Raw genomic sequence first — 44,785 nt, 5'->3', positions numbered from 1 at the left:
ACCTGCCGCGTCTGGTCCTCGCCGTGCACGAGGTCGGTGAACTCCTGCGCGAGCCGCTTCTGCGCCGCACGCAGGTGGGGCCGCTGCTCGGTGTCCTCGGCCAGCGCGTCGATCTCGTCCTTCGTGAGGAAGGTGAACATGCGCAGGTAGCGGATCACGTCGGCGTCCCCGACGTTCACGAAGTACTGGTACCAGGCGTACGGCGAGGTCATCTCCGGGTCGAGCCACAGGTTGCCGCCGCCGGTGGACTTGCCGAACTTGCGGCCTTCGGCATCGGTGACCAGGGGTGCCGTCAGCGCGTGCGCGCTCCCGCTCTCGACCCGCCGGATCAGATCGACCCCGCCGACGAGGTTGCCCCACTGGTCGGAGCCGCCGACCTGCAACGTGCAGCCGTACTGGCGGTAGAGCTGCAGGTAGTCCTGTGACTGCAGGAGCAGATAGCTGAACTCGGTGTAGGACATGCCGTCGGATTCGAGTCGGCGCTTCACCGTCTCCCGGTTGAGCATCACGTTCACCGAGAAGTGCTTGCCGACGTCGCGCAGGAACTCCAGCACGTTCTGCTGGCCGGTCCAGTTCAGGTTGTTCTCGACCACGGCGCCCGTCGGCGACTCGTCGAACTCGACGAACCGCTCCAACTGCCCGCGGATGCGCCCGGCCCACTCGGCGACGACGTCGAGAGTGTTGAGCGTGCGCTCCCCCGTGTCGCGCGGGTCGCCGATCATGCCCGTCGCGCCGCCGGCCAGCACGATCGGCCGGTGCCCGGCACGCTGGAAGCGCTTGAGCATCAGCAGCGGGACGAGGTTGCCGGCGTGCAGGCTGGGCGCGGTCGGGTCGAAGCCGCAATAGAGGGTGAGGGGTCCCTGGTCGAGGTCTCGCCGCAATGCGTCGATGTCGGTGGACTGCGCGATCAGGCCGCGCCAGGACAGCTCGTCAAGGATGTGCTCACTCACACCTGTAGATCCTCCCGCACCAGGTCAAGCGACTAACCCGCGGGGCGCACCTGCCGCCGTTTGCCACCGCGCCGATAGGCGGACACGGCAGGCGAGCCGTCGACCCAGAACCGCCACGGCGTGTCGATTCCCGTGGCGACGCCGACGCGCGGGCCGCTGCGGACCCGCGCCGGCGGCACTCGCTCCCCCACGCGCAGCCGGACCGGCGAGGACGGATCCGTGAGGTCCACGCCGTTCTGCGTGAGATCGACGCGCAGCACGGACGTGAGGATGGCGGGGCCCTTGGCGATCTCGCCGTTCCCGCGGACGTTGGGGCGCCGGGCGCGCACGAGGTCCGCGCCCTGAACCACTTCGCCGGCGCGCAGGAGCACCCCGCCGGGCTCGTCTTCTTCGCCGCTGATGACGTTGGCGCAGAAGTGCATGCCGTAGACGAAGTACACGTACAGGTATCCCGCCGGCCCCCACATCAGGGCGTTGCGCGGGGTCTTGCCGCGGAAGCTGTGCGACGCCGGATCGTCGAAGCCGCGGTAGGCCTCGACCTCCACCAGCCGCACGCCGACGGTGCCGTCGGGCGCGTCGGCCTCGAGGACCGCGCCGAGCAGCAGGTGCCCCAGGTCGACCGGGTCCAGTGCCAGTTCCTCGCGCCGGAACAACCGGTCCACGCGTGCTCCCCTCGTTCCGCCTCAGCCTAACCGGCGGTCCGAGGGTGATCGGTCCGGCCGGGACGCTCAGGCTCCCCGGCCGGACCGGTGGGCTACTTCAGCCATTGCCGCACGGTCGTCACCCGGTCCACGAGGCGATCGAGTTGCTCGGCGACGCGCTCGGGCGCCGTGCCGCCGCGGGCGTTGCGCGAACGCACCGATCCCTCGACCGTAAGCACCTCGCGCACCGCCGGCGTGAGGGCCGGGTTGATGGCGTGGAACTCCTCGTCGGTCAGCTCGTCGAGCCCGACGCCGCGGCCCTCGGCCACGCGCACGCTCTCCCCCGCCGCCTCGTGGGCCACGCGGAACGGCACGCCCTGGCGCACCAGCCACTCGGCGATGTCCGTGGCGAGGGTGAAGCCCGCCGGGGCCAGCTCGGCGAGCCGGTCGGTGTGGAAGGTCAGCGTGGCGAGCATGCCCGCGATCGCCGGGAACAGGAGCTCCAGCTGCTCGACCGAGTCGAACACCGGTTCCTTGTCCTCCTGCAGGTCGCGGTTGTACGCGAGCGGCTGCGCCTTCAGCGTCGCCAGCAGGCCGGTGAGGTTGCCGATGAGCCGGCCCGCCTTGCCGCGCGTGAGCTCCGCGACGTCGGGGTTCTTCTTCTGCGGCATGATCGAGCTGCCGGTGGCCCACGCGTCGTCAAGGGTGACGTAGCCGAACTCGGCGGTGTTCCAGATGATCACCTCTTCGGCGATCCGCGACAGGTTCACCGCGAGCATCGCGACAGCGAAGGCGAACTCGGCCACGAAGTCGCGCGACGCGGTGCCGTCGATGGAGTTCTCCACACTCGTGTCGAAGCCCAGCTCCGTGGCCACGGCCTCGGGGTCGAGGCCGAGCGACGAGCCGGCCAGCGCGCCCGAGCCGTACGGGGACTCGGCGGTGCGGGCGTCCCAGTCGCGCAGGCGGGAGACGTCGCGCAGCAGCGCCTGGCCGTGGGCCAGCAGGTGGTGCGCGAGCAGGACCGGCTGCGCGTGCTGCAGGTGGGTACGGCCGGGCAGGATGACCGCGGGGTGGCGCTGGGCCTGCGAAACGAGCGCGTCGACCACGTCGAGGGTGCCGGCGACCACGCGGCGCGCGGCGTCGCGCAGCCACATGCGGAACAGCGTGGCTACCTGGTCGTTGCGCGAGCGGCCCGCGCGCAGCTTGCCGCCCAGCTCCGTGCCCGCGCGCTCCAGCAGGCCACGTTCGAGGGCGGTGTGCACGTCTTCGTCGGCCACGGTCGGCGTGAACGCACCCGAGGCCACGTCCTGCGCGAGTGTGTCGAGCGCCTCGAGCATGCCCGCCAGCTCCGCGTCGGTGAGCAGCCCCGCCTTGCACAGCACTCGGGCGTGGGCCCGCGAGCCGGCGATGTCGTAGGGCGCCAGGCGCCAGTCGAAGTGGGTGGAGGCGCTCAGCGCCGCCATCGCCTCGGCCGGCCCGCTGGCGAACCGGCCGCCCCACAGGGCCACCGGCTGGTCTTTCGCGCTCACGTTCTGCCTTTCTGCCTCGGGCGTCTCACGACGCCCGGTGGGTCGGGTGGTCCGGGTGCTCCTGCCCGGTCAGGGGACGGTACCGCCGGCCGACGGGGTGCAGGTGCCTGCCGCGTCCGGCGGGCTCTTCGCCGCGGCGACCGGTGACGACGGCGGTGCCGCCGTGGAACACCAACCGGACGTCGCCGCACACGTGCTCCTGGCTGTGCCGCACGAACGCGTCGAGCGGCTCGCGCAGCGGCGAGGACCACAGCCCGTCGTGGACGAGCTCGGTCCAGCGCCGGTCCACTGAGCGCTTGAACCGGGCCAGGTCCCGGTCCAGGGTCAGGTTCTCCAGCTCCTGGTGCGCGGTGATCAGCACCCACGCGCCGGGGGCTTCGTAGATCTCCCGGTTGTCCATGGCGAGGTCGAAGCGGCCGACGCCGTGGGCGCCGGCACGATGCCCAAGCCGCAGCACGGCCTCGGCCACAGTCACCGTCTCGCCGTCGACGGCCACCGGCACGCCGCGGTCGAACGTGATCACGGCTTCGTCGGGCGCGTCGATGTTGACCGCGGCGTCCTCGGTGTAGGCGAAGACGTCGCCGGGTCCGTGCCACGGATCGGGATCGGTGACCACGACGGCGCGGCCCCAGAGCGTGCGGTCGGGCGACAGCTTTCCGCCCTGTTCACGTGGCCAGACGACCTCGGCGTCGTGAGCACGGGCGATCGCGGTCACGTGCTTCTCGATCAGCGGGCGAGCCAGCGACCCGACGAGCGGGTAGCGGTCGTACAGCAGCGCGTTGGCCTGCAGCGCGGGCAGGCAGTGCTGGTTCGCGAACTCGGCGCGCGCGTCGACGACGATCGCCTCCGCCGCGCCGGCCGCGAGGGCCCGCTCCCGCAGCGCCGTGAGGTCGACGTCGCCCGCGCCGAGATCGACGGAGACCGTGACCACGTCCGTCTCCCGCGCGAGGCGGGCCAGTGCGGCCGTGCCACCGGCGTAGGCGAGGACGGTGGTCACAGCTCCTCGCCCTCCGCCGAGCGCCGGGCGAGCGCGGTGAACCGCTCCGCCAGATCCCTGCCGCTCAAGGGTTCCCGGGCGATGACGGCGACCGTGTCGTCGCCGGCGATGGAGCCGACGACCTCTTCCAACGCGGCGCGATCGATGGCGCTCGCGAGGAACTGCGCGGCGCCGGGCGGCGTGCGCAAAACGGTGAGGTTGCCGGACGCGTCGGCCGAGACGAGCAGTTCCGCGAGCAGCCGGGACAACCGCGACGTACCGCCCTGCACGCCACGCACCGGGCTGCCGTCCTCGGGGATGACGTAAACCGGCGCCCCCGAGTCGGCGCCGCGCAGCTTCACGGCGCCGAGCTCGTCGAGGTCGCGCGACAACGTCGCCTGCGTGACCTCGATGCCCTCGGCCGCGAGCAGCTTGGCGAGCTCGGTTTGGCTGCGGATGGCCATCGTGGACACCAGCTCCGTGATGCGAGCCTGGCGCCCGACCCGGCTGCCGGTCATCGCCCGCTCTGCTCGAACAACCAGACCAGCAGCGCCTTCTGGGCGTGCAGACGGTTCTCGGCCTCGTCCCACACCGCGCTGGCCGGGCCGTCGAGCACCTCGTCGGTGATCTCCCAGCCGCGGTGCGCGGGCAGGCAGTGCAGCACGATGGCCTCGTCGGCCGCGCGCTTGAGCAGCTCGGTGTTGACCTGCAGCGCGCGGAACGGGCCGATGCGGTCGAGGCCGTCGTTCTCCTGGCCCATGGACGTCCACGTGTCGGTGACCAGCACGTCGGCGCCCGCGACCGCGTCATACGGGTCGGTGAACACGGCGGCGCTGCCGCCGGTCTCGGTGCCGCGGTGCTTCGCGTCGAGCATCACCTGCTGGTCGGGCTGGAAGCCCTCGGGCGAAACGACCCGCACGTGCATGCCCGCGGTCACGCCGCCGAGCAGCAGCGAGTGGGCCATGTTGTTGGCGCCGTCGCCGAGGTACACCAGCGTCAGCCCGGCGAGCTTGCCCTTGCGCTCGCGGATGGTCATGAGGTCGGTGAGAACCTGGCAGGGGTGGAACTCGTCGGTGAGCGCGTTGACGACCGGCACCGACGCGACCGACGCCATCGAGTCGATGCGCTTCTGCGCGAAGGTGCGCCACACGATGCCGTCGACGTAGCGCGACAGCACTCGCGAGGTGTCCTCGATGGTCTCCTCACGGCCCAGCTGCATCGACCGGCCGTCGACGATCACCGGGTGACCGCCGAGCTGGCTGATGCCGACCTCGAACGAGAAGCGCGTGCGGGTGGAGTTCTTCTCGAAGATCGCCGTGACCGTCTTGCCGGCAAGGGACTTGTTGCCGAGCGGGTCGGCCTTGAGCGCGTCGGCGAGGTCCAGGAGCGCGGCCTGCTCGGCGGGGCTGACGTCGTCGTCGCGGAGGAAGTGGCGAGGCATCAGTTCGGGTCCTTCGTGGTGGTGGAGTCGAGCGCATCCGGGAGTGCGGTCAGGAAGGCCTGCGCCTGCTCGGCCTCGAGCACGAGCGGCGGGGCGAGCCGGATGGTGTCCGGTGCGACGGGGTTGACGAGGTAACCGGCTTCCTGCACGGCCTTGGCGACCGCGGCGGACACCGGCTCGCGCAGCGTGATGCCGAGCAGCAGCCCGGCGCCGCGCACGCCGGAGACGAGCGGGTGCCCGAGCGCCTCGACGCCGGTCGCGATGTCCTTGCCCAGCGAGGAGACGTGGTCGAGCAGGTTGTCGCGCGCAATGGTGCGCAGCACGGCCAGCCCGGCGGCGCAGCAGACCGGGTTGCCCCCGAAGGTGGTGCCGTGCTGGCCCGGCTTCAGCAGCTCGCCCGCCGCGCCGATGCCGATCACGGCGCCGATCGGCAGGCCGCCGCCGAGGCCCTTCGCCAAAGTGATGACGTCGGGGACGATGCCCGTCTGCTGGAAGGCGAACCAGGTGCCGAGCCGGCCGATGCCGGTCTGCACCTCGTCGAGCACGAGCAGCGTGCCGGTGGCCTTGGTGATCTCGCGAGCGGCCTGCAGGTAGCCGTCGGGCGCGGGGATCACGCCCGCTTCGCCCAGCACCGGCTCGAGGAACACGGCGGCGGTGTCGGTGTCGACGGCAGCGCGCAGCGCTTCGACGTCGCCGAACGGCACGTGCGTGACCCCGGGGACCAGCGGCGCGAACGGATCGCGCTTGCCCGGCTGGCCGGTGAGCGACAGCGACCCCATCGTGCGGCCGTGGAACGCGCCCTCCGCCGCGACGACCTTGGTGCGGCCGGTCAGGCGGCTGATCTTCAGGGCGGCCTCGTTGGCCTCGGCGCCGGAGTTCACGAACAGGACCTTGCCCTGGCCGGTCAGGCCCGCGACGTCGAGCAGCGCCTCGGCGAGCTCCAGCGCGACCGGGTTCACGTACAGGTTCGACGTGTGGCCCAGCGTCGCGATCTGCTCGGAGACGGCGCGCACCACCTCGAGATGGGCGTGGCCGAGCGCGTTGACCGCGATGCCGCCGACGAGGTCGAGGTACTCGGTGCCCTCGGCGTCCCACACCCGCGCGCCCTCGCCGCGGACCAGCGTCAGCCCGGGGGTTCCGTAGTTGTCCATCAGGGCCGACTGCCAGTGCTGCCGGCTCGCCTCGTTCGAGGTCGGGGTGGTCACGGGAGCTCCGTTCCTGGGTTCTCGGGGTTCGGGGTGGGCTCGGGGTTCGGCGTGGGCTCGGGGTTCGGGGTGGGCTCGGGGTTCGGCGTGGGCTCGGGGTAAACCATCGTGCCGATGCCGCGTGAGGTGAAGACCTCCAGCAGCACGGAGTGGGCGACGCGCCCGTCGATCACGTGGGCGCGGCGCACGCCGCCGCGGACCGCGCGCACGCAGGCCTCCATTTTCGGGATCATGCCGCTGGCCAGCTCGGGCAGCATCTTCTCCAGCCGGTCGACCTGGATGCGGTCGATCAGCGACGAGCGGTCGGGCCAGTTGGCGTAGAGGCCTTCGACGTCGGTGAGCACCACGAGCTTCTCCGCGCCCAGCGCTGCGGCCAGCGCCCCGGCGGCGGTGTCGGCGTTGACGTTGTGCACCACGCCGTCGATGTCGGGCGCGACCGTGGACACCACGGGGATGCGCCCGGCGTTGACGATGTCGAGCACCGCGTCGGGGTTGACCGCGGCGACCTCGCCGACGAGGCCGATGTCGACCTGCTCACCATCCACAGTGGCCTGTTTGCGCTCGGCGGTGAACAGGCGCGCGTCCTCGCCGGAGATGCCGACGGCGTACGGGCCGTGGGCGTTGATCAGGCCGACGAGCTCGCGGCTGACCTGCCCGACCAGCACCATGCGGACGATGTCCATCGTCTCGGGCGTGGTCACGCGCAGGCCGCCCTTGAACTCGCCTTCGACGCCGAGCCGGGTGAGCATCGCGGTGATCTGCGGTCCCCCGCCGTGCACGACCACGGGGTGCAGGCCGGCGAGGCGCAGGAACACCATGTCCTGCGCGAACGCCGCCTTGAGGGTGTCGTCGATCATGGCGTTGCCGCCGTACTTCACCACCACGGTGGCGCCGTGGAACCGCTGCAGCCACGGCAGCGCCTCGATGAGCACTCCGGCCTTCTCGGCCGCTGTCTCGAGCCTGTCGTCCGCGGAAATCAGGTCCTCCGTGCCGGTCATGAGGAGTAGGCGCTGTTCTCTTCGACGTAGCCGTGGGACAGATCGGTGGTGTAGATCGTGGCCTCGGCCGAGCCGACACCCAGGTCGACGACGACCTCGATGGCGCGCCCCGACAGGTCGGCGGCCGAGCGGTCCGCCGCGGTGGTGCCGGACGCGAACAGCGTGACGCCGTTGATCGTGATCGACACCGTCTCCGGATCGATGCGCGCGGGTGCGCGACCGAGCGCCATCGCGATGCGGCCCCAGTTGGGGTCGGAGCCGAACAGTGCCGTCTTCACGAGGTTGTCCTCGGCGATCGTGCGGGCGACCACCACGGCGTCGTCCTCGGACGCGGCACCGCGCACCGTGACGTCCACGTCCTTGGTCGCGCCCTCGGAGTCGGCGCGCAGCTGCAGCACGAGGTCGTGGGCGACGGCGGTGAGCTGCTCGGTGAGCTCGGCTTCCGTCGGCTCGACCCCACTCGCGCCGGACGCGAGCACCAGCACCGTGTCGTTGGTGGACGTGCCGCCGTCGACGTCGAGCCGGTCGTAGGTGACCCGGGTGGCGGCGCGCAGCGCGCGGTCGAGAACTTCCTTGTCCACCACGGCATCGGTGGTGAGGACCGACAGCATCGTGGCCAGGTTCGGCGCGAGCATGCCGGCGCCCTTGGCGAACCCGCCGACACTCCACCCGTTCGAGTGGGCCGCGAACACCTGCTTCGGCTTCGTGTCCGTGGTCATCACGGCGCAAGCCGCGTTCAGGCCCGCCTCGGCGCTCGCGTCGAGCGCCTTGACCGCACTGTCCACACCGGACAGCACCGCGGCCATCGGGAGCCGCTCGCCGATGAGGCCGGTGGAGCACACGGCCACCTCGATCGCGCCGATGTCGAGGACCTCGGCGACCTTCTCCGCGGTGGCGTGCGTGTCCTGGAACCCGCCCGGGCCGGTCGCCGCGTTGGCGCCGCCGGAGTTGAGCACGACCGCCTTCAGCTTCTGCTGCTTCAGGACTTCCTGCGACCACAGCACGGGCGCGGCCTTGATCACGTTGCGCGTGAACACACCCGCGGCGAGGTCGAGCGGGCCGTCGTTCACGACGAGCGTGAGGTCGAGCGCGCCGGAGGCCTTGATGCCTGCGGCGACGCCGGCGGCGCGGAAACCCTTCGGGCCGGTGACGGTCACGGTGCCACTCCCACAGTGGAAAGTCCGGTGGCCTCGGGGAAGCCGAGCGCCAGGTTCATCGACTGGACAGCACCGCCGGCGGTGCCCTTGGTGAGGTTGTCGATCGAGCAGATCACGACCAGGCGGCCCGCGTCGGCGTCCACGCCCACCTGGAGTTGGACGTTGTTCGACCCGAGCGTCGAAGCCGTCGCGGGCCACATCCCCGCGGGCAGCAGCTGCACGAACGGCTCGGCGTCGTAGGCCTTCTCGTACACCTCACGCACGGTGTTCTCGTCGACATCGCCGATCAGGGGTGCGGTCGCGGTCGTGAGAATGCCGCGCGGCATCGGGGCGAGCACGGGCGTGAAGGACACGGTCACCGGCTTTCCGGCCGCGCCGGAGAGGTTCTGCGCGAATTCGGGGGTGTGCCGGTGCTTGCCCGCGACGCCGTACGCGCTCGCGGACCCCATCACCTCGGACCCGAGCAGGTTCGGCTTGAGGCTCTTGCCCGCGCCGGACGTGCCGGTGACCGCCACGACCGTGACGTCCGGCTCGACCAGGCCCGCGGCCAGCGCCGGGGCGAGAGCGAGCGAGCCGCCGGTCGGGAAGCAGCCCGGGACCGCGACACGCTTGGTGCCCACGAGCTTCTCGCGCGCGCCGGGCAGCTCGGGCAGGCCGTAGGGCCACTGCCCGGCGTGCTCGCCGCCGTACCAGCGCTGCCAGTCGGCCGGGTTCGCCAGCCGGTGGTCGGCGGCGAGGTCGACCACGAGCACGTCGGGTCCGAGCTGCGCCGCGACCTCGGCCGAGTGGCCGTGGGGCAGCGCGAGGAACACGACGTCGTGCCCGGCCAGCGTCTCCGCCGTGGTCTCGGCCAGCACGCGCCCGGCCAGGGGCGCGAGGTGCGGCTGGTGCGTGCCCAGCAGCGTCCCCGCGCTGCTCGCCGCCGTCAGCGCACCGATCTCGACTTCCGGATGGGTCAGCAACAGGCGCAACAGTTCACCGCCCGCGTAGCCGCTCGCGCCGGCCACCGCGATCTTCACCGTCATACGCATGATTATGCACGACCATGCAATCTCAAACAAACAGGATTCCGCTGGGCCAGGTGTGTTTCCTGCCATGCCAAGTCTGAGCCGGGCCGTCGACCACGGTCGTCCGGGCCGTTGCCGCAGCTCCCGGCCTCGCGGCGCCCGGGCCGTTCGCACTTCACCCGATCGAGTGCTCTCACCGGGGCCGTGCCCGCGGCCACGAGGGCCGCGGGCACGGCTGCTCACCGCTCCCCTTCGGCGGCCTCGCGCAGGCTCGGCGGCGCGGGCAGGTGGCGCCCCGGCCGTTCCGGGTCGCAGCCGACGCGCGGCAGGCGGGAGCGGATGCCACCCGCCGTGCGCTCGAACCGGCGGGCCAGCTCGGCGACCGTGTCGCCCGCGAGCCACGCGGACTCCAGCTCCGCGTCGAGCTCGGCGCTCCACGGTTTCCCTTGCTGCGCGGGGCGTTCGCCCGATCTTCGGCGCGGCCCGCCCGCGAAGGCGTGGAGGCTGCCGGCCAGGAGGTCGGCCACCGCGGGGACCACGGTGGTGTCGAGGTCGAGCCTGCCGTGCACGACGGACTCTCCGTCGGGCCCTTCGCCGCCCACGGTGACCGTGACGCGGCGCTGCTCGGCCGTCTCGCCCGGGCGGGCGAGGACGACGATCTGGTACTGGACGTTTCCGGCCCGGACCTCGGTCCGGTGCTCTTCGATGATCGTCATGGCGGCGACGCTAGCGCCCACCCCCGACAGAATCCGCTCACGGCTCGTGTCCGGGTGGCTGCGCTCCGAAATTGTCGGACCCCTGTCGTAGCGTCCTCGAGCGATCACGAACAGCGACCGAGGGGGCTCGGGTGGAAGGGATCAGAAGTGCGACAGCGCGCCCGTTTTTGCCTGGGCCTGGGCCTGGGCTGGAGCTGGTGCCTCGCTCTTCTGCTGTGCGTCCGCGGCCGCCGGGACCGGTGGGGGCACCGGGTCGCACTGCGCGTCGGAGTGGTTGCCCGAGGTGCGCTTCGGCAGCGCGCCGGTCGCGAGGTAGTCGGCGACCTTGTCGTCCACGCAGGCGACGCCGGACAACGAGCCGGCGTGCGTAGTGCCGCCGGGCGCGCTGATCAGGCTCGACTTCGGGAACAGCTTGCGCACGGCGAGGCTGCCGGCGTACGGCGTCGCCGCGTCGAGCTCCTCACTGATGAGCAGCACGCCGCCGACCTTGCCGCCGCCGACCTTCACCGGCTTCCCGGCCTTGGCGGGCCAGTCGCGGCAGGGCGCGTTGAACCACGCGTTGCCCCAGGTCTCGAACGGCGCGCGGAAGAACGTCGTCCAGTTGTCGAGGCGCCAGCGGTTCCAGCTGGTCGGCCACTTCACGTCGGTGCACTGGACGGCGCTGTACACGGCGTACCCGTTGTCGTCACCGGGCGGGTTGGAGCGGTCGTAGAGGCTCTTGAGCGTCTGCCAGTCGCCGCGGTGCACCCAGCCGTCGAACGCCTTGGCCAGGTCCTCCCAGCCGAACACATAGTAGCCGGCCCCCAGGAAGACATCGGTCCACTCGTCGCCGCCGATCACGCCACCGGCGGCGGAACGGTCGAGCTTGTTCTGCTGGTCGTACCAGAGCTTCTCCACGGTGGCCTCGGTCTTGCCGAGGTGGTACACGTCGTCGTACTCGGCGAGCCAGCCGAAGTAGATCTTGATGTTGCGGTCGAACGCCACGTCCTGGTCCAGGTTGGCCTGGTACCAGACCTTGCCCGGGTCGACGTTGCCGTCGAGCACCATGCGGCGCACGTTCATCGGGTACAGCGTGCTGTAGACCTGGCCGAGGTAGGTGCCGTAGGAGAAGCCGTAGTAGTTGATCTGCTTCTCCCCCAGCGCCACGCGGAGGCTGTCCATGTCCTGCGCCACGTCAATGGTCTTGATGTGGTCGAGGATGGCGCCGTTCTTCGCGCACGCCTCCGCGTAGCCCTTGGCCTTGGCGAGCCAGGTGCGCTCGAGCTGCGGGGTCGAAGGCACGTACGGCGGGCGGTCGTAAGAGAAGTAGCCGCCGTCGCATGTCACGACCGGCTTGCTGGAGCCGACGCCGCGCGGGTCGAAGCCGATCCAGTCGTAGCTCTCGCCGGCGCCGTCCGGCACGTATTGGCCGAGCACCGAGAGCCCCAGCCCGGAACCTCCGGGGCCGCCCGGGTTGACCAGCATCACGCCCTGGTACTGCGCGGACTTGTGCTTGATCCGCGACACGGCGACCTGCACCTTGGTGCCGGAGGGTTTCGCGTAGTCCATCGGGACCACGAGGAACCCGCACTCGGCGCCCGCGTTCTTCAGGCTCGTGGTCTGGCACGGCCCCCAGCTGATCGACGGCGGGGTGTAGCCCGCCGTCGCCGCCCCCTGCGCAGCTGTGGCGGCCGGCGCGGCGGCCATCGTCCCGGCCGCGACACCCACGGCGGCCAGGACGGCAAGGATCTTCTTCACGGTGGCCCTCTTCGCTCGCGGGTTACCCGAATTGGTCGAAACTACCGACAACCCGGAACAATCTCCTCGCACGACACGAGTTGCGCCAGCCGTCGCCCGCCGGCGGCCGGCGCGGTGGAGGTGGGCGCGGATGGGTGTGGACAAGGCGTTGATCTCGGCTGTCCGAACCGGACTCGCCGCCCGGGCAGACCCGGTGAAAGCGCCCGCCATGCAGGCGTACATGAAGTCGGCGATGCCGTATCGCGGGGTGGCCAAACCCGGGCGCGCCGCGCTCATGAAAGAGGTTCTGGCCGCCCACGTTCTGCCGGATCGGGCGAGTTTTTCAACGACCGTCCTGGCCTTGTGGCGCGAAGCCGAATTCCGCGAGGAGCGCTACGCGGCGATCGATCTGTCGGGCCACCGCGCGTACCGGCGGTGGCAGGACCCGGACCTGCTCGGCCTCTACGAGGAGCTCATCGTCGACGGTGCGTGGTGGGACTTCGTCGACGAGGTCGCGATCCGCCGCGTCGGGCCGATCCTGCGCGAGTACCGCCCGGAGGTCGCGCCGGTGCTGCTGTGCTGGGCCACCGGCCCCGACCGCTGGCGGCGCCGCACCGCCGTCATCTGCCAGGTGTCGGCGAAAACGGACGTCGACCGCACCCTTTTGACGACGGCTATCGAAGCCAACATCGATGACCCCGATTTCTTCCTGAGGAAGGGCATCGGCTGGGCGTTGCGCGACCACGCGAAAACGGCTCCGGACTGGGTGCGCTCCTTTGTGCGCGATCACCCGGGGCTGTCACCACTGTCCACACGGGAGGCTTTGAAGAACCTGACCTGACCGCGATCCACGACGTGACGAAGGGAGAGACCAGGAATTCGCGGCAGCCACCCGAGGTCAACGCCCGCGGGAGGCCCTGTGGCGGGTGCCGGGGCAGGCAGCCGGGTGGCCACTCGTACAGCAGGCGACCGGGCCGGCACCGGGACTCGCCGAAAGGTACCCGCGGTGCCCACACGCGAGCAGCCGTAGCAAACCCCCGGAGCAGGCGCCCGAGACAGGCGCCGAGCGGAGAACCGGCAGTGGGCCGGAAACTCCGCAACGAGGCGGTGTCTCCGGCCCACTGGACCGAGGTCAGTCACCAGGTGCCCAACCGAGGTCGGTCAGGTGCCCGTGAGGGGTCAGGCGCGCAGCGTGGCCCCGAAGCGGGCGCCGGCGGCGGAGACGGCGGCGTCGCGGGCCTTGGTGGCTTCGTCGACCGTCAGGGTGCGGTCCGGGGCCCGGAAGCGGAGCTTGTAGGCCAGGGACTGTTTGCCGTCGCCGATTTGGGTGCCGGTGTAGACGTCGAAGAGGGTGATGTCTTCGAGGAGTTCGCCGGCGCCCGAGCGCAGGACCTCGGCGAGGTCAGCGGACGGGACGTCGGAGGCGGCGACCAGGGCGACGTCGAGCAGCACCGGCGGGTAGGCCGACACACTCGGTGCCGGGCGGGAGTCCGGCAGCGGGATGGCGTCGAGGTCGAGCTCCATCGCGACCGTGCGGGGCGGCAGGCCCAGGGCCTCGACCACCTTGGGGTGCAGCTCGCCCGCGTGGCCCACCGGCCAGTCGCCCACGCGCAGCTGGGCGCAGCGGCCCGGGTGCCACGGCGGAAGATCCGCGGCCTGCACCGTGAGCTCCACGCCCGCGGCCGCGGCCACCAGGCGGGCGGCCTCGACGGCGTCGGCCCAGGAGGCCGGCTCGCCCTTGCCCCACCAGCCGGCGCGGCGGCGCAGGCCGGTGAGCACGACGGCGACGTGCACCGGCTGGGCGGGCACGGCGGCCTCCAGCACGGCGAGCTCCTCGTCGCTCGGCCGGTGTTCGACGCCGAGGTCCGGCACCTTCAGCTGGTGCGGCTTCGGCAGCACGACCTGGCCGATGTGGAAGAGCGACACGTCCTTCATGCCGCGGGACACGTTGCGCTGCAGCGTGTCGAGCAGGCCGGGCAGGAGGGTCGTCGACATGCGGTCGTGGTCGGCCTCGAGCGGGTTGCGCACGCGGACGGTCTTGCGGCGCACGTCGTCCTCGGGCAGGCCGAAGGCGTCCCACACCGAGTCACTGACGAACGGGAAGGGCAGGACCTCGACGTGACCCGCCTCGGCCAGCGCACGGGCGACACCGCGGCGACGCTTTTGCTCCTCGGTGAGGCCGCGGCCCGCGGGCGCCGCCGGCAGGACCGACGGGATGCTCTCGTAGCCCTCGAGCCGCAGCACCTCCTCGACGAGGTCGGCGGGCTGCACGAGGTCGGCGCGCCAGCTCGGCGGAGTCGCCGTGACCGACGAGATGCCCGCGTCGCTGGTGCTCACCTGGACCTTGCAGCCGATCTGCGTGAGCCGCCGGACGGTGACGCCGCGCTCGTAGCGCACGCCCGCCACCTGGTCAGGCAGGTTGATCGGCATGGTGACCGGCGCGAGCGGCGCGACGCCGCCCTCGTCGGTGCGGCCGGGCTGGATGGCGCCCTCGCCGTACTGGCGCAGCAGCCGGGCGGCCAGCTCGACCGCGGCCGCGCACAGGCCCGGATCGGTGAAACGCTCGAAGCGCTTGGCCGCCTCGGAGAACAGCTTGTGCCGGCGCGCCGTGCGGCTGATCGACGCGGGGTTCCAGTGCGCCGCTTCGAGGAGCACGTCGGTGCTCTCCGGGGTGATCTCCGTGCTGGCGCCACCCATGGTGCCCGCGAGCGAGATCACGCCGGAGTCGTCGGCGATCACGATGTCGTCGGCGTCGAGCGTGCGCACGACATCGTCCAAAGTGGTCAGCTTCTCCCCCGCCTTCGCGCGCCGCACCACCAGGTCGCCCTGGATGGCGGTGGTCGCGAACGCGTGGAGCGGGTGGCCGAGCTCGAGCATCACGTAGTTGGTGACGTCGACGGCCAGCGAGATCGACCGGATCCCGGCCAGCATCAGCCGGCGGCGCATCCACCACGGCGACGGCGCCGTGGCGTCGAGGCCCTTCACGCGGCGCAGCACGAACCGCGGGCAGCCTTCGGGGTCCTCGACCCGCACCGGCCACGCATCGCCCTCGGCCTCGGGGATGTCGAGCATCGCCGGGTCGCCGAAGGGCACGTCGAGCGCGTTGGACAGCTCGCGCGCGAGGCCGCGGATCGACAGCGCGTAGCCGCGGTCCGGGGTCGGCGTGACCTCGATGACGGTGTCGGAAAGGCCCAGCAGCTCCTTGGCGTCGTCGCCCGGGCTCGCGGTGCCCGGGGGCAGCACGAGAATGCCGCTGTGGTCCTCGCCGAGGCCCAGTTCCTTGGCGGAGCAGATCATGCCGTCGCTGACCTTGCCGTATGTCTTGCGTGCGGCGATCTCGAAGTCGCCCGGCAGCACGACGCCCGGCAACGCGACCACGACGAGGTCGCCCTCGGCGAAGTTGCTGGCACCGCAGACGATGCCGCGGGTCTTGATGCCGTGGGGGCCCTCGTTCTCGATCGGGCCTTCGTCGTCGTCCTCGTCGTCGTCCTCATCGGACGCGGCGGTGTCCTCTTCGGACTCCGCCTCCTCGCCGACCTCGACGCGGCAGAACCGCACCGGCTTCTTGAAGCCGGTCAGCTCCTCGATCTCGGCGACGCGCCCGACCACGAGGGGGCCGGTCACGGGGCCGAGCTCGCTCAGCTCGTCGACCTCGATCCCGATCCGCACGAAGGCGTCGGCCAGGTCCTGGGGCGTGACCTCGTCACCCACGTCGAGGTGCTCGGTCAGCCAGCTCACCGGGACTCTCACTACGCCTCCGTTCCGAAGGGAAGGGTGAACCGGACGTCGCCTTCGACCATGTCGCGCATGTCCGGGATGCCGTTGCGGAACTGCAGGGTCCGCTCGATGCCCATGCCGAACGCGAAGCCCGAGTACACCTCGGGGTCGACGCCGCACGCGCGCAGCACGTTGGGGTTGACCATGCCGCAGCCGCCCCACTCGACCCAGCCGGGGCCGCCCTTCTTCTCCTCGAACCACACGTCCACCTCGGCGGACGGCTCGGTGAAGGGGAAGAAGTGCGGGCGCAGCCGCGTCTTGGAGCTCTCGCCGAACATCGCGCGTGCGAACGCGTCGAGTGTGCCCTTGAGGTGGGCCATGGTGATGCCCTTGTCCACGGCCAGGCCCTCGACCTGCGTGAACACCGGCGTGTGCGTGGAGTCCAGCTCGTCGGTGCGGTAGGTGCGGCCCGGGCACACGACGTAGACCGGCAGGTCGCGGTGCAGGAGGCTGCGGGCCTGCACGGGTGAGGTGTGCGTGCGCAGCACCAGCCCGGAGTCCTCTTCGCCCACGTAGAAGGTGTCCTGCAGCTGGCGCGCGGGGTGGTCCTTGCCGAAGTTCAGCGCGTCGAAGTTGAACCACTCGGCCTCGAGCTCGGGGCCTTCCGCGACCTCGTAGCCCATCGCGATGAACGCGTCGGCCACGCGCTCGGACACGGTGCTGATCGGGTGCCGGGCGCCGCGCGGGATCTGGTCCCACGGCAGCGTGACGTCGACGGCCTCTTCGCGCAGCACGTGCTCGTCCCGCTCGGCCTGCAACACGGCACGGCGCTCGTCGAACGCGGCCTGGGCGGCCTGGCGGGCCTCGTTGACCCGCTTGCCGGCGTCGGCCTTCTCCTGCTTGGACAGTGCACCGATGGCCCGGCGCGCGAGCAGCAGCGGCGCCTGGTCCCCGAGGTGCGCCGGCTTGACGGCGGCGAGCGCCTCCAGGTCGGCAGCACCCGCGAAGGCCTCTTCGGCCGCCTTGATCGCCGCACGCAGGGTTTCCGGTGCGAGCACGTCGACCGGCTTGTCTGTGGCTCCGGACATGACTCCTCGGCGTCCGCTGGGACGGGTTGAGCGGCAGCGCACGGGCAGGAAGCCGCACGTGCACATCGGGCAGCCCAGTCTAGGGGATCGGCCACCGGCCCCGGCCGCTCACCCTCCGCTTCCGAAGCGATCACCCCGCCAGGCCTCCGGAGGCCACCGCACTCACCTCGACGAAGGCCGGCACCGGAAAAGATCTTCACACTTGATGCAACCCCCGGGGCGCTCCGTGTCGTATTGGGTGATCGACGAGGGGTGGCGATGTGGCGGATCGGAAGAACTTCACCGACGTGGCGAGGGACCGTGCGCCGGCGTGGTGCCGGGTGTCGTTCCTGATGTGCGGGGACTGGGCCCTGGCCGAAGACATCGTGCAGGTGACCTTGCTACGGCTCTACAAGCGCTGGCACCGGCTGGATCCGGACGGCATCGAGGCCTACGCGCGGAAGGTCATGGCGCGGCTGGCGATCGACGCCTCGCGGCAACCTCACCGCCGGTCCGAACTGCTGACCGCACCCCCTGAACACCCGCAGCGGGACTCGGCGCCCGAGGACGGCGCCGACGTCCGCGCGGCGCTCGGCACGCTGGGGCCACGCCAACGGGCCGTGGTGGCCCTGCGCTTCTACTGCGACCTTTCGGTCGCGGAGACCGCGGCGACGTTGCGGATCAGCGAGGGCACGGTGAAGTCCCAGTCCGCCCGAGCCCTGGCCACGCTGCGGACGCTGCTGTCGCTCGACTCGACCACGCTCAACCCGACCGAAAGGCTCCTGCCATGACGGCCGAGCGGGAACTGCTCGAACAGGCCCTGGGCTCCGACCAGCCGCCGGTGTCGCTGGATTTCGAGGCGATCGAGGCGCAGGGGGCACGCGCGGTCCGGCGCCGGACCAAGCTCGCCGTGGCCGGCACGGCCGCCGCCGTGATTCTGGCCGGACTCGGTGCGACCGCGGTGCTGACCCGAGGAACCCCGCAGATGGTCACCCCGGCCGCACCCGGACAGGTCACCACCGCGGCGCCGCGCGAACGCGAGATCGCCTACTGCTACCGGACCGCGGACATCACCAGCACCGAGAACAACCAGCACGTCGCCTTCGGCATCAACGGCGCCGGCCCCAACGGCCGCGGAGACGCCGCGGCCGACAGCATGTCGATCTGCCGCTCCACGTGGACCGACAACCACACCGGGTGGCAGAAGCCCGGACTGCCCCGGGTCGTTCCTCCGCTCATCGCGTGCGTCCTGACCTCCGCGGCGGTCGACATCGACCCCGCCGCGGTCGGCGCGGTCGGCGTGTTCCCCGGGAATGCGCAAACGTGTGCCGCGATGGGCCTGCCCGTCGCGAAAATCTAGAGCAGCTCGACGCCGGTCAGCGGTGCGTGGCCATCGCGGCGGTGTACACGCAGACAGCGGCCGCCGTGGCCAGGTTGAGGCTTTCGGCCTTGCCGTAGAGCGGGATGCGGACGGCGGTGTCGGCCGCCGAGAGGACCGACTGCGACAAGCCGTGGGCCTCGTTGCCGAAGATCCACGCGACCGGGTCACCGAACGTGATCTCTTCGAGTGAGCGGTCCGCGTAGCCGTGGGCGGCCAGGGTGCGCAGGCCGGCGGCGGTCAACGACGAAAGCACCGATGGGATGTCGCGCTCGCGGGCCAGGGGGACGTGGAAGGTGCTGCCGGCGGCGGCGCGGACACTCTTGCCGTTGTGGGGGTCGACGGTGTCGCCCGCGAGGATCACGGCGTCGGCCCCCGCGGCGTCGGCGACGCGGATCACGGTGCCGGCGTTGCCGGGCTCGGCGACGTCCACGAGCACGACCACCAGGCGAGCACCCGTCAGCACCGTCTCGAGTGGACGGTCGACCAGCGCGCACACGGCCACGAGGCCTTGCGGGGTCACGGTTTCCGAAAGGCCGTCGGCGGCGCGGTCGGTGATCAGCGAGACCGCCACGCCCGACGAGGAAGCGGAAGCCAGCAACTCGGGGTGTGCCGAAGCCGCGCGTTCCGTGGCGAACAGCTCGAAAACGGTGCCGTGCGCCAACGCGGCTTCGACGGCGTTGGCGCCTTCGGCCAGGAAGCGGCCGGTCTTTTCGCGTTCCGCGCGGCGCGTCAGCTTGCGCGCAGCAACGACCCGGGGGGTCCGTTCGGTGAACGGAACCGCCCCGGGTCGCGGAAAACCGCCGGTCAGGCCGACTTCGCTTCGCCGGTGTTGACGTTCGCCTTGGCGAGCTCGGCGAGCGCCGCGAAGGCGGCGGCGTCGTTGACCGCGAGGTCCGCGAGGATCTTGCGGTCGACCTCGACACCGGCGACCTTGAGGCCCTGGATGAACCGGTTGTAGGTCACGCCATTGGCTCGAGCGGCCGCGTTGATGCGGGTGATCCACAGCTGGCGGAAGTCACCCTTGCGCGCACGGCGGTCGCGGTAGGCGTAGTTGAGCGAGTGAAGCGTCTGCTCCTTGGCCTTGCGGTACAGCCGCGAGCGCTGGCCGCGGTAGCCACTGGCCAGTTCGAGAGTTGACCGACGCTTCTTCTGGGCGTTGACCGCCCGCTTGACGCGTGCCACTGGTCCATCCTGTCGATTCGGGGGGCGCGGTGGCGCCCGGGGTGATCAGTACGTGTGCGGAGGGTGGCTCAGGCTCAGATGCCGAGCAGGCGCTTGACGCGGCCGGCCTCGGTCTTGGCGAGCTCCGTCGTGCCCTCGAGACGCCGGGTGAGGCGGTTGGACTTCTTCTCCATCAGGTGGCGGCGGCCGGCCTTCTGGCGGCGCAGCTTGCCCGTGCCCGTCACGCGGATCCGCTTGGACGTACCGCTGTGCGTCTTCATCTTCGGCATTGTTGTTCTGTCCTCTTCCGTGCGGCGGCACACCGGTGCCCCGGTGTGCCGCTGACTGTGCTGAGCGCTGCGGGAGGCGTTATGCCTCGGGAGCCGTCTCGGCCTTCGCGACCTTCGGCTTCACGTTCTTGTGCGGGGCCAGCACCATGATCATGTTGCGACCGTCCTGCTTGGGCGACGATTCGACGAAGCCCAGCTCGGTCACGTCGTCGGCCAGCTTCTGCAGCAGCCGGAAACCGAGCTCCGGCCGGGACTGCTCGCGACCGCGGAACATGATCGTGACCTTGACCTTGTTGCCGGCCGCCAGGAACCGTGACACGTGACCCTTTTTGGTCTCGTAGTCGTGCTGGTCGATCTTCGGACGCAGCTTCTGTTCCTTGATGACGGTCAACTGCTGGTTGCGGCGGGACTCGCGGGCCTTCTGCGCGCTCTCGTACTTGAACTTGCCGAAGTCCATGAGCTTGCATACGGGCGGGCGGGCCTGAGGCGCGACCTCGACGAGGTCGAGATCGTTCTCCTGTGCCAGCCGCAGCGCATCTTCGATCCGGACGATGCCGACCTGCTCGCCGTTGGGTCCGACGAGCCGGACTTCCGGCACCCGGATACGTTCGTTGATGCGTGTCTCGGAGCTGATGGGGCCTCCTTGGTCCGAGTGACAAATTCTCTTCTCGACCTGGTGCCCACATGATTCAGGCCCCGCCACCGGCTGCTTGCCGGTTCACGGGGCCCGCTCTGTCTCCGATCGCGCCCGATCGTCAGGATCGAACGCTTCGCCTAGGTGACAGATGTACCGACATCCACCACTTCGGCGAGACCGGACCCGGACACCTGAACCGGTGACACGGGTGGGAGCGGGGCTCCACTTGCCGCCCCCGATTCCTCGAGGGCTGGTCGCTCGTGGAAGGGTACCAGACGTGTCAGAACAACCTTCGCAACAGCCCCCGTATTCCCCGGATGTCCGCGACCTGGAGGACATCCCGAGCGTCGAGGTGATCAGCCGCGCGGCCGTGATGCTGATGTCGGCCGCGGCCGAACGCCTGGGCCTGGCCGATGCCGACCCGGACACCTCGCCCCACCGCGACCTCGACGAGGCGCGCCGGCTGATCACGGCGCTGGCCGGGCTCGTCACGTCGTCCGTAGAGTACCTGGGCCTGCACGCCGGCCCGCTGCGCGACGGGTTGCAGTCGCTGCAGAAGGCGTTCCGCGAAGCCTCCACCGTCCCCGACGCGCCGGGCCAGGGGCCGGGCGAGAAGTACACCGGCCCGGTCTACTGACCCCTCGCCCCGAGGCCCGTCCGCCCACCCGCGGACGGGCCTTCGTCGTCTCTGAGTCCCGGAGACTCGAAGGCCTTGTCGAACAGCTCTAAAGGCATCTAAAATGTTAGATGTGAGTCCGCTCCCCAAAGTCACCCGGCCGCTGCTGCGCGACGAGGCCTACGACCGCATCCGCCAGGCCATCATCGACGGCAGCCTCGCCCCCGGCACCCCGCTGCGCGACGCCGACCTGGCCGAAGAGCTCGGCCTGTCCCGCGCTCCCGTGCGCCAGGCCTTGCTGCGCCTGGCCGGCGAGGGGCTCGTGGAGTCCAAGCCGCAGAGCTACACGCGGGTGGCCGCCATCGCCGGCGACGAGGTGCGTGACGCCGTTCAGCTGGTCCGCGCATTGCACGAGTTCGCCATCCGCCAGGCCCTCCCCCGGCTCGGCACCGAGCAGGTCGCCGCGATGCGCACGGCCAACGAACGCTTTGCCACCGCGGTCGGTTCGGGGGACGTGGCCGCGGCGATCGCGGCCGACGACGAGCTGCACGACGTGCCCGTGCGCGCGTGCGGCAACCGCGCCGTCGCCGCGACGCTGGAGCGCTACACCCCGTTGCTGCGACGGCTCGAGTACGCGCGCTTCAGCTCGCTGCCCGCGCACCGCTCGATCCGGCGGCACACCGAGCTCGTCGACGCGATCGAAGCCGGCGACGCCGAAACCGCCGCCGCGGTCACCTCGACCATCTGGTCCGACCTGGAAGCAAGCCTGGAAACCGCTGAAACCCTGGAGACCCCGTGAGCCTCGCCGACTTCCCGCGTTTCCCGCTGATGATCGGCCCGTCGCCGATCCACCGGCTCGACCGCCTCACCGAACACCTCGGCGGCGCCACCGTCTGGGCCAAGCGCGAAGACCTCAACTCCGGTCTGGCCTACGGCGGCAACAAGACCCGCAAGCTCGAATACCTCGTGGCCGACGCGCTCGCCCAGGGCGCCGACACGCTCGTCTCCATCGGCGGCGTGCAGTCCAACCACACCCGCCAGGTCGCCGCGGCCGCCGCCCGCGCGGGGCTGAAAGCCGTGCTGGTGCAGGAAAGCTGGGTCGACTGGCACGATCCGCTGCACGACAAGGTCGGCAACATCCAGCTGTCGCGGATCCTGGGCGCCGACGTCCGGCTCGTCGAGGCCGGCTTCGGCATCGGGTTCAAGGAGAGCTGGGAGCAGGTCCTCGCGGAGGTCCAGGAACGCGGCGGGAAGCCGTACGCGATCCCGGCCGGCGCGTCCGACCACCCGCTGGGCGGGCTCGGGTTCGCGGGCTGGGTCGCGGAGCTGGAAGAACAGGAACGCGAGCTCGGCATCTTCTTCGACACCGTGGTGGTCTGCTCCGTGACCGGCAGCACTCAGGCCGGGATGGTGGCGGGCGCCGCACTGGGCCGACGACCCCGCCGCATCCTCGGCATCGACGCGTCGGCCAAGCCCGCCGAGACGCGCGACCAGATCACCCGCATCGCCGAGAACACCGCCGAGCTCATCGGCGCGCCCGGCATCGGCGAGGTCCTGCTCGACGAGCGCTACCACGCCGGCGTCTACGGCATCCCCGACGAGTCCACAGTGGACGCCATCCGCACGGTGGCGCGCCTCGAAGGCATGATCACCGACCCCGTGTACGAGGGGAAGTCCATGGCCGGGCTCATCGATCTCGTGCGCCACGGCGAGATCCCCCGTGAGTCGAACGTGCTCTACGCGCACCTCGGCGGCCAGCCGGCGATCAACGCCTACACGAGCGTGCTGGGCTGACCCGAAACTGACCCGGGCGCCTGGGCCCGCCACCCCGGCGAGCCCAGGCGAACCCGGCGAAACTCAGGAAACCGAACTCAGTCGAGCACGCACAGCACGTCGATCTCCACGAGGAGACCGGCGGGCAGGCCGACGTAGACCGTGGTGCGGGCCGAGTGCGGCCCCTCGCCGATCAGCTCGTTGTAGACCTCGTTGAACGGCGCGAAGTGGCTCGTGTCGGTGAGGTACACGCGCACCATCACCGCGTCGGCCCAGCCCGAACCGGCCTCGGTGAGCAGGGCCTCGATGTTCTTGAACACCTGCCGCGTCTGCGTCGCGATGTCGTCGCCGACGACCGCGCCGGTCGCGGGGTCGAACGCGACCGTGCCCGCGACCTGCAGGATGTTGCCCTTGCGGACGGCCTGCGAGAACTTCGCCGGCGGCTTCGGCGCGTTCTCGGTCGTGATCGCCGTCTTGCCCATCATTACCCCTTTCCGTTCCCCGTCCATCCACTGTGGACGGAAGCCTCGTCGGTCGCGGCGCGCAGCTCGGGCACGAGCGCGAGCAGGCCGTCGTAGTCCAGCAGCACCTTCGGCACCGACATCGACGCCGCGGCCAGCACCTCGCCGCCCGCGCCGCGCACCGGCGCCGCGATGCAGTGGATGAAGTCCTCGTGCTCGGCGTTGTCCACGGCGTAACCGCGCTCGGCGACCTTCTCCAGTTCCGCCAGGTACGCCTCGGGCGAGGTGATCGTGTTCGGCGTGAGCACCACGTAGTCCAGCGAACTCGCGATCTCCTCGCGCCGCGCCCGCGGCATCGCGGCGACCAGCACTTTGCCGACCGCTGTGCAGTGCAGGGGCGCGCGCTTGCCGATGCGCGAGTACATCCGCACGGAGTGGTGGCCCTCGAATTTGTCGATGTACACGACTTCGCCGTCTTCGTACGAGGCGAGGTGCACGGTGTGCCCGGTGCGGATGTTGAGCGCCGCGAGCGAGTCGTGGGAGCTGCTACGCACGTCGAGGTCTTCCAGCGCCTGGTTGGCGAGGTCGAACAGCGCGCTGCCGAGGCGGTAGTGGCGGGTGCCCTCGCGGCGTACGAAGTGGTGCGACTCGAGCGTGCGCAGCAGGCGCAGCACGGTCGTCTTGTGCACACCGATCTCCTCGGCGAGCTCGTCCAGCGTCTTCGCACCGCGGGCGAGCCCGGCCAGCACGGTCAGCGCCCGGTCCAGGCTCTGGCTCACCTCACCACCACACCCTCTCCCGTCAAGCGGGCCGCGCCCCACGCTTCGGCGTTGGCGCGCAGCAGCGTATCCACCACGGGTGCGGGCAGGGGCTCGCCGACGTCGTCGTGGGTCAGCAGCGTCGCGGCCGCTTGGAGGTGCCCGCGGCGCAGCCTGGTCGAGGGGTCGGCGCCGCGCAGGGTCGCGGCGAGGAATCCGGCCGCGAAGGCGTCACCCGCACCGACCGGCTCGACGACGTCCACGCGCAGCGCGGGTTCGAACACCGGCGCCGCATCGCCTTCGACGAGCGTCGCACCGCGTTCGCCGTGCTTCACCACGAGGGCGCGCGGCCCGGGCAGCAGCTCGCGCAGCCGCATGGGGTCACCGGTCCCCCACACGCGTTCGGCCTCGTCGTCGCCGGTGAGGACGAGGTCGGCGAGCCCGGCCAGCTTCGCGAGCACGGCGACGTCCTGCCCCAGCGCGGGCCGGTGGTTGACGTCGAACGACACGAGTCGCTCCCCGCGTGGGGCCTCCAGCAGCGCGCGCACGAGCGCGAGGCAACTGGCCGACAGCGCCGGCGTGATCCCGGACAGATGCAGCACGCGCACACCGTCGAGGTTCAGCCGGTCCACGAGGTCCGGTCCGAGCGCGGACGCGGCCGAGCCGGTGCGGTAATAACGCACCGGGCTGCCGTGGGCGCCGCTTTCCTTGACGTACAAGCCCGTCGGACGCGCCGGATCGATCTCGACGCCGCTCACGTCGACGCCGGCCGAAGCGATCTCCCGCACCAGCGCGCGGCCGAACGGGTCATCGCCGACCGCGCTCACCCACGCGCTCGGAACACCGAGTGCGGGCAGGTGGCAGGCGACGTTCGACTCGGCACCGCCGAAGGTGCGCAGCCAGCTGCGCACCCGTTCGGGCGGGCCGGGTTCGGCCGGTACGAACAGGGCCATCGACTCGCCGATGCAGAGCACCTCGGGCGGGCTGGTCACTGACTTTCTCCCCGTTCCGTCACCCCGTTGACCTGTGGCGGACCGGATGCTACACCTATGTCGCGCATTTTGCGCAACGCCCGTTGCACCATACGCAACCATATCCGGTCGACGAGGTCTGAATCGATGAACAGCTCCGAGCACGCCACCCTGATCGCCGCCGTCCGCGCGGGCCGGGACGAGAAGATCGACTGGCGCTTCCGCTCGATCGCGCCCGCGCTGGCCGGGCTCACCCTCGACGAGGCCGCAGCCCGGCGAGCGAACCTGTTCGCCGACGGCTTCTTCGGCCCGTTCGTGGTGCTCGACGCCGCGGCGGTGGAGCACAACCTCGCCACCATGGCCGCGTGGTGCGCCGGGCACGGGATCGCGCTCGCACCGCACGGCAAGACCACGATGGCGCCCGAGCTGTTCGCGCGCCAGCTCGCGCACGGCGCGTGGGGCGTCACCGCCGCCAACGCCGGGCACCTGCGGATCTACCGCGCGTTCGGCGTTTCGCGGATCCTGCTGGCCAACCAGCTCGTGGACCCGGCGGGCTTGCGCTGGCTCGCGGGCGAGCTGGCCGCGGACCCGGCGTTCGAGTTCGTGTGCTGGGTCGACTCCGTGCGTGGGGTCGAGCTGATGACCGAGGCGCTGGCCGGGTCCGCGCGGCCGGTCGACGTGCTCGTCGAGCTGGGCGGCGCCGGCGGGCGCACCGGTGTGCGCGATCCGGAGACGGCACTGGCCGTGGCCGAGGCGGTCGCGAAGAGCCCCGCGCTGCGGTTGCGCGGCACGGGCGGCTACGAGGGCGCGCTGTCGCACGACACCGACGACGCCGCCCTGGCCAAGATCAGTTCCTATGTAGACACTCTGCGCGACTCGGCGATCGCGTTCGCGGACAAGGGCCTGCTCGCCGATGGCCAGGTCTACGTGACGGCCGGCGGCAGCGCGTACTTCGACCGCGTGGCCCAGGAGCTCACGAAACCGTGGCCGGACGGCCTGGACGTGCTGCCGATCCTGCGCAGCGGCGCCTACGTGACGCACGACGACGGCTTCTACCGCGAGATCTCGCCGCTCGGCGTGCACCCGCGGCTGGCCGGCGTCGAGCCGTTCCACGCCGCGCTGCACGCGTGGGCGCAGGTCACCTCGAAGCCCACTCCCGAGCTGGCGCTGCTCACGGCCGGCAAGCGCGATCTGCCCTACGACGAGGGCATGCCGGAACCGCAGTTGCTGCGCAAGAACGGCGTCAACGCCGAGCTCACCGGCCACGCCGTGACGAAGCTGAACGACCAGCACGCGTTCCTGGCACTGCCCGCCGACTCCCCCGTCGAGGTCGGCGACTGGGTGCGGCTCGGGCTTTCGCACCCGTGCACGACGTTCGACAAGTGGCCGCTGCTGCCGGTGGTGGACACCGACGGCGAGACCGTCGTCGACTTCGTGCGGACGTGGTTCTGATGGACCTGGTGGTCCGTGGCGCCCAGGTCGCGGACGGCACCGGTGACCCGCTGACCCGCCACGACGTCGGGATCACCGGCGACCGCATCACCGAGGTCGCCGAACCCGGCTCGCTCACCGGCAAGCGCGTGCTCGACGCCGACGGCCTCGTGCTCGCGCCCGGGTTCATCGACATGCACTCGCACTCCGACCTGCAGCTGCTCACCAACCCGGACCACCTTGCGAAAGTGTCCCAGGGCGTGACCACCGAGGTACTCGGGCAGGACGGCCTCTCATACGCGCCCGTCGACGACACCGTGCTCGAAGCCCTGCGCCAGCAGCTCGCCGGCTGGAACGACGACCCGGCCGGCTTCGACTGGAACTGGCGCTCGGTCGGCGAGTACCTCGACCGGCTCGACCGCGGCGTCGCCGTGAACGCCGCCTACCTCGTGCCGCAGGGCACCGTCCGGATGCTCGCCGTCGGCTGGGAGAACCGGCCGGCGACCGAGCCCGAGCTCAACGGCATGAGGGAACTGATCGCGACCGGGCTCGAAGAAGGCGCTTTCGGCCTGTCCTCGGGGCTCACCTACACCCCGGGCATGTACGCGGACACGGCCGAGCTCGTCGAGCTGTGCCGCGTGGTCGGCGAGCGCGGCGGTTACTACAGCCCCCACCACCGCAGCTACGGCGCGGGCGCGCTGGAAGCATTCGCCGAGATGGTCGACGTGTCGCGCCGCGCGGACTGCCCGCTGCACCTCGCGCACGCCACGATGAACTTCTCCGTCAACAAGGGCAAAGCACCGGAGCTGCTGAAGCTGCTGGACGACGCCCTCGACGCCGGCGGCGACATCACCCTCGACACCTACCCGTACCTGCCGGGCGCCACCTATCTCTCCGCGCTGCTGCCGAGCTGGGCCACCGAGGGCGGGCTCGACGCGACGCTCGCGCGACTGTCCGATGCGGACACCCGCGAGCGGATCCGCGTCGAGATCGAGGAGACCGGCTCGGACGGCGCGCACGGTGTGCCCATCGACTGGTCCGGCATCGAGATCAACGGCGTGCGCCGCGAGAGCAACGCCGGCCTCGTGGGCCACAGCGTCGCGGAATCCGCTCACCGGCAAGGAAAATCGCCCGCCGAGCTGTACTTCGCCACGCTGGTCGACGAGCGGCTCGGCACCTCGTGCCTGATGCACATCGGCCATGAGGAGAACGTGCGGGCCATCATGCGCCACCGCACGCACACCGGCGGTTCCGACGGCCTGCTCGTCGGCAACCGGCCGCATCCGCGGGCCTGGGGCACCTTCCCCCGTTACCTCGCCCGCTACGTCCGTGAACTGGGCGTGCTCGGGCTGGCCGACTGCGTCGCGCACCTCACGGGGCGCCCGGCGCGGCGGCTGCGGCTCGCCGACCGGGGGCTCGTGCGCCCCGGGTACGCGGCCGACCTGGTGCTGTTCGATCCCGCCACGATCACCGACACCGCCACGTTCGAAAACCCGAGGCAGCCCGCCGAGGGGATCTCCCACGTCTTCGTGAACGGCGTCGCCGCGATCGAGGACACCCACCCCACCGGCGCCCTCGCCGGCCATTCCCTTCGTCACCCCGGGAGGGGCCGATGATCCACTGGCTGCAGACCACGACCGGCGGTCTGCTCACGCTCGCCGCGGTTTCGATCGCCGTCCTGCTCGTGCTCATCATCAAGGTCAAGCTCGAACCGTTCATCGCGTTGATCGTGGTGGGAGTGCTGACCGCGCTGGCCGCGGGCCTGCCCGTGGGGACGCTGGTCGGCACCGCGCAGAAGACGTCGGACTCCTTGCTGGAAAAGGGCTTCGGCAGCATCCTCGGGCACATCACGGCGATCATCGGCCTCGGCACCCTGCTCGGCTCGATCCTCGAACGCTCCGGCGGCGCCCGCGTGCTCACCTCGGCGCTGCTGCGCTCGTTCGGTGAGAAACGCGCGCCGCTGGCAATGGGCCTGTCCGGCCTGATCTTCGGCATCCCGGTGTTCTTCGACATCGGCATCTTCGTGCTGGCGCCGCTGGTCTACGCGGCGGCCAAGCAGGGCGGCCGCTCGATCGTGCTGTACGCGATGCCGCTGCTGGCGGGCCTGTCGATCACGCACGCGTTCATCCCGCCGCACCCCGGCCCGGTCGCGGCCGCCGGGCTGCTGCACGTGGACCTCGGCTGGCTCATCCTGATGGGTGCGATCTGCGGCATCCCCGCGTGGTTCATCGGCGGCATTCTGTACTCGACCTGGATCGGCAAGCGCGTGAACGTGCCGCTCGCCGAGGAGTTCGCGAAGCTCGCCGGCGACGACGTCGAAGAAGCCGGCGACCCGCCGTCACTGCGGCTGGTCGGCGGCATCATCGCGATCCCCCTCGTGCTGATCCTGCTGGGCACTTTCGGCAGCATCGCGCTTCCGGCGAACTCGCCCGTGGCGGCTGTTGCGGCCTTCCTGGGCACCCCCGCCATCGCGCTGACGATCGCGACCCTGCTCGCGATGTGGCTGCTGGGCCGTCGCCGCGGCATGACCGGCGCACAGCTCACGGAACTCTCGACCGCCGCGCTGCGCCCGGTCGCGATGATCCTGCTGGTGGTGGGCGCGGGCTCGTTCTTCGGGGCCGTGCTCTCGGCGACCGGCATCGGCAAGGCCGTGGCCGGGTCCCTCGGCGACGCGGGCCTGCCGGTGGTCCTCGCGGCGTACATCATCAGCTGCGGCATGCGCATCGCGCAGGGCTCGGCGACAGTCGCGATCGTGACCACCAGCGGCATCGTCGCGCCGACGGTGGTGGAGCTGCACTACTCACAGCCGCAGCTGGCCCTGATCGTGATCGCGATCTCCGCGGGCTCGATCATCGCCTCCCACGTGAACGACGGTGGATTCTGGATCGTGTCGCGCTACTTCGGCCTTTCCGTGCCCCAGACGCTGAAAACGTGGACCGCGCTCGAAACAGTCCTTTCCCTCAGCGGTTTCGCCGTGGCAGCATTGGCCATGGCAGCGGTCTGAACCACCTTCTGGTCCCCTCACCGTTGGAGAAACCTCGATGGCCGGACTTTCCCGTCGCACGTTCCTCGGCGCCGCCGGCGCCGCCGGACTCGGCACCGTGCTCGGCACCCAACTCGCGAGCGCCGCACCCACCGGGTGCCCGCAAGACGCGGGAACAGTCGCCTACGTCGGCAGCTACACCAGCACTCCACCGGCCGGCCACGGCCTCGACGTGGTGAGCCGCACGGGCACCGCACCGGCGCTCACCCCCGTGCGCACCGTCGCCGGTGTGCCCGACGCGTCGTGGTTCGACCGCAGCCACGACGGCCGCACCCTCTACGTGACCGACGAGGGTGACCCGAACGGCGCCATCTCCGCTCTCGACGTCACCACGGCGAACAGCCCCAGGCTGCTCAACTCCGTGTCGTCGCAGGGCAGCGCGCCGACGCACCTGTCGGTGCACAGCAGCCAGAAGTACGTGCTGGCGGCCAACTACGGTTCGGGCAGCGTCGTCGTGCTGCCGATCCTGGCGGGCGGCAAGCTCGGCCCGGCCACCGATGTGCAGCAGCATCAGGGCGCCGAGCGCGACGCGCACGCGCACCAGGTGGTGAACGACCCGACCGGCCAGTGGGTGCTGTCGGTCGACCTCGGCGCCGACTCGGTCTACGTGTACTCGCTCGACACCGGCAGCGGGAAACTCGCGCTGCACCAGCAGGTCACGCTCCCCTCCGGCGCGGGGCCGCGGCACCTGGTGTTCCACGCGCATGGGCGCTACGCCTACCTCGCGCAGGAGCTGCGGCCGGAGATCACCGTGCTGTCGTGGGACGCGGCGGCGGGCAAGCTCACGCCGCTCGCGGTCGTCCCGGCGGTGCCGGCCGGCAGCACCGGCGACCTGTTCCCCGGCGAGATCACCGTGTCCCAGGACGCGAAGTTCGTCTACGCCACCGTGCGCGGCCCGAACACGATCGCCACGTTCTCGGTCTCCGGCGGCGGCACCACACTGAATCTCGTGTCCAGTGTGGACACCGGGGGCGACTGGCCCCGCCACGTCGCGCTCTCGCCCGACGAGCGCTGGTTCTACGTGTCCAACCAGCGTTCGGGCACCGTCACCTGGCTGCCGCGCGACCCGGCCACGGGCCTGCCCGGCGCGGTCGCCGGCTCGCTCGCCGTGCCGTCGGTCAACTCCGTTTTCTTCGCCTGACCCGTCGTTGCCTTCAGGCGGCGGACCGACCGGTCCGTCGCCGGTAGGCCCCTACCCTCTGGGAGCTCAACGATGAGAGTGCGTCGTACGTTCACCGCCATCACTGTCTCCGCGGCGCTGGCCCTGCTGGCCGGCTGCGCGCCCACCCAGTCGGCCCCGGCGGCCTCGGGCGGGGACGAGAAGACCGGCACCCTGCGGGTGTGGCTGTTCGACGAGGCCAGCCGCGCACCCAAGGAAGCGGCGGTGAAGGAGGCCATCACCGAGTTCAAGGCCGTCCACGCCGGCGTGGACGTCGACGTGCAGTGGGTGCCGGTCGAGGGCCGCGCCGACAAGTTCTCCGGTGCCTTCAACGACCCGTCGAACGCACCGGACGTCGCCGAGTTCGGCAACACCGACGTGGCGAGCTACGCCCAGACCGGCGCGCTGAGCGACCTAACCGGCGACATCTCGTCGTGGAGCGAGGGCAAGGACCTGCTGCCCTCGGTGCTCGACACCGCGAAGTCGGGCGGCAAGACCTACGGCCTGCCCTGGTACACCGGCATCCGCGCCTTGTACTACCGCACCGACGTGTTCACCGAGCTGGGCCTCAAGCCGCCGGCCACCCTCGCCGCGCTGACCGACGACGCCCGCAAGATCCACGCCGCCAAGCCCGACCTCTACGGCATCTCGACCGGCGGCAAGTACACCTACGCGCTCCTGCCCTTCGTCTGGGCCAACGGAGGTGACGTCGCCAAGTCCGACGGTGGCAAGTGGACGTCCACTGTGGAGTCCCCGCAGGCCAAGGCCGGCATCACCGCGTACGCGAACCTGCTCAAGGACGACATCTGCCCGCCCGCCGCGTGCGCGAACCTGACCGGCACGCAGAGCGTGACCGCGTTCGCCGGCGGGAAGGCCGGGATGACCATCGGTGGTGACTTCAACCGCAAGGCCGTGGAGCAGGGCGCGGTGAAGGGCAAGTACGCCGTGGTCCCGCTGCCGGGCACCACGCCGGGCTCGGTCGCGCCCGCGTTCGCCGGCGGCAACCTGCTGGGTGTGTTCGGCGCGAGCAAGCGCCACGGGCTCGCCGTGCAGTTCGCGGAGCTGCTGGCCGGGGCGAAGTACCAGGAGAAGATGTACAACGCCATGGGCAACCTGCCCACGCTGGAGAGCGTGCAGAAGAAGCTCGCGGCGAGCGACCCGACGCTCAAGCCGTTCGTGGACACCCTCGCGGCCGGCACCAAGTTCGTGCCGAGCACGCCCGGCTGGTCGAAGATCGACAGCCAGAACGTGCTGCCCACCGCCGTCCAGCAGATCGCGACCGGCGGCAAGGACGTCGACGGGGCGCTCGCCGACGCCACGGCGGCGATGAACAAGAACTTCGGCTGATGGTCACCCAGCAGCTGCCCGTGTCCGCCCCGGCCCCGGTCGCGCGCCGGGGCCGGGACGGCCGGGCGGCCCTGATCTACCTGCTGCCCGCGGGTTTCCTGCTCGCGGCGCTGCTGGCGTACCCGATCTACCAGCTGGTGCTGATCTCGTTCTACGACTACGGGCAGCCCCAGGCCGCGGGCGCGGCGCCGCTGGTGTTCCTCGGTTTCGACAACTACGCGGCGCTCCTGCAGGACGTGCAATTCTGGACGGTGCTCGCGAAGACCGTCGGGTTCGCCGCCGCGTGCGTGATCGGCAGCCTCGTGGTCGGGACGGCGCTGGCGGTGCTGGCGTCGAGGGTGCGTGCGGTGGCCCGGACGCTGCTGTTCCTCGCGGCGCTCGGCGCGTGGTCGACACCCGCGATCGCCGGCTCGTACGTGTGGCTGTTCCTCTTCGACACCGACTTCGGCCTCGTGAACGAGGCGCTCTCGGGCATCGGCTTCACGGGCATGGCGCACCACTCGTGGACGTTCGGCACCTTCGGCGCGTTCGGGCTCGTGGCCGCCGAGGTGATCTGGTGCTCGTTCCCGTTCGTGCTGGTCACGATGTACGCCGGGATCAAGGCGATCCCGGAGGAGGTACTCGAGGCCGCGTCGCTGGACGGCGCGTCGACCTGGCGCAGCACGTGGACGGTCGTGCTGCCGATGGTGCGGCCGCTGCTGATGATCGCGACGATCCAGTCGATCATCTGGGATTTCAAGGTGTTCACCCAGATCTACGTGATGACCAACGGCGGCGGCGTGGCGGGGCGCAACCTCGTGCTCAACGTCTACGCCTACCAGCAGGCCTTCGCCGGGCAGGAGTACGGCCTCGGCTCGGCGATCGGAGTCGTGATGACACTGCTGCTCCTGTCGATCACCGGGCTGTACGTCCGGTCCCAGCGCCGGAGCACGGCATGGGTGTGATCACGGCGAAGTCCCCCGCGGTCAAGGGCCGCCGGGTGAAGCGCCCGGGCCGGCTCGTCGCCGAGATCGTGACCGTGGTGGTCGCGGGGATGGTGGCGTTCCCGCTGTACTGGATGGTGCTCTCGGCGTTCAAGCCGGCGGGTGAGATCCAGATCGCGAACCCGAAACCGTGGACGCTGGCGCCTTCGCTCGACAGCTTCCAGCGCGTGCTCACCGTGTCGGGCTTCGGCCGGTTCTTCGTGAACAGCCTCGTGGTCGCGCTGGCCGTGGTGGTGCTGTCGCTGCTGCTGTCGTTCCTGTCGGCCGTGGCGCTCACGCGGTTCCGCTTCCGCGGCCGCACGGTGCTGCTGGTGATGATCCTCGTGGCGCAGATGGTGCCGGTGGAGGCGCTGACGATCCCGCTGTTCTTCCTGATGCGCCAGATCGGCGCCGTCGCGCCGGCGTTCGGGCTCAACGAGCTGGGCTCACTCGTGCTGGTGCACCTGGCGTTCAGCCTGCCGTTCGCGATCTGGATGCTGCGCGGGTTCGTCGCGGCGGTGCCGGTGGAGCTGGAGGAAGCGGCGAAGCTGGACGGCGCGTCGCGGATGCGGTTCACGTGGCAGATCCTGTTCCCCCTGGTGGCTCCGGGGCTGCTCGCGGTCAGCGTGCTGGCGTTCATCCACGCGTGGAACGACTTCCTGTTCGCGAAGACGTTCATCATCTCCAAGACCGAGAACCAGACGCTGCCGCAGGCGATCCTGGTGTTCTTCAAACCGGAGGACACCGACTGGGGCGCGGTGATGGCGTCGTCCACCCTGATGACCATCCCGGTGCTGGTGTTCTTCGTGCTGGTGCAACGCCGGCTCGTTGCCGGGATGTCCGGCGCGGTGAAAGGCTGATCATGCCCGGGTTCGACACCCTGCTCCCCCGTCCCGTCTCCGTCACCGCGGCGCCGGGCGCGTGCCCGTGGCCCGCGCCGGTCACCGTGCGGCCGGCGCCGGAGCTGCCCGCCGAGGGCTACCGGCTGGCGATCACGCCACGCGGTGTCACGCTGACGGTCGCCGACGCGGCGGGCGAGGTGTACGGCCGGCAGACGCTGCGCCAGCTCGCCGGGCCGGACGCGTTCCGGGCGGCGTCGATCCGCTCGGGGCTGACGCTGCCGTGCGGTGTGGCGGAGGACCACCCGCGGTTCGGCTGGCGCGGCTGCCTGCTCGACGTGGCGCGGCACTTCCGCACGAAGGCCGAGGTGCTGCGGTTCGTGGACCTGCTCGCGGCGCACAAGCTCAACGTGCTGAACCTGCACCTCACCGACGACCAGGGCTGGCGGATCGAGGTGCCGCGGTTCCCCCGCCTGACGTCGGTCGGCGGCTGGCGGCGTTCGTCGATGGTAGGGCGCCACGACGGCCCCGAACGCGACGGCCGTCCGCACGGCGGTTTCTACTCCGCCGACGATCTGCGGGAGATCGTCGCGTACGCCGCTTCGCGGGCCGTGACGGTGGTGCCGGAGATCGACGTGCCGGGCCACGCCCGCGCGGCCATCGCCGCGTACCCGAAGCTCGGCCCCGATCCCGACGCGGACTGGGAGGTGTGGACGTCCTGGGGCATCAGCACTTCGCTGCTCGATCCGTCGGAGTCCACACTGGACTTCTTCCGCACGGTGTTCGACCACCTGCTGGACATCTTCCCGTCGCCGGTCATCGGCCTCGGCGGAGACGAGGTGCCGGGCGCGACCGAGGCCCACGGCCGGTTCGTCCGCGACATCGCCGCGCACCTGGCCTCGCGCGGCCGGCAGGCGCTCGGCTGGGACGAGGTCCTCGACATCGACGACCTCCCGCCCATGGTGATCGGCGCCTGGCAGGACGAGGCGCGCGGCCAGCTGGCCGCATCGCGGGGTCACGACGTGGTGCTGTGCCCGGAGGACCGCGTGTACCTCGACCACCGCCAGTCCGATCACCCGGACGAGCCCATTCCCGTCGGTTACCTGCGCACGCTGGAGGACGTCTACACGTACGAACCGGCGCTGACCGGCCCGCACCTGCGCGGCGCCCAGGCCCAGGTCTGGACCGAGCACCTCGACACCGCGCGGCGTGTGGACTACGCGGCGTTCCCCCGGCTGAGCGCGTTCGCGGAGCTCGCGTGGAGCACCGGCCCCCGCGACTTCGCCGAGTTCCTGCCGCGGCTGCGCGACCACCACTTCCCGCGGCTCGACGCGCTGGGCGTGGAGTACCGGCCGCTCGACGGGCCGCACCCGTGGCAGACCCGGCCCGACACACCGGGCCGGCCCCGCTGAGTTCTAGCGCTGCCCGCGGTCCGGCCTGACCACGTGCGGCCCGGGCTTGCCCTCCGGCACCGCGCTCACCGGACGCACACCTGTGGCCCACCACCAGAACGCCCCGCCGACCACCGCGACCAGCAGGCCGCCGACCATCAGCACCACGGCGAGCCACACGATCGACGCCGACAGCGCGGCCATGCCCCCGACCACGGCCAGTACGCCGGCGAAGTACACCAGCGCCCACCCCAGCAGCGACTGCCGCACCTTGCGGGCCGCCGCCACGCGCAGCTGGAGCTCGGTGCCGCACCAGCCGCACACGGCCGTCGCCGAGGCGTACCCGGCCGCGGGCCGCCGGACGCTGAGCGGCGAGGTACGTTCGCTGCCCTCGGCACTCCGCTCGTGCGCGAGGTGCCGCAGCAGCAGCCGTGGGCGCGGGTCTCGCTCCACCGGATTCCCTTCGTCGCGCGGGTTCGCCGGTGACCGTAACGTCTTCCCGCCGCGAGGTATAGGGCGTTATACGGAAACAGTGTGCGAACGACCATCCGGGTGAAACCGGTCGATTCGCCCGCGCCGCCGTCGTCACGACGGCAGGCTCCTGCTGTCGATCACGGCGTGAAGGGGAGAACGTGAAGAGAATCGGTGCGCTCGTCGGACTCGTGCTTCTGACGTTGGGGTTGATCACCCCGGTGGCGTCGGCGGCACTGCAACCAGGCTACGGAGCGCTGACCATCGAGCCGGCGGACCCGAACCGGCAGTTCCGCGCCATGCCGTCGCTGCAGTGGGTCACCTGGCAGGACGCGACGGGCGCGACCAAGCACCGGCTGATCCGCAGTTTCCTGGTCAGCGCCGACGGCGACCGGCAGGTCAAGTCCCGCGTCGAGTACCGGGACGACGCGGGCCGCTGGCAGCCCGCGCTCGAAGCCGGAACGGGGAAGAAGCTGCAGGACTTGCCCACGGCCCAGTTCGCGATGGTGGCCAACGGCGTCGCCACGGGCCGCGAGTACTCGGTGTTCGAAAGCCTCGGCAGGGTGGATGCCACCGGTCAGCGATACTTCGTGCGCTGGACCTCGTCCGACGGCGGTGCGAGCTGGCGGATCGGCCGGGCGAACCTCGACCTGGCCGGGGCCATCATCCGAACCGGCGAGACCGGGCGCCTTTTCCAGGGCGTGCTCACGCTGCCCAACGGGGATCTGGTCGCGCCGTTCTACGCCGGGCAGGCCAACGGGCATTCGGCCGCCTACCTGCTCACGATGCCGAAGGGCGGCACCACCTGGACCCGCTCGGCCACCCCGTTCCTGTCCGCCGCCTTCAACTACAGCGAGTCCTCGGCCACCCGTCTCGCCGACGGGCGGCTGCTGATGATCACCCGGCAGGACGACGATCCCACGTCCAAGGTCATCTACAGCCGGCTGCTCGGCCGGATCACCAACGGCCCCGTGAGCTCCGCGGCGGACCTCAAGACCGCGGGCTGGGGTGCGGCGTTCGCGGTGAAGGTGCCCGGCGCGATCGACGCGAACGCGGTGCGTGGGGTCGCCCCGGTGGTGAACACGATGGAGGGCGGCATCCTGATGCTGGTGTTCGGCCGGCCCGGCAACAACATCGCGTTCAGCTACGACAGCGGCGCCACTTGGACCGCACTGCACCGCTTCTACACCAATCAGCCCACCAACTGCACCGCGCCCAACGGCGTGCATCCGTGCGACACCCTCGGCTCCAGCGGCTACATCGGGGTCGCCGTCACCGGGCCGCGCACCGCCACTTTCTACGGCGACAACTGCCAATCCGGCTGGGGCTGCGAAGCCGGCTGGTCGTACCCCAACGGCAAGGACAGCAAGCTCTGGACGATGTCCGTGCGGCTCGCCTGACGACGGCGAACCTCAGGCCGGGCCGTGGCGGTACCACACCTCGGGCCGCCCGACCTGGCCGTAACGGGGTTCGCGGTGGGCCAACCCGTTGTCCGCCAAGTACTCCAGGTAGCGGCGGGCCGTGACGCGCGAAGCGCCGATCGCGCTCGCCGCGCCGGCGGCGGAGAGGCCTTCGGAGGCGGCGGCGAGGGCTGCGGTGATGGCTTCGAGCGTCTCGGCGCTCATGCCCTTCGGCAGGGCGTGCTGCTCGCTCGTGCGCAGCGTGGCGAGTGCGCGGTCGATCTCGGCCTGGCCGGTGACCTCGCCCGAAGCCCGGTGGAACTCGGCGTAGCGCTCGAGCTTTTCCCGCAGCGAAGCGAAAGTGAACGGTTTCAGCAGGTACTGCACCACGCCCACCGACACCGCCGCCTTCACCAGCGCGAGGTCGCGCGCCGAGGTCACGGCGATCACGTCGATGGGCAGGCCGGCCGCGCGCAGGGAGCGGCACACGGCGAGGCCGTGGGTGTCGGGCAGGTAGAAGTCGAGCAGCACGAGGTCGACGGGTTCGCGCTCGCAGAAGCGCAGCGCGTCGCCGCCGGAGTGGACGACGCCGGCGACGCTGAAGCCGCCCACGCGCTCCACGTAGAGCCGGTGGGCCTCGGCGGCCACGGGCTCGTCCTCCACCACCAGCACCCGGATCACCGCAGCGCCTCCCGCCTGGGCAACCGCACCGTGAACACCGCGCCGCCATTTTGTCCGACACCGTTGTGCCCGGCACCGTTGTGCCCGACACCGATGTGCCCGACACCGATGTGCCCGGCACCGTCCCGGCCGACGTCCACGCTGCCGCCGTAGCGCCGGACGGCCTGGACCACCAGGGCGAGCCCGAGCCCGTGGCCCTCGCCCGCCTTCGTGGACCAACCGCGGCGGAACATGTCCTCCACAGCTTCCTCCGGTACGCCCGGGCCGTTGTCGGCGACCCGCAACAGCAGCCCGTCCTCGTCGGTCCGCGCGGTGACGACCACGGCCGGCCGCCCGCTCGCCCCGCGCGCGGCGGCGTCGATGCCGTTGTCGACGAGATTGCCCAGGATCGTCACGAGGTCCCGCCCGGCGATCTCCGGGCCACGGTCCTCGATCACCGTGTCGGGGGTGATCGTGAACTCGACGCCGCGTTCGCTGGCCTCCGCGGCCTTGCCGAGCAGCAGGGCCGCCAGCACGGGCTCGGACACCGCGCTCATCACGCGGTCAGTGAGCTCCTGGGCCAGCGCGAGCTCGGCCGTCGCGAACTCCACCGCGTCCTCGGGCCGGCCGAGCTCCACGAGGGAAACGACGGTGTGCAGCCGGTTCGCCGCCTCGTGCGCCTGCGACCGCAGCGCCTCCGCCAGGCTGCGGGCGGTGGTGAGCTCACCCGTCAACGTCTGCAGTTCGGTGTGGTCGCGCAGGATCACCACGGTGCCCTGCGCGCGTCCGCCGGAGCGCACGACAGTCGTACTGACCACCAGCACGCGCGTGTCGGTGAGGTGCAGCTCCTCGGTGCGCGTCTCGGCGGAGACGAACGCGGCCACGAGCTCCGGCGGCAGCCCCAGCTCGACCAGCGGCCGCCCCACGGGATTCGCGGTGAGGCCCAGGAGCGTGCGGGCGCCGTCGTTGCACAGGCCGACGCGGCCGTCGCGCCCGACCAGCAGCACGCCTTCGCGGACGGAGTGCAGCACGGCTTCGTGGTACTCGAACAGGTTGCTGAGCTCACCGGGCGCGATCCCGCGCGTCTGCCGCTTGAGCCGGGCGCTCACGAGCCAGCCGCCACACGCGCCGACGAGCAGCACGGCGGCCGCGACACCGGCGAGCGGCCACACGCGGTCGCGCAGCTCGGTGGAGATCGCCGCGATCGTGATGCCCACCGCCACCAGGGCGACGACGCGGTGGTTCGCGTCGAACACCGGAACCACGGCGCGGACCGAAGGCCCGAGCGAACCGGTGTAGGTCTCGGTGACCACGCCCCCACGCTGGGCAGCGGCGATGTGGCCGAGGAACGGCTGCCCGATCAACGCCGGGTTCGGGTGCGTGTAGCGGATCCCCTCCGGGGTCATGATCGTGACGAAGTCGACGTCGGCGTCGGTCTGCACCCGCACCGCGTAGGGCTGCAGCACGGCCGTGGGGTCCGGTGTGGACACCGCCCGGGTCACGCTCGGCGAGTCGGCGATCGCGCGGGCGACCGCCAGCGACTGGTCGCGCGCCCGGTCGGACGTCGTGCGGCCGGCGTCGAGATACGCGATGGTGATCCCGCCGCCCACGAGCACGAGCAGCACCGCCAGCTGGAGCACCAGCAGCTGGCGGGCGAGGCTCCAGCGGCTCGACCGGGTCCGGGTGGGGGCAGGCACGTGCACATACCAGCACACCCGGGCACGGGGCAACACCCGGGTGGTGCGACGACCCTCGCGTACCACCGTCCGAACCGGACTGGACCTCTCGTGCGAACTCAATGAACACAACGGTGACGCTGGTCATATCCTCCCCGCATAGTGACCGGCGTTCCACCCATTCCCCAGCTGGAGGCAACGGTGCCGACACCGACCCCCGAAGCGGCCGCGCCCAAGCGCGACCGCACGCGTTACCTTTACCTGGCCGTGATCGCCGCCGTGGTGCTCGGCGTCGCGGTCGGCTTGATCTGGCCGTCGTTCGGCAAGCAGCTCGCACCGCTGGGCACCGGATTCGTCAACCTGATCAAGATGATGATCTCGCCGATCATCTTCTGCACCATCGTGCTGGGCATCGGCTCGGTCGCGAAGGCGGCGAAGGTCGGCAAGGTCGGCATCACGGCGCTGGTCTACTTCATCGTGATGTCGACGTTCGCGCTCGCCATCGGCCTCATCGTCGGAAACATCCTCCACCCCGGCAGTGGTCTGCACCTCAACCCCGCCGACGTGTCGAAGGTCCACGACCAGGCCAAGGGCGCCGAAGGCGGCGTCGACTTCGTGCTCGGGATCATCCCGACCTCGTTCGTCTCGGCGTTCACCGAGGGCCAGGTCCTGCAGACGCTGCTCATCGCGCTGCTCACCGGGTTCGCGCTGCAGAAGCTCGGCAAGCGCGGCGAGCCGATCCTGCGCGGCGTCGAGCACGTGCAGCGGCTGGTGTTCCGCATCCTGGCGATGATCATGTGGGCCGCCCCGGTCGGCGCGTTCGGCGCGATCGCGGCCGTGGTCGGCGCCACCGGCTGGGGCGCGCTGCGCAGCCTGCTGGTGATCATGCTCGGCTTCTACGTGACCTGCCTGATCTTCGTGTTCGGTGTCCTCGGCGCGGTGCTGTGGCTGGGCGCACGGGTCAACATCTTCCAGTTGCTCAAGTACCTGGGCCGCGAGTTCCTGCTGATCCTGTCCACGTCGTCGTCGGAATCGGCGCTGCCGCGGCTGATCGCGAAGATGGAACACCTCGGCGTGAGCAAGCCGGTCGTCGGCATCACGGTGCCCACGGGCTACTCGTTCAACCTCGACGGCACGGCGATCTACCTGACCATGGCGACGCTGTTCATCGCCACGGCGCAGGACGAACCACTGGCGCTGGGCGAGCAGATCACGTTGCTGCTGTTCATGATCATCGCTTCCAAGGGTGCGGCGGGCGTCAGCGGCGCCGGCATCGCGACCCTGGCGAGCGGCCTGCAGTCGCACCGGCCGGAGCTCGTCGACGGCGTCGGGTTCATCCTCGGCATCGACCGGTTCATGTCCGAGGCCCGCGCGCTGACGAACTTCGCCGGCAACGCCGTGGCGACCGTCCTCATCGGATCGTGGATGAAGGAGTTCGACCGCGACAAGTCCCGCCAGGTCTTCGCGGGGTCCGCGCCGTTCGACGAAGCCACGCTGCTCGACGAATCCGCCGCTCCGGCCGAACCGGCCGCCACTGAGCCGCCCACCGACCGGGGCGAACCGGTCGGAGCCTCAGCGGGCAACTGAAGCCGTTCGCACCCCAACCCCCCCGTTACCTTTTTCGTGGCTCTCGATCAGGGAGTTGTGGTCGCCGGGTTCGGCATGACTGACGCCCCCAGTCGTAGGCATGATCCGGGGGGGTGGTGTCACCGGGCCTGGTGGCATCGAGGGACCGCTGATAGGGACACGGCCGCCGCAGGGTAGGTCTCGTCGTAACGTGGGTGCCGGCCATCGATGCCAGACCGGTGACCACGTCGCGGCGAACGAACGGCATGGTGGATGAGCAGCAGTTTCGGGGTGTTCCTCGGCCTGGATGTCGGCAAAGGTGGCCACCACGCGGTCGGCCTGGACCCGGACGGGAAGCGGCTGCATGACGGGCCGCTGCCCAACACCGAACCGAAGCTGCGGGCGCTGTTCGCCAAGCTCGCCCAGCACGGAACGCTGCTGGTCGTGGTGGACCAGCCGGCCACGATCGGGGCGCTGCCGGTCGCGGTCGCACGCGCGGCAGGGCATCAGGTGGCCTACCTGCCCGGACTGGCGATGCGCCGCATTGCCGATCTCTACCCGGGCCGGGCGAAGACCGATGCCCGGGACGCGTTCGTCATCGCCGATGCTGCCCGCTCGCTGCCGCACACGCTGCGGCCGGTCGACGTCGGCGACGACGCCTTGGCCGAGCTGGATGTGCTGGTCGGGTTCGATGACGACCTGGCCGGCGAGGCCACCCGCATCGCCAACCGGATCCGTGGTCTGCTCACCGGTATCCACCCCGCCCTCGAACGCGCCATCGGACCACGGATCAGCCACCCGGCCGTTCTGGAACTCCTCTCCCGCTGCGGCGGACCGGCCGGCATCGCCAAAGCGGGCCGCCGCAAACTCGCCGCGATCGCCAAAGTCCACGCACCCCGCATGGGCGACGCACTCGTCGACGCAATCATGACCGCTCTCGACGAGCAACCCGTCACCGTTCCAGGCACCGCAGCCGCAGACACCGTGCTGCCCCGGCTCGCGGACAGCCTGAAAACCGTGCTTCAGCAACGCAAAGCCGTCGCCGAGCAGGTCGAGGGGATACTCGATGCGCACCCTCTTGCCGGGGTCCTGATCTCGATGCCCGGCATCGGGGTCAGGACCGCAGCCCGCATCCTGCTGGAGATCGGTGACGCCTCGAACTTCAAGTCCTCCGGGCACTTGGCCGCCTACGCGGGCATCGCCCCTGTCACCCGCAGTTCTGGGTCTTCGATCAAGGGCGAACATCCCGCGCGAACCGGCAACCGCAAGCTCAAACGCGCCTTTTTCCTCGCCGCGTTCGCCGCCCTGGCAGACCCGACCAGCAGGACCTACTACGACCGCAAACGCGCCGAGGGCAAGAAACACAACGCAGCACTCATCTGCCTGGCCCGCCGCCGCTGCGACGTCCTCTACGCCATGCTGCGCAACGGCACCCACTACCGCCACCCCGAACCCGCTCCCACCACAACCGCGGCTTGACAACCACATAGGGACACCCCCCCCCCGCCGGGGTGCGAACACCCCCGTGTGCCGTGGTCGTGAGCGTCCCCCGTGCTCGCGACCACGGCACACGCAGTTCTACTGTGCGTCGTACGCTTCGCGCGCCACGGCGATCCCCTCGCGGTGGCGCTGTGCCCAGTCGACGAGCCCCGACAACGTGCCGTAGAGCTCACGCGCCATCGGCGTCGCCTCGTACTCGACGCGCGGCGGCACGGTCGGGTAGACGGTGCGCTCCAGCAGCCCGTCGCGTTCGAGGTTGCGCAGGGTGAGCGTGAGCATCCGGCGGCTGATCCCCGCCACCGAGCGTTCCAGCTCTGTGAACCGCACCGGGCCCTGTGAAGCCCCCAGCAGGATGCCGATCGCCCACTTGCCGCTGATCCGGTTGAGCACCTCGAGCAGCGTGCACGCCTCGAGTTTCTCCGGGTCGATCGCGCTGACCTGCTCGGTCACAGCGGTGTTCCCCTGGGACATGAAAGTGCCTCCTTCCGCGCCCCTCGATGGTCACACAAGATGGTCGCTGTAACAAGAGATGCCCTGGGCACGACCTGGGGATTCTCTTCGGTGATCGTTCTGGAGGGACCGAAATGCCGGAAGTCCGTCGCCGGGCCGTCGCCCTGGTGGTGCTGTGCGCGGCCTCGCTCATGGTGGTGCTCGACGGGAGCATCGTCGCCGTGGCGCTGCCCTCGATGCAGGCCGAGCTCGGCTTCACGTCCGCCGGGCTGGCCTGGGTCGTCAACGCCTACCTCGTCGCGTTCGGCGGGCTGCTCCTGCTCTCCGGCCGGCTCGGCGACCTGCTGGGCCGGCGGCGGGTGTTCCTCGCCGGGCTCGTGGTCTTCACCGCGTCCTCGCTCGTGGCTGGGCTCTCGACCGACGCGGCTGTGCTGGTGACCGCCCGGTTCGTGCAGGGTGTCGGCGGCGCGCTCGCGTCGGCCGTGGTGCTGGGCATGATCGTGACGATGTACCCCGAGCCCCGTGCGCAAGCGCGGGCGATCGGCGTCTTCAGCTTCACGCAGGCCTCGGGCGCGTCGATCGGACTCATCGCCGGCGGCGCGCTCACCCAGGCGCTCGACTGGCACTGGACCTTCTACGTCAACCTGCCGATCGGCGTCGCGGCACTGGTGCTGGCTCCGCTGGTCGTGGACGCGGACCGAGGCCGGGGGCTGCGCACGGGAATCGACGCGCTGGGCGCCGTGCTCGTGACAGGCGGCGTGATGCTGCTGGTGTACGGGATCGTCGAGACCGGCGCCGCGCTTCCGTTGGGCGGCGCGGTTTTCCTGCTCGCCGCGTTCGTCGTGCGACAGGCCCGAGCACGGACTCCGTTGCTGCCGCTGGGGTTGTTCCGCGTGCGCGCGGTCAGCGGCGCCAACGTCACGATGGTGTTCATGGTCGCCGGCATGATGGGCTTCCAGTTCGTGACGGCGCTGTATCTGCAGAAGGTGCTCGGGCTCGACGCGCTCGCCACCGGGCTCGCGTTCCTGCCGGCGCCGGTGATGATCGCGGTGTTCTCACTGGGGATCTCGGCGAAGCTCAGCGCGCGCTTCACGCCGGGCGCGGTGCTCCTGGGCGGGCTCGTGGTGGTCACGATCGCCTTCGCATTGCTCACCACCGTGCCCACGGACGGCAGCTACTTCCTGCACGTGTTCCCGGCGCTGGTGCTCATGGGTTCCGGTGCGGGCGCGGCCATCCCGGCCGTGATGGGGCTGGCGATGTCCGGGACGGACCCGGCCGACGCGGGGGTGGCGTCGGGCCTGATCACCACCACGCAGCAGGTCGGCGCGGCCATCGGCACCGCGGTGCTCGCGACGGCCGCGGCGGCGCGCACGGCCGGGCTGGCGTCGGAGGGGGCGCGCGCCGCACTCGCTTCGGGTTACCGGCTCGCGTACGGGCTGAGCGCGGGCTTCGTGCTCCTCGCCGCGGTGGCGGCCGCACTCGTTCTGGTGCGCCGCCCGCGCCCGGTCGCGGAGCCCGAGCTGTGCGTGGCGGGTCAGGCCAGGTAGGCGGCCAGGCCGAGGTGGCCCCGGCGCATCATCCACGCGTGGTTGGCGCGGAAGAACGGCCGGGCCACCGTGTCCAGCTTGCGCAGCAACGGTTTGCGGGCCTGGACATGCTGCGTGATCTCCAGCCGCGTGCCCTGGCCGACGGGGTGCAGCGCGCCGGCGAGGAAGCCTTCGA

Annotated in this window: 44 protein-coding genes (2 of these 44 cut by a window edge); 18 read left to right on the top strand and 26 right to left on the bottom strand. The window is 71.0% G+C overall.

The genetic code is table 11. From position 1 onward, the window contains the following. The 12 genes from tyrS to QRX50_RS27505 all read right to left on the bottom strand — a co-directional run. Nucleotides 1-950 carry the 5' portion of a tyrosine--tRNA ligase gene (gene tyrS / locus QRX50_RS27560; protein ID WP_285966061.1) on the bottom strand. It extends 319 nt beyond the left edge of the window, so only the first 950 of its 1,269 coding nucleotides appear in the window; the start codon lies at nt 948-950; its stop codon lies beyond the left edge, outside the window. 32 nt (nt 951-982) lie between these two features. Beyond that, nucleotides 983-1,612 (bottom strand): DNA-3-methyladenine glycosylase, encoded by a 630-nt coding sequence (locus QRX50_RS27555; RefSeq protein ID WP_285966060.1) that lies wholly within the window; start codon nt 1,610-1,612, stop codon nt 983-985. A gap of 92 nt (nt 1,613-1,704) precedes the next feature. Continuing rightward, nucleotides 1,705-3,120, bottom strand: coding sequence for an argininosuccinate lyase (gene argH, locus QRX50_RS27550; RefSeq protein WP_285966059.1), 1,416 nt, complete (start codon nt 3,118-3,120; stop codon nt 1,705-1,707). Nucleotides 3,121-3,145: 25 nt separating this feature from the next. Next, nucleotides 3,146-4,117 (bottom strand): argininosuccinate synthase domain-containing protein, encoded by a 972-nt coding sequence (locus QRX50_RS27545; RefSeq protein ID WP_285966058.1) that lies wholly within the window; start codon nt 4,115-4,117, stop codon nt 3,146-3,148. Further along, a complete protein-coding gene (locus tag QRX50_RS27540; protein WP_220241947.1) occupies nt 4,114-4,614 on the bottom strand; it encodes an arginine repressor in 501 nt (166 codons plus the stop codon). Before QRX50_RS27540 ends, QRX50_RS27545 begins: the two co-directional genes overlap by 4 nt. Further along, nucleotides 4,611-5,537: an ornithine carbamoyltransferase gene (argF, locus tag QRX50_RS27535; RefSeq protein WP_285966057.1), complete on the bottom strand. Its 927-nt coding sequence runs from the start codon at nt 5,535-5,537 to the stop codon at nt 4,611-4,613. Before argF ends, QRX50_RS27540 begins: the two co-directional genes overlap by 4 nt. Continuing rightward, nucleotides 5,537-6,688, bottom strand: coding sequence for an acetylornithine transaminase (locus tag QRX50_RS27530; RefSeq protein ID WP_285974576.1), 1,152 nt, complete (start codon nt 6,686-6,688; stop codon nt 5,537-5,539). Before QRX50_RS27530 ends, argF begins: the two co-directional genes overlap by 1 nt. A 50-nt stretch (nt 6,689-6,738) precedes the next feature. Beyond that, complete coding sequence (gene argB, locus QRX50_RS27525; protein ID WP_285966056.1) at nt 6,739-7,740, bottom strand: acetylglutamate kinase; 1,002 nt, start codon at nt 7,738-7,740, stop codon at nt 6,739-6,741. After that, on the bottom strand, nt 7,737-8,897 hold the full coding sequence (argJ, locus tag QRX50_RS27520; RefSeq protein WP_285966055.1) for a bifunctional glutamate N-acetyltransferase/amino-acid acetyltransferase ArgJ: 1,161 nt from the start codon (nt 8,895-8,897) through the stop codon (nt 7,737-7,739). The genes argB and argJ overlap by 4 nt, the downstream gene beginning before the upstream one ends. After that, nucleotides 8,894-9,922, bottom strand: a complete 1,029-nt coding sequence (argC, locus tag QRX50_RS27515; RefSeq protein WP_285966054.1) for an N-acetyl-gamma-glutamyl-phosphate reductase — start codon at nt 9,920-9,922, stop codon at nt 8,894-8,896. The genes argJ and argC overlap by 4 nt, the downstream gene beginning before the upstream one ends. A 221-nt stretch (nt 9,923-10,143) precedes the next feature. Further along, nucleotides 10,144-10,620, bottom strand: coding sequence for a helix-turn-helix domain containing protein (locus QRX50_RS27510; RefSeq protein WP_285966053.1), 477 nt, complete (start codon nt 10,618-10,620; stop codon nt 10,144-10,146). Nucleotides 10,621-10,761: 141 nt separating this feature from the next. Next, the gene (locus tag QRX50_RS27505; RefSeq protein WP_285966052.1) at nt 10,762-12,357 is read right to left on the bottom strand and encodes an alpha/beta hydrolase; all 1,596 of its coding nucleotides are present in this window, start codon (nt 12,355-12,357) and stop codon (nt 10,762-10,764) included. Nucleotides 12,358-12,487: 130 nt separating this feature from the next. Between QRX50_RS27505 and QRX50_RS27500 the strand changes: the two genes are divergently transcribed. Then, nucleotides 12,488-13,177, top strand: coding sequence for a DNA alkylation repair protein (locus tag QRX50_RS27500; protein WP_285974575.1), 690 nt, complete (start codon nt 12,488-12,490; stop codon nt 13,175-13,177). 338 nt (nt 13,178-13,515) lie between these two features. Here QRX50_RS27500 and pheT read toward each other — a convergent pair whose 3' ends face one another. Both pheT and pheS read right to left on the bottom strand, forming a co-directional pair. Then, nucleotides 13,516-16,086, bottom strand: coding sequence for a phenylalanine--tRNA ligase subunit beta (pheT, locus tag QRX50_RS27495; protein WP_285966051.1), 2,571 nt, complete (start codon nt 16,084-16,086; stop codon nt 13,516-13,518). Continuing rightward, nucleotides 16,086-17,141, bottom strand: a complete 1,056-nt coding sequence (gene pheS / locus QRX50_RS27490) for a phenylalanine--tRNA ligase subunit alpha (RefSeq protein WP_285966050.1) — start codon at nt 17,139-17,141, stop codon at nt 16,086-16,088. The genes pheT and pheS overlap by 1 nt, the downstream gene beginning before the upstream one ends. Before the next feature lie 260 nt (nt 17,142-17,401). Here pheS and QRX50_RS27485 point away from each other — a divergent pair, with 260 nt between their 5' ends. Next, nucleotides 17,402-17,911 (top strand): RNA polymerase sigma factor, encoded by a 510-nt coding sequence (locus QRX50_RS27485; RefSeq protein ID WP_285966049.1) that lies wholly within the window; start codon nt 17,402-17,404, stop codon nt 17,909-17,911. Further along, the gene (locus QRX50_RS27480) at nt 17,908-18,480 is read left to right on the top strand and encodes a hypothetical protein (protein WP_285966048.1); all 573 of its coding nucleotides are present in this window, start codon (nt 17,908-17,910) and stop codon (nt 18,478-18,480) included. The genes QRX50_RS27485 and QRX50_RS27480 overlap by 4 nt, the downstream gene beginning before the upstream one ends. Before the next feature lie 16 nt (nt 18,481-18,496). Here the strand turns inward: QRX50_RS27480 and QRX50_RS27475 are convergent, their stop codons facing one another. From QRX50_RS27475 to infC, 4 genes are all read right to left on the bottom strand, one after another. Next, the gene (locus QRX50_RS27475) at nt 18,497-19,234 is read right to left on the bottom strand and encodes a TrmH family RNA methyltransferase (RefSeq protein WP_434533365.1); all 738 of its coding nucleotides are present in this window, start codon (nt 19,232-19,234) and stop codon (nt 18,497-18,499) included. A gap of 71 nt (nt 19,235-19,305) precedes the next feature. Then, on the bottom strand, nt 19,306-19,683 hold the full coding sequence (gene rplT, locus QRX50_RS27470) for a 50S ribosomal protein L20 (RefSeq protein WP_285966046.1): 378 nt from the start codon (nt 19,681-19,683) through the stop codon (nt 19,306-19,308). Nucleotides 19,684-19,757: 74 nt separating this feature from the next. Next, nucleotides 19,758-19,952 (bottom strand): 50S ribosomal protein L35, encoded by a 195-nt coding sequence (rpmI, locus tag QRX50_RS27465; RefSeq protein ID WP_086672342.1) that lies wholly within the window; start codon nt 19,950-19,952, stop codon nt 19,758-19,760. Nucleotides 19,953-20,031: 79 nt separating this feature from the next. After that, nucleotides 20,032-20,655, bottom strand: a complete 624-nt coding sequence (infC, locus tag QRX50_RS27460; protein WP_434533145.1) for a translation initiation factor IF-3 — start codon at nt 20,653-20,655, stop codon at nt 20,032-20,034. A gap of 211 nt (nt 20,656-20,866) precedes the next feature. Here infC and QRX50_RS27455 point away from each other — a divergent pair, with 211 nt between their 5' ends. From QRX50_RS27455 to QRX50_RS27445, 3 genes are all read left to right on the top strand, one after another. Continuing rightward, complete coding sequence (locus QRX50_RS27455; protein WP_285966045.1) at nt 20,867-21,226, top strand: DUF1844 domain-containing protein; 360 nt, start codon at nt 20,867-20,869, stop codon at nt 21,224-21,226. 112 nt (nt 21,227-21,338) lie between these two features. Continuing rightward, the gene (locus tag QRX50_RS27450) at nt 21,339-22,004 is read left to right on the top strand and encodes a GntR family transcriptional regulator (protein ID WP_434533144.1); all 666 of its coding nucleotides are present in this window, start codon (nt 21,339-21,341) and stop codon (nt 22,002-22,004) included. Further along, the gene (locus QRX50_RS27445; RefSeq protein WP_285966043.1) at nt 22,001-22,999 is read left to right on the top strand and encodes a 1-aminocyclopropane-1-carboxylate deaminase; all 999 of its coding nucleotides are present in this window, start codon (nt 22,001-22,003) and stop codon (nt 22,997-22,999) included. Before QRX50_RS27450 ends, QRX50_RS27445 begins: the two co-directional genes overlap by 4 nt. A gap of 77 nt (nt 23,000-23,076) precedes the next feature. Here QRX50_RS27445 and QRX50_RS27440 read toward each other — a convergent pair whose 3' ends face one another. The 3 genes from QRX50_RS27440 to QRX50_RS27430 are packed head-to-tail and all read right to left on the bottom strand — an operon-like array spanning nt 23,077 to nt 25,150. After that, nucleotides 23,077-23,460 (bottom strand): RidA family protein, encoded by a 384-nt coding sequence (locus tag QRX50_RS27440; protein WP_285974573.1) that lies wholly within the window; start codon nt 23,458-23,460, stop codon nt 23,077-23,079. A gap of 2 nt (nt 23,461-23,462) precedes the next feature. Next, complete coding sequence (locus QRX50_RS27435; protein ID WP_285966042.1) at nt 23,463-24,218, bottom strand: IclR family transcriptional regulator; 756 nt, start codon at nt 24,216-24,218, stop codon at nt 23,463-23,465. After that, complete coding sequence (locus QRX50_RS27430; protein WP_285974572.1) at nt 24,215-25,150, bottom strand: sugar kinase; 936 nt, start codon at nt 25,148-25,150, stop codon at nt 24,215-24,217. Before QRX50_RS27430 ends, QRX50_RS27435 begins: the two co-directional genes overlap by 4 nt. A 165-nt stretch (nt 25,151-25,315) precedes the next feature. Between QRX50_RS27430 and QRX50_RS27425 the strand changes: the two genes are divergently transcribed. The 8 genes from QRX50_RS27425 (at nt 25,316) to QRX50_RS27390 (ending at nt 35,361) form a co-directional block, all read left to right on the top strand. Further along, a complete protein-coding gene (locus QRX50_RS27425) occupies nt 25,316-26,620 on the top strand; it encodes an amino acid deaminase (RefSeq protein ID WP_285966041.1) in 1,305 nt (434 codons plus the stop codon). Next, entirely contained in the window at nt 26,620-28,215 is a 1,596-nt protein-coding gene (locus tag QRX50_RS27420; RefSeq protein ID WP_285966040.1) for an N-acyl-D-amino-acid deacylase family protein, read from the top strand. Before QRX50_RS27425 ends, QRX50_RS27420 begins: the two co-directional genes overlap by 1 nt. Further along, the gene (locus QRX50_RS27415) at nt 28,212-29,603 is read left to right on the top strand and encodes a GntP family permease (protein ID WP_285966039.1); all 1,392 of its coding nucleotides are present in this window, start codon (nt 28,212-28,214) and stop codon (nt 29,601-29,603) included. Before QRX50_RS27420 ends, QRX50_RS27415 begins: the two co-directional genes overlap by 4 nt. Nucleotides 29,604-29,640: 37 nt before the next feature. Then, on the top strand, nt 29,641-30,783 hold the full coding sequence (locus tag QRX50_RS27410; protein ID WP_285966038.1) for a lactonase family protein: 1,143 nt from the start codon (nt 29,641-29,643) through the stop codon (nt 30,781-30,783). A 72-nt stretch (nt 30,784-30,855) separates the two neighbouring features. Continuing rightward, nucleotides 30,856-32,148, top strand: a complete 1,293-nt coding sequence (locus QRX50_RS27405; RefSeq protein WP_285966037.1) for an extracellular solute-binding protein — start codon at nt 30,856-30,858, stop codon at nt 32,146-32,148. After that, a complete protein-coding gene (locus QRX50_RS27400) occupies nt 32,148-33,092 on the top strand; it encodes a carbohydrate ABC transporter permease (RefSeq protein ID WP_285966036.1) in 945 nt (314 codons plus the stop codon). The genes QRX50_RS27405 and QRX50_RS27400 overlap by 1 nt, the downstream gene beginning before the upstream one ends. Continuing rightward, nucleotides 33,083-33,970 carry a carbohydrate ABC transporter permease gene (locus tag QRX50_RS27395; protein WP_285966035.1) on the top strand — a complete coding sequence of 296 codons (888 nt, stop codon included), beginning with the start codon at nt 33,083-33,085 and terminating at the stop codon, nt 33,968-33,970. Before QRX50_RS27400 ends, QRX50_RS27395 begins: the two co-directional genes overlap by 10 nt. A 2-nt stretch (nt 33,971-33,972) precedes the next feature. After that, entirely contained in the window at nt 33,973-35,361 is a 1,389-nt protein-coding gene (locus QRX50_RS27390; protein WP_285966034.1) for a beta-N-acetylhexosaminidase, read from the top strand. A 3-nt stretch (nt 35,362-35,364) separates the two neighbouring features. Here the strand turns inward: QRX50_RS27390 and QRX50_RS27385 are convergent, their stop codons facing one another. Further along, nucleotides 35,365-35,793 (bottom strand): hypothetical protein, encoded by a 429-nt coding sequence (locus tag QRX50_RS27385; protein ID WP_285966033.1) that lies wholly within the window; start codon nt 35,791-35,793, stop codon nt 35,365-35,367. A 179-nt stretch (nt 35,794-35,972) separates the two neighbouring features. On the opposite strand from QRX50_RS27385, the gene QRX50_RS27380 reads away from it, so the two are divergent. Then, a complete protein-coding gene (locus QRX50_RS27380) occupies nt 35,973-37,211 on the top strand; it encodes a sialidase family protein (RefSeq protein WP_285966032.1) in 1,239 nt (412 codons plus the stop codon). A gap of 12 nt (nt 37,212-37,223) precedes the next feature. Here QRX50_RS27380 and QRX50_RS27375 read toward each other — a convergent pair whose 3' ends face one another. After that, a complete protein-coding gene (locus QRX50_RS27375) occupies nt 37,224-37,892 on the bottom strand; it encodes a response regulator (protein ID WP_285966031.1) in 669 nt (222 codons plus the stop codon). Further along, a complete protein-coding gene (locus tag QRX50_RS27370; RefSeq protein WP_285966030.1) occupies nt 37,889-39,568 on the bottom strand; it encodes a sensor histidine kinase in 1,680 nt (559 codons plus the stop codon). The genes QRX50_RS27375 and QRX50_RS27370 overlap by 4 nt, the downstream gene beginning before the upstream one ends. A 180-nt stretch (nt 39,569-39,748) precedes the next feature. Between QRX50_RS27370 and QRX50_RS27365 the strand changes: the two genes are divergently transcribed. Together QRX50_RS27365 and QRX50_RS27360 are read left to right on the top strand one after the other, a co-directional pair. After that, nucleotides 39,749-41,134, top strand: a complete 1,386-nt coding sequence (locus QRX50_RS27365) for a cation:dicarboxylate symporter family transporter (RefSeq protein WP_285966029.1) — start codon at nt 39,749-39,751, stop codon at nt 41,132-41,134. 252 nt (nt 41,135-41,386) lie between these two features. Continuing rightward, nucleotides 41,387-42,592, top strand: a complete 1,206-nt coding sequence (locus tag QRX50_RS27360; protein WP_285966028.1) for an IS110 family RNA-guided transposase — start codon at nt 41,387-41,389, stop codon at nt 42,590-42,592. Nucleotides 42,593-42,691: 99 nt separating this feature from the next. Here QRX50_RS27360 and QRX50_RS27355 read toward each other — a convergent pair whose 3' ends face one another. Then, nucleotides 42,692-43,084: a winged helix-turn-helix transcriptional regulator gene (locus QRX50_RS27355; protein WP_285966027.1), complete on the bottom strand. Its 393-nt coding sequence runs from the start codon at nt 43,082-43,084 to the stop codon at nt 42,692-42,694. Between the two features lie 113 nt (nt 43,085-43,197). Here QRX50_RS27355 and QRX50_RS27350 point away from each other — a divergent pair, with 113 nt between their 5' ends. Further along, complete coding sequence (locus QRX50_RS27350; RefSeq protein WP_285966026.1) at nt 43,198-44,610, top strand: MFS transporter; 1,413 nt, start codon at nt 43,198-43,200, stop codon at nt 44,608-44,610. Here the strand turns inward: QRX50_RS27350 and QRX50_RS27345 are convergent. After that, on the bottom strand, nt 44,598-44,785 hold the 3' end of the coding sequence (locus tag QRX50_RS27345) for an SRPBCC family protein (protein ID WP_285966025.1). Its footprint extends 256 nt past the window's final position; 188 of the gene's 444 nt are visible here — the last part of the coding sequence; the start codon falls outside the window, past its right edge; its stop codon occupies nt 44,598-44,600. The two genes, QRX50_RS27350 and QRX50_RS27345, sit on opposite strands and share 13 nt — an antisense overlap.

Source organism: Amycolatopsis sp. 2-15, assembly GCF_030285625.1.
In the GTDB taxonomy this organism is placed as follows: domain Bacteria; phylum Actinomycetota; class Actinomycetes; order Mycobacteriales; family Pseudonocardiaceae; genus Amycolatopsis; species Amycolatopsis carbonis.
Note: the sequence above shows the minus strand (reverse complement) of the source record. Positions and strands in the feature narration are given on the sequence as shown.

Excerpts from the sequence above, each read along its gene's own strand:
- QRX50_RS27530 (WP_285974576.1), bottom strand. The coding sequence starts at position 6,688 with ATGGACAACTACGGAACCCCCGGGCTGACGCTGGTCCGCGGCGAGGGC.
- QRX50_RS27405 (WP_285966037.1), top strand. The coding sequence starts at position 30,856 with ATGAGAGTGCGTCGTACGTTCACCGCCATCACTGTCTCCGCGGCGCTG.
- QRX50_RS27510 (WP_285966053.1), bottom strand. The coding sequence starts at position 10,620 with ATGACGATCATCGAAGAGCACCGGACCGAGGTCCGGGCCGGAAACGTC.
- QRX50_RS27480 (WP_285966048.1), top strand. The coding sequence starts at position 17,908 with ATGACGGCCGAGCGGGAACTGCTCGAACAGGCCCTGGGCTCCGACCAG.
- QRX50_RS27430 (WP_285974572.1), bottom strand. The coding sequence starts at position 25,150 with ATGGCCCTGTTCGTACCGGCCGAACCCGGCCCGCCCGAACGGGTGCGC.
- QRX50_RS27395 (WP_285966035.1), top strand. The coding sequence starts at position 33,083 with ATGGGTGTGATCACGGCGAAGTCCCCCGCGGTCAAGGGCCGCCGGGTG.
- argC (WP_285966054.1), bottom strand. The coding sequence starts at position 9,922 with ATGACGGTGAAGATCGCGGTGGCCGGCGCGAGCGGCTACGCGGGCGGT.
- QRX50_RS27360 (WP_285966028.1), top strand. The coding sequence starts at position 41,387 with ATGAGCAGCAGTTTCGGGGTGTTCCTCGGCCTGGATGTCGGCAAAGGT.
- QRX50_RS27420 (WP_285966040.1), top strand. The coding sequence starts at position 26,620 with ATGGACCTGGTGGTCCGTGGCGCCCAGGTCGCGGACGGCACCGGTGAC.
- argF (WP_285966057.1), bottom strand. The coding sequence starts at position 5,537 with ATGCCTCGCCACTTCCTCCGCGACGACGACGTCAGCCCCGCCGAGCAG.
- pheS (WP_285966050.1), bottom strand. The coding sequence starts at position 17,141 with ATGTCCGGAGCCACAGACAAGCCGGTCGACGTGCTCGCACCGGAAACC.
- argB (WP_285966056.1), bottom strand. The coding sequence starts at position 7,740 with ATGACCGGCACGGAGGACCTGATTTCCGCGGACGACAGGCTCGAGACA.
- QRX50_RS27410 (WP_285966038.1), top strand. The coding sequence starts at position 29,641 with ATGGCCGGACTTTCCCGTCGCACGTTCCTCGGCGCCGCCGGCGCCGCC.
- QRX50_RS27500 (WP_285974575.1), top strand. The coding sequence starts at position 12,488 with ATGGGTGTGGACAAGGCGTTGATCTCGGCTGTCCGAACCGGACTCGCC.
- QRX50_RS27390 (WP_285966034.1), top strand. The coding sequence starts at position 33,973 with ATGCCCGGGTTCGACACCCTGCTCCCCCGTCCCGTCTCCGTCACCGCG.
- QRX50_RS27355 (WP_285966027.1), bottom strand. The coding sequence starts at position 43,084 with ATGTCCCAGGGGAACACCGCTGTGACCGAGCAGGTCAGCGCGATCGAC.
- QRX50_RS27415 (WP_285966039.1), top strand. The coding sequence starts at position 28,212 with ATGATCCACTGGCTGCAGACCACGACCGGCGGTCTGCTCACGCTCGCC.
- QRX50_RS27425 (WP_285966041.1), top strand. The coding sequence starts at position 25,316 with ATGAACAGCTCCGAGCACGCCACCCTGATCGCCGCCGTCCGCGCGGGC.
- QRX50_RS27440 (WP_285974573.1), bottom strand. The coding sequence starts at position 23,460 with ATGGGCAAGACGGCGATCACGACCGAGAACGCGCCGAAGCCGCCGGCG.
- QRX50_RS27350 (WP_285966026.1), top strand. The coding sequence starts at position 43,198 with ATGCCGGAAGTCCGTCGCCGGGCCGTCGCCCTGGTGGTGCTGTGCGCG.
- rpmI (WP_086672342.1), bottom strand. The coding sequence starts at position 19,952 with ATGCCGAAGATGAAGACGCACAGCGGTACGTCCAAGCGGATCCGCGTG.
- QRX50_RS27540 (WP_220241947.1), bottom strand. The coding sequence starts at position 4,614 with ATGACCGGCAGCCGGGTCGGGCGCCAGGCTCGCATCACGGAGCTGGTG.
- QRX50_RS27400 (WP_285966036.1), top strand. The coding sequence starts at position 32,148 with ATGGTCACCCAGCAGCTGCCCGTGTCCGCCCCGGCCCCGGTCGCGCGC.